General features: G+C 58.5%; 59 protein-coding genes and 1 pseudogene (2 of these 60 only partly in view). 21 read left to right on the forward strand and 39 right to left on the reverse strand.

The features are described from left to right. From lepB to recO, 6 genes are all read left to right on the forward strand, one after another. Positions 1-335: the end of a signal peptidase I gene (gene lepB, locus AAE029_RS16745; RefSeq protein ID WP_371073997.1), read on the forward strand. Its footprint begins 412 nt before the window's first position; 335 of the gene's 747 nt are visible here — the last part of the coding sequence; its start codon lies beyond the left edge, outside the window; its stop codon occupies positions 333-335. Continuing rightward, on the forward strand, positions 332-1,051 hold the full coding sequence (gene rnc / locus AAE029_RS16750) for a ribonuclease III (RefSeq protein WP_371073998.1): 720 nt from the start codon (positions 332-334) through the stop codon (positions 1,049-1,051). The genes lepB and rnc overlap by 4 nt, the downstream gene beginning before the upstream one ends. Before the next feature lie 8 nt (positions 1,052-1,059). Beyond that, positions 1,060-1,998 carry a GTPase Era gene (gene era / locus AAE029_RS16755; RefSeq protein ID WP_371074162.1) on the forward strand — a complete coding sequence of 313 codons (939 nt, stop codon included), beginning with the start codon at positions 1,060-1,062 and terminating at the stop codon, positions 1,996-1,998. Between the two features lie 142 nt (positions 1,999-2,140). Continuing rightward, complete coding sequence (locus AAE029_RS16760; protein WP_371073999.1) at positions 2,141-2,893, forward strand: Crp/Fnr family transcriptional regulator; 753 nt, start codon at positions 2,141-2,143, stop codon at positions 2,891-2,893. Between the two features lie 130 nt (positions 2,894-3,023). Beyond that, positions 3,024-3,482, forward strand: coding sequence for a response regulator (locus AAE029_RS16765; protein ID WP_371074000.1), 459 nt, complete (start codon positions 3,024-3,026; stop codon positions 3,480-3,482). Between the two features lie 308 nt (positions 3,483-3,790). Beyond that, positions 3,791-4,561: a DNA repair protein RecO gene (recO, locus tag AAE029_RS16770; RefSeq protein WP_371074001.1), complete on the forward strand. Its 771-nt coding sequence runs from the start codon at positions 3,791-3,793 to the stop codon at positions 4,559-4,561. A gap of 70 nt (positions 4,562-4,631) precedes the next feature. Here recO and AAE029_RS16775 read toward each other — a convergent pair whose 3' ends face one another. The 3 genes from AAE029_RS16775 to AAE029_RS16785 form a co-directional block, all read right to left on the reverse strand. Next, positions 4,632-5,480, reverse strand: a complete 849-nt coding sequence (locus AAE029_RS16775) for an MOSC domain-containing protein (protein ID WP_371074002.1) — start codon at positions 5,478-5,480, stop codon at positions 4,632-4,634. Between the two features lie 67 nt (positions 5,481-5,547). Next, a complete protein-coding gene (locus AAE029_RS16780) occupies positions 5,548-6,204 on the reverse strand; it encodes an HD domain-containing protein (protein ID WP_371074003.1) in 657 nt (218 codons plus the stop codon). 57 nt (positions 6,205-6,261) lie between these two features. Further along, positions 6,262-8,187, reverse strand: coding sequence for a putative bifunctional diguanylate cyclase/phosphodiesterase (locus tag AAE029_RS16785; RefSeq protein ID WP_371074004.1), 1,926 nt, complete (start codon positions 8,185-8,187; stop codon positions 6,262-6,264). Positions 8,188-8,737: 550 nt separating this feature from the next. Here AAE029_RS16785 and AAE029_RS16790 point away from each other — a divergent pair. Then, entirely contained in the window at positions 8,738-9,136 is a 399-nt protein-coding gene (locus AAE029_RS16790) for a hypothetical protein (RefSeq protein ID WP_371074005.1), read from the forward strand. A gap of 110 nt (positions 9,137-9,246) precedes the next feature. Continuing rightward, the gene (locus AAE029_RS16795; RefSeq protein ID WP_371074163.1) at positions 9,247-9,741 is read left to right on the forward strand and encodes a superoxide dismutase family protein; all 495 of its coding nucleotides are present in this window, start codon (positions 9,247-9,249) and stop codon (positions 9,739-9,741) included. A 92-nt stretch (positions 9,742-9,833) separates the two neighbouring features. Here AAE029_RS16795 and AAE029_RS16800 read toward each other — a convergent pair whose 3' ends face one another. The 8 genes from AAE029_RS16800 to AAE029_RS16835 form a co-directional block, all read right to left on the reverse strand. Continuing rightward, positions 9,834-10,799: a mechanosensitive ion channel family protein gene (locus AAE029_RS16800; protein ID WP_371074006.1), complete on the reverse strand. Its 966-nt coding sequence runs from the start codon at positions 10,797-10,799 to the stop codon at positions 9,834-9,836. A gap of 184 nt (positions 10,800-10,983) precedes the next feature. Further along, positions 10,984-11,511: a tyrosine phosphatase family protein gene (locus tag AAE029_RS16805; RefSeq protein ID WP_371074007.1), complete on the reverse strand. Its 528-nt coding sequence runs from the start codon at positions 11,509-11,511 to the stop codon at positions 10,984-10,986. Next, the gene (locus AAE029_RS16810) at positions 11,508-12,086 is read right to left on the reverse strand and encodes a YfbR-like 5'-deoxynucleotidase (protein WP_371074164.1); all 579 of its coding nucleotides are present in this window, start codon (positions 12,084-12,086) and stop codon (positions 11,508-11,510) included. Before AAE029_RS16810 ends, AAE029_RS16805 begins: the two co-directional genes overlap by 4 nt. Positions 12,087-12,118: 32 nt before the next feature. Further along, complete coding sequence (locus tag AAE029_RS16815) at positions 12,119-12,961, reverse strand: folate-binding protein YgfZ (protein WP_371074008.1); 843 nt, start codon at positions 12,959-12,961, stop codon at positions 12,119-12,121. 74 nt (positions 12,962-13,035) lie between these two features. Then, a complete protein-coding gene (locus AAE029_RS16820; RefSeq protein WP_371074009.1) occupies positions 13,036-13,773 on the reverse strand; it encodes a hypothetical protein in 738 nt (245 codons plus the stop codon). A 16-nt stretch (positions 13,774-13,789) separates the two neighbouring features. Then, positions 13,790-14,047 (reverse strand): hypothetical protein, encoded by a 258-nt coding sequence (locus AAE029_RS16825; protein WP_371074165.1) that lies wholly within the window; start codon positions 14,045-14,047, stop codon positions 13,790-13,792. A 103-nt stretch (positions 14,048-14,150) separates the two neighbouring features. Next, positions 14,151-14,600 carry a TIGR02301 family protein gene (locus AAE029_RS16830; protein WP_371074010.1) on the reverse strand — a complete coding sequence of 150 codons (450 nt, stop codon included), beginning with the start codon at positions 14,598-14,600 and terminating at the stop codon, positions 14,151-14,153. A gap of 44 nt (positions 14,601-14,644) precedes the next feature. After that, positions 14,645-15,061 carry an NUDIX hydrolase gene (locus tag AAE029_RS16835; protein WP_371074011.1) on the reverse strand — a complete coding sequence of 139 codons (417 nt, stop codon included), beginning with the start codon at positions 15,059-15,061 and terminating at the stop codon, positions 14,645-14,647. 194 nt (positions 15,062-15,255) lie between these two features. Here AAE029_RS16835 and AAE029_RS16840 point away from each other — a divergent pair, with 194 nt between their 5' ends. From AAE029_RS16840 to AAE029_RS16850, 3 genes and pseudogenes are all read left to right on the forward strand, one after another. After that, positions 15,256-15,582 carry a YnfA family protein gene (locus tag AAE029_RS16840; protein WP_371074012.1) on the forward strand — a complete coding sequence of 109 codons (327 nt, stop codon included), beginning with the start codon at positions 15,256-15,258 and terminating at the stop codon, positions 15,580-15,582. A gap of 148 nt (positions 15,583-15,730) precedes the next feature. Next, complete coding sequence (locus AAE029_RS16845; RefSeq protein ID WP_371074013.1) at positions 15,731-16,495, forward strand: SOS response-associated peptidase; 765 nt, start codon at positions 15,731-15,733, stop codon at positions 16,493-16,495. Between the two features lie 47 nt (positions 16,496-16,542). Beyond that, positions 16,543-17,143 (forward strand): annotated as a pseudogene (locus tag AAE029_RS16850) (LysE/ArgO family amino acid transporter); the annotation flags it as partial. A gap of 10 nt (positions 17,144-17,153) precedes the next feature. On the opposite strand, the gene AAE029_RS16855 reads toward AAE029_RS16850, so the two are convergent. From AAE029_RS16855 to AAE029_RS16875, 5 genes are all read right to left on the reverse strand, one after another. After that, on the reverse strand, positions 17,154-17,297 hold the full coding sequence (locus AAE029_RS16855; protein ID WP_371074014.1) for a hypothetical protein: 144 nt from the start codon (positions 17,295-17,297) through the stop codon (positions 17,154-17,156). Between the two features lie 329 nt (positions 17,298-17,626). Continuing rightward, positions 17,627-18,487 (reverse strand): CDP-diacylglycerol--serine O-phosphatidyltransferase, encoded by an 861-nt coding sequence (pssA, locus tag AAE029_RS16860; RefSeq protein WP_371074015.1) that lies wholly within the window; start codon positions 18,485-18,487, stop codon positions 17,627-17,629. A gap of 16 nt (positions 18,488-18,503) precedes the next feature. Beyond that, positions 18,504-19,202, reverse strand: coding sequence for a phosphatidylserine decarboxylase (locus AAE029_RS16865; RefSeq protein ID WP_371074016.1), 699 nt, complete (start codon positions 19,200-19,202; stop codon positions 18,504-18,506). A 205-nt stretch (positions 19,203-19,407) separates the two neighbouring features. Continuing rightward, positions 19,408-21,294: an ABC transporter ATP-binding protein/permease gene (locus AAE029_RS16870; protein WP_371074017.1), complete on the reverse strand. Its 1,887-nt coding sequence runs from the start codon at positions 21,292-21,294 to the stop codon at positions 19,408-19,410. A gap of 412 nt (positions 21,295-21,706) precedes the next feature. Further along, a complete protein-coding gene (locus AAE029_RS16875; RefSeq protein WP_371074018.1) occupies positions 21,707-23,716 on the reverse strand; it encodes a LysM peptidoglycan-binding domain-containing protein in 2,010 nt (669 codons plus the stop codon). Between the two features lie 154 nt (positions 23,717-23,870). On the opposite strand from AAE029_RS16875, the gene AAE029_RS16880 reads away from it, so the two are divergent. Further along, positions 23,871-24,494 (forward strand): TIGR00730 family Rossman fold protein, encoded by a 624-nt coding sequence (locus tag AAE029_RS16880; RefSeq protein ID WP_371074019.1) that lies wholly within the window; start codon positions 23,871-23,873, stop codon positions 24,492-24,494. 313 nt (positions 24,495-24,807) lie between these two features. Here the strand turns inward: AAE029_RS16880 and AAE029_RS16885 are convergent, their stop codons facing one another. The 13 genes from AAE029_RS16885 to radA all read right to left on the reverse strand — a co-directional run bounded on the left by AAE029_RS16885 (position 24,808) and on the right by radA (position 38,258). Beyond that, positions 24,808-25,044 (reverse strand): hypothetical protein, encoded by a 237-nt coding sequence (locus AAE029_RS16885; RefSeq protein ID WP_371074020.1) that lies wholly within the window; start codon positions 25,042-25,044, stop codon positions 24,808-24,810. Positions 25,045-25,410: 366 nt separating this feature from the next. Continuing rightward, on the reverse strand, positions 25,411-26,322 hold the full coding sequence (gene rarD, locus AAE029_RS16890) for an EamA family transporter RarD (protein WP_371074021.1): 912 nt from the start codon (positions 26,320-26,322) through the stop codon (positions 25,411-25,413). Between the two features lie 210 nt (positions 26,323-26,532). Further along, positions 26,533-27,681: an acyltransferase family protein gene (locus tag AAE029_RS16895; protein WP_371074022.1), complete on the reverse strand. Its 1,149-nt coding sequence runs from the start codon at positions 27,679-27,681 to the stop codon at positions 26,533-26,535. Between the two features lie 315 nt (positions 27,682-27,996). Then, positions 27,997-29,613 (reverse strand): citramalate synthase, encoded by a 1,617-nt coding sequence (cimA, locus tag AAE029_RS16900; RefSeq protein WP_371074023.1) that lies wholly within the window; start codon positions 29,611-29,613, stop codon positions 27,997-27,999. 32 nt (positions 29,614-29,645) lie between these two features. Continuing rightward, positions 29,646-30,605: a prolyl aminopeptidase gene (gene pip / locus AAE029_RS16905; protein WP_371074024.1), complete on the reverse strand. Its 960-nt coding sequence runs from the start codon at positions 30,603-30,605 to the stop codon at positions 29,646-29,648. Beyond that, entirely contained in the window at positions 30,602-31,078 is a 477-nt protein-coding gene (locus tag AAE029_RS16910; RefSeq protein WP_371074025.1) for a GFA family protein, read from the reverse strand. Before AAE029_RS16910 ends, pip begins: the two co-directional genes overlap by 4 nt. Then, entirely contained in the window at positions 31,071-31,583 is a 513-nt protein-coding gene (locus AAE029_RS16915) for a GFA family protein (RefSeq protein WP_371074026.1), read from the reverse strand. The genes AAE029_RS16910 and AAE029_RS16915 overlap by 8 nt, the downstream gene beginning before the upstream one ends. Next, entirely contained in the window at positions 31,559-32,032 is a 474-nt protein-coding gene (locus tag AAE029_RS16920; RefSeq protein WP_371074027.1) for a GFA family protein, read from the reverse strand. Before AAE029_RS16920 ends, AAE029_RS16915 begins: the two co-directional genes overlap by 25 nt. Then, positions 32,029-33,420: a cysteine--tRNA ligase gene (cysS, locus tag AAE029_RS16925; protein WP_371074028.1), complete on the reverse strand. Its 1,392-nt coding sequence runs from the start codon at positions 33,418-33,420 to the stop codon at positions 32,029-32,031. Before cysS ends, AAE029_RS16920 begins: the two co-directional genes overlap by 4 nt. A gap of 270 nt (positions 33,421-33,690) precedes the next feature. Further along, entirely contained in the window at positions 33,691-34,431 is a 741-nt protein-coding gene (locus tag AAE029_RS16930) for an SDR family NAD(P)-dependent oxidoreductase (protein WP_371074029.1), read from the reverse strand. 87 nt (positions 34,432-34,518) lie between these two features. Beyond that, positions 34,519-36,009 carry an amidophosphoribosyltransferase gene (purF, locus tag AAE029_RS16935; protein WP_371074030.1) on the reverse strand — a complete coding sequence of 497 codons (1,491 nt, stop codon included), beginning with the start codon at positions 36,007-36,009 and terminating at the stop codon, positions 34,519-34,521. 148 nt (positions 36,010-36,157) lie between these two features. Continuing rightward, on the reverse strand, positions 36,158-36,772 hold the full coding sequence (locus AAE029_RS16940) for a CvpA family protein (RefSeq protein WP_371074031.1): 615 nt from the start codon (positions 36,770-36,772) through the stop codon (positions 36,158-36,160). 82 nt (positions 36,773-36,854) lie between these two features. Further along, complete coding sequence (radA, locus tag AAE029_RS16945) at positions 36,855-38,258, reverse strand: DNA repair protein RadA (RefSeq protein ID WP_371074032.1); 1,404 nt, start codon at positions 38,256-38,258, stop codon at positions 36,855-36,857. Positions 38,259-38,419: 161 nt separating this feature from the next. Here radA and AAE029_RS16950 point away from each other — a divergent pair, with 161 nt between their 5' ends. Continuing rightward, positions 38,420-39,055 carry a LysE family translocator gene (locus AAE029_RS16950; protein WP_371074033.1) on the forward strand — a complete coding sequence of 212 codons (636 nt, stop codon included), beginning with the start codon at positions 38,420-38,422 and terminating at the stop codon, positions 39,053-39,055. A gap of 96 nt (positions 39,056-39,151) precedes the next feature. On the opposite strand, the gene alr is transcribed toward AAE029_RS16950, so the two are convergent. Both alr and AAE029_RS16960 read right to left on the reverse strand, forming a co-directional pair. Beyond that, positions 39,152-40,333: an alanine racemase gene (alr, locus tag AAE029_RS16955; RefSeq protein ID WP_371074034.1), complete on the reverse strand. Its 1,182-nt coding sequence runs from the start codon at positions 40,331-40,333 to the stop codon at positions 39,152-39,154. Between the two features lie 179 nt (positions 40,334-40,512). Further along, positions 40,513-42,009, reverse strand: a complete 1,497-nt coding sequence (locus AAE029_RS16960) for a replicative DNA helicase (protein ID WP_371074035.1) — start codon at positions 42,007-42,009, stop codon at positions 40,513-40,515. 328 nt (positions 42,010-42,337) lie between these two features. Here AAE029_RS16960 and AAE029_RS16965 point away from each other — a divergent pair, with 328 nt between their 5' ends. Continuing rightward, positions 42,338-42,781: a MarR family winged helix-turn-helix transcriptional regulator gene (locus AAE029_RS16965; protein ID WP_371074036.1), complete on the forward strand. Its 444-nt coding sequence runs from the start codon at positions 42,338-42,340 to the stop codon at positions 42,779-42,781. 144 nt (positions 42,782-42,925) lie between these two features. Here AAE029_RS16965 and rplI read toward each other — a convergent pair whose 3' ends face one another. The 5 genes from rplI to AAE029_RS16990 form a co-directional block, all read right to left on the reverse strand. Next, positions 42,926-43,501: a 50S ribosomal protein L9 gene (gene rplI, locus AAE029_RS16970; RefSeq protein ID WP_371074037.1), complete on the reverse strand. Its 576-nt coding sequence runs from the start codon at positions 43,499-43,501 to the stop codon at positions 42,926-42,928. Positions 43,502-43,520: 19 nt separating this feature from the next. Then, positions 43,521-44,504: a DUF2232 domain-containing protein gene (locus tag AAE029_RS16975; protein ID WP_371074038.1), complete on the reverse strand. Its 984-nt coding sequence runs from the start codon at positions 44,502-44,504 to the stop codon at positions 43,521-43,523. A gap of 162 nt (positions 44,505-44,666) precedes the next feature. Continuing rightward, complete coding sequence (rpsR, locus tag AAE029_RS16980; RefSeq protein ID WP_371074039.1) at positions 44,667-44,915, reverse strand: 30S ribosomal protein S18; 249 nt, start codon at positions 44,913-44,915, stop codon at positions 44,667-44,669. Positions 44,916-44,928: 13 nt separating this feature from the next. Continuing rightward, a complete protein-coding gene (gene rpsF, locus AAE029_RS16985; protein WP_371074040.1) occupies positions 44,929-45,375 on the reverse strand; it encodes a 30S ribosomal protein S6 in 447 nt (148 codons plus the stop codon). A 296-nt stretch (positions 45,376-45,671) separates the two neighbouring features. Further along, on the reverse strand, positions 45,672-46,715 hold the full coding sequence (locus AAE029_RS16990) for an aldo/keto reductase (protein WP_371074041.1): 1,044 nt from the start codon (positions 46,713-46,715) through the stop codon (positions 45,672-45,674). 197 nt (positions 46,716-46,912) lie between these two features. On the opposite strand from AAE029_RS16990, the gene fabD reads away from it, so the two are divergent. From fabD to gmk, 7 genes are all read left to right on the forward strand, one after another. After that, positions 46,913-47,857, forward strand: coding sequence for an ACP S-malonyltransferase (fabD, locus tag AAE029_RS16995; protein ID WP_371074042.1), 945 nt, complete (start codon positions 46,913-46,915; stop codon positions 47,855-47,857). Positions 47,858-47,887: 30 nt separating this feature from the next. Next, a complete protein-coding gene (gene fabG, locus AAE029_RS17000) occupies positions 47,888-48,625 on the forward strand; it encodes a 3-oxoacyl-[acyl-carrier-protein] reductase (RefSeq protein ID WP_371074043.1) in 738 nt (245 codons plus the stop codon). 291 nt (positions 48,626-48,916) lie between these two features. After that, positions 48,917-49,153 (forward strand): acyl carrier protein, encoded by a 237-nt coding sequence (locus AAE029_RS17005; protein WP_003547058.1) that lies wholly within the window; start codon positions 48,917-48,919, stop codon positions 49,151-49,153. Between the two features lie 113 nt (positions 49,154-49,266). Further along, positions 49,267-50,529, forward strand: a complete 1,263-nt coding sequence (fabF, locus tag AAE029_RS17010) for a beta-ketoacyl-ACP synthase II (protein WP_371074044.1) — start codon at positions 49,267-49,269, stop codon at positions 50,527-50,529. A 115-nt stretch (positions 50,530-50,644) separates the two neighbouring features. After that, complete coding sequence (mltG, locus tag AAE029_RS17015; protein ID WP_371074045.1) at positions 50,645-51,874, forward strand: endolytic transglycosylase MltG; 1,230 nt, start codon at positions 50,645-50,647, stop codon at positions 51,872-51,874. 14 nt (positions 51,875-51,888) lie between these two features. Beyond that, positions 51,889-52,779: a YicC/YloC family endoribonuclease gene (locus AAE029_RS17020; protein ID WP_371074166.1), complete on the forward strand. Its 891-nt coding sequence runs from the start codon at positions 51,889-51,891 to the stop codon at positions 52,777-52,779. A gap of 3 nt (positions 52,780-52,782) precedes the next feature. Then, positions 52,783-53,445 (forward strand): guanylate kinase, encoded by a 663-nt coding sequence (gene gmk, locus AAE029_RS17025; protein ID WP_371074046.1) that lies wholly within the window; start codon positions 52,783-52,785, stop codon positions 53,443-53,445. Between the two features lie 143 nt (positions 53,446-53,588). Here gmk and rsmA read toward each other — a convergent pair whose 3' ends face one another. The 3 genes in view from rsmA to AAE029_RS17040 are tightly spaced (at most 9 nt apart) and all read right to left on the reverse strand, a layout consistent with a single transcriptional unit that may run on beyond the window. Beyond that, positions 53,589-54,416 (reverse strand): 16S rRNA (adenine(1518)-N(6)/adenine(1519)-N(6))-dimethyltransferase RsmA, encoded by an 828-nt coding sequence (rsmA, locus tag AAE029_RS17030; protein ID WP_371074047.1) that lies wholly within the window; start codon positions 54,414-54,416, stop codon positions 53,589-53,591. Then, the gene (gene pdxA, locus AAE029_RS17035) at positions 54,416-55,441 is read right to left on the reverse strand and encodes a 4-hydroxythreonine-4-phosphate dehydrogenase PdxA (protein ID WP_371074048.1); all 1,026 of its coding nucleotides are present in this window, start codon (positions 55,439-55,441) and stop codon (positions 54,416-54,418) included. Before pdxA ends, rsmA begins: the two co-directional genes overlap by 1 nt. 9 nt (positions 55,442-55,450) lie before the next feature. Continuing rightward, positions 55,451-55,884: the final stretch of a peptidylprolyl isomerase gene (locus AAE029_RS17040; protein WP_371074167.1), read on the reverse strand. It continues 517 nt past the right edge of the window; the window shows 434 of its 951 coding nt (coding positions 518-951); its start codon lies off the right edge, out of view; the stop codon is at positions 55,451-55,453.

Below are 55,884 nucleotides of genomic sequence, written 5' to 3' on the forward strand. Positions count from 1 at the left end.
CATCAGATTACAGGCTCGACCCGGGCGAGAACGTCCCGGTCTACAGGGAAACGCTCGATACCGGAAAGACCTACGACACGCTCGATCAGTCGCCCGATTCCCGTGGTGACAACACCCGTGAATTCATCGTCCCTCCGGATCATTATTTCATGATGGGCGACAATCGCGACAATTCCCTGGATAGTCGTTTTGACGTCGGTTTTGTCCCTGCGGAAAACCTCGTCGGTCGCGCAAGCATCATCTTCTTTTCGCTCGGCAACGATACGTCGTTTCGCGAGATCTGGAAGTGGCCGACCAACATGCGCTGGGATCGGCTTTTCAAGGTTGTGGAATGAGCAAGGCTCAGACGCTCTCGGCGGCGGATCGTGCGAGGCTTGAAGCCGCTATAGGACACGAATTCACCGAGAAGGGGCGCCTTGACCGTGCCCTGACACATGCCAGTTTCCGCACGCCGAAGGGAAGCGATTACGAACGTCTGGAGTTTCTCGGCGATCGCGTGCTCGGCCTCTGTATTGCTGAGCTTCTGTTCAGGACGTTCGGGACTGCGACGGAAGGCGAGCTTTCGGTTCGCCTCAATCAACTCGTCAGTGCTGAGACCTGCGCGCAGGTCGCAGATGAGCTGGACCTTCATCTCTATATCCGCACAGGCGCGGACGTGAAGAAGCTGACCGGCAAACGCATGATGAATGTGCGCGCCGATGTCGTTGAAAGCCTGATTGCAGCGCTTTATCTCGACGGCGGGCTGGAGGTCGCACGCGGGTTCATCCTGCGCTACTGGGAACGTCGGGCGGTACGTGCGGACGGTGCCCGCCGCGATGCCAAAACCGAGCTGCAGGAATGGTCGCACGCGAAATTCGGCATCACGCCGATCTACAGGATTGAAGAGCGTAGCGGACCGGATCATGATCCGCGTTTTAAGGTTACGGTCGAAATTGCCGGGATCGCGCCGGAAACCGGAATAGATCGCTCCAAACGCGCTGCCGAACAGGTGGCCGCAACGAAGATACTGGAGCGTGAGGGAATTTGGCAGAAGGTTTCTGCCGGAAATTGACGGTGAAAATGAAAGACGACGAAAACATGGCTGACGCCGGCGCGCCGGCGTCCGGATCGACGCACTCAGGTTTCGTGGCATTGATCGGACCGACCAACGCCGGCAAATCCACGCTGGTCAATCGGTTCGTCGGCGCCAAGGTCTCGATTGTCAGCCACAAGGTGCAGACGACACGGGCCATTGTGCGCGGCATTGCGATACATAACAACGCGCAGATCGTGTTCATGGATACGCCGGGCATTTTCAAACCTCGGCGAAGACTCGACCGCGCCATGGTCACGTCGGCCTGGGGCGGTGCGAAGGATGCCGATCTCATCATGCTGCTGATCGACAGCGAGCGCGGACTGCGCGGTGACGCGGAAGCGATTCTCGAGGGTTTGAAGGAAGTTCCGCAGCCGAAGATTCTTGTGCTCAACAAGATCGACCGGGTACGCCGCGAGGATCTTCTGGCCCTTGCCGCAGCCGCGAACGAGAAGATTGCCTTCCAACAGACCTTCATGATCTCCGCGGAAAACGGCTCGGGCTGCGATGATGTCATGGACTATCTGGCAAAGACGCTGCCCGAAGGTCCCTGGTATTATCCGGAAGACCAGATCTCCGATCTGCCGATGCGCCAGCTTGCTGCCGAGATCACCCGCGAGAAGCTGTTCCTGCGTCTGCATCAGGAGCTTCCTTACTCCTCTCACGTCGAGACGGAAAAGTGGGAAGAGCGCAAGGACGGGTCCGTCAGGATCGAGCAGGTGATCTATGTCGAGCGCGAAAGCCAGAAGAAGATTGCTCTCGGAAAAGGCGGCGAAACGATCAAGGCAATCTCGACCGCATCTCGTAAGGAACTGTCCCAAATCCTGGAGCAGCCGGTGCACCTGTTCCTCTTCGTCAAGGTTCGGGAAAACTGGGGCGACGATCCTGAACGCTTCCGGGAAATGGGGCTAGAGTTTCCGCAATAAGGCGCCTTCGCAATTTTGCGCCGACGGCATAAGTTTCGCCATATAGCGGTGCTCCCGAGGACAGGAACAAACCCGCATCTGGGATGTTATGCGGTGGACGGATTTCGGGAGGCCGCCGTTCACGGTAACCGCTAGCACTGGAATGGCGAACACGAGAACGTCTCACATCATGAAAACCCCGTGCGAACAATGTCCGCTCCGCGGATTGCCGCATTTCAGGGAATTCAACCGGGATGAACTGGATTTTGTTTCGCGCTTCAAGAAGGGGGAACTGGCAGTCGATGCCGGCGCGACCATCCTCGTAGAGGGATCCTATAGCGCGCATCTCTTCACCGGGCTCTCGGGCTGGGGTTTTCGCTATAAAACGCTGGAAGACGGAAGGCGGCAAATTCTCAACTACATCATGCCTGGCGACCTCATCGGCCTCCAGGGGACGATCATAGGCGAGATGCAGCATTCTGTCGAAGCGCTGTCGCCAGTTTCCCTTTGCGTTTTCGAGCGCGAAAGCCTGATGACGCTCTATAACCGACACCCGTCTCTTGCCTTCGACATTACCTGGATCGCTGCGCGAGAGGAGCGCATTCTCGACGAGCATCTGCTGAGCATCGGTCGGCGCTCAGCTCTTGAGCGCGCCGCATATCTGATTGCTTATCTGCACGAGCGCGCAAGGGCTCTTCGGCTGTTCGACGGAAGACATTCGCTTCCGCTTACCCAGCAGCATATCGCAGATACGCTGGGACTATCCATTGTTCACACAAATAAGACCTTGAAAAAACTTGTCGAACGTGGATTTATCCGCTGGCAGGAGCGTAGCTGTGACGTTCTTGACGGCAAAGCCTTGGCAGCCCTTGCCGGGTGGGACGGTCCTGATAGCAGCAAGCGCCCCTTCATATGACCTACCGTCAACCATGTCTTTTTTAAATGTCAGCCGGAACATGACGGCATAAATTGCGGCCGCCGTCACGTTTCCACCCGGTTCGGCTTTTATCCCAGATAGAAATTGGTTGGGTAACCTGAGTGGCGAGATGTCACGCATAAACGGACGTCGCGAGGGCGCCGGAGGAATAGATGCAAAAACAATCAGGTGGCGCTTGCGGGGGCGCGTGGCTGGAGGCAGGGCGGTCATGAGTTCGCGCCGAGTCCTGATTCTCGAAGACAGTCTGATCATCGCCATGGAAGTGGAGGAGATTCTCCGCGCCACCGGCGTCGAAACGGTGGAAATCGCTGCTAACCTGGAGCAGGCGATGAATGCCATCGACAATCAGCGCTATGATTTCGCTCTTCTCGATGTCAATTTGGGAGAAGCGATGAGTTTTGGTTTCGCACGGCTGCTCATGGAGCGCGGGATTTCCTACGGTTTCGTCAGCGGCTATTCGGACACGCAGGATTTTCCGGACGACCTGCGGCATGTGCCGCTGCTCGTGAAGCCGTTTGATGAAGCCGGAATGCGGGAATTCATAGAAAAACTTGGTTCGTCCGCCTAATGCATGTCGCGCAAAAGTGTGCAGCGGTTTTCGCGGGAACGACATGCATGAAAACAACAAGCTAAAGCCTGTCGCGTGAGCCTGCCGTCATGCGGCAGGCTCTAGCCACCAGCGTTTAAGTGGAATCACTTGAACGCAGAAAGATGCTTTAGAATTAAAGAGTTCTGCCCTGGATACAGGACTGCATAATCGGAAAGCGATTCCGATTTTGATGGTTCTGGGCTATCTTCTCGTGCACAATCATCGAAACCGGCCTCGATTTCCGGAGGTCTGGAAGTCCGGCGCCGTCCGATAGGACTCGACATACGATGCAATGGCAGGATCAGGCGATCATAATCGGCATCAAGCGCCACGGCGAGACGAGTGTCATCGCCGAGGTGATGACGCGCCAGCGCGGGCGTCACCTGGGGCTCGTGCGGTCCGGCCGGTCCCGTCCCATGCAGCCTGTTCTTCAGCCGGGAAACGAAGTCGAGGTCACCTGGCGTGCCCGCCTGCATGAACATCTGGGCGAATTTCGCATGGAGCCGGTGCACCTTCGTGCGGCACGGCTTATGGAAACGGCCACCTCTGTCTATGGGGTGCAGGCGATGGGAGCGCTCCTCCGGTTGCTGCCGGAGCGTGATCCGCATCCGCATCTCTACGATGCTCTGCATGTGATTCTCGAAAACCTTCACGAGCCGGCCGATGCTGGCGAACTTTTCGTCCGCTTTGAATTGGCTGTTCTGAACGATCTCGGCTTTGGTCTCGACCTGACCGAATGTGCAGCGACGGGGACACGGGACGACCTCGTCTACGTCTCGCCGAAGACCGGCAGAGCCGTCTGCCGCAGCGCTGGTGCACCTTGGGCGGACAAGATGCTGGCGTTACCGGCCTTCCTGCATACAGGGCAGACAAAAGCCGCCGATTGCGACAGCCTTGCGGATGCCTTTCGTCTGACCGGTCATTTCCTGCATCGGCACGTTTACGAGCCGCGTGGCATAGAGGCGGCCGCAGCGCGCGACGGTTTCATTCAGGCGGCGCTGAGAGCCCTTCGCTCTTCACAAGCGAACGATACCCTTGAGACGGAGCGTTCAGCATAAACGCGAAAGACGTCGGCTGCTGCAGTGACCTCTGCGCGTCTTATAAGATGAACGGCGCCGTAGGCCGTGCTCATCGAACCTTTAGCGCCCAGCCTTCCGGTCGCCGCGCTACGATTTTCGCCTCGTCTCCGATCGTTATGGTGCCGTCATTGCGCGGCGTGGCGTTCCAGCCGAAAAGAGGGCCGGGAACACGCCGATCGGCCGACATGCGGATGCGGCCCATGGCGGGCATCGGATTTGCTGTTTCCCGCGAACCCGTTTTTTGATCCTGCGTCGTCATGATGCAGCGTGAGCAGGGCTTGACGAAATCGAAGCGGATGCCTCCGATCTCGACTGCCGCCCAGCGATCTTCCGGCCATTCCTCGCCGCAGTCGATGACAATATTGGGCCGAAAGCGATCCATGCCGACCGAGCCTTCGCCATGCTTTTCCATTTCTGCATTGAGGGCCTTCAATGAGCCCGTCGTGGTGACGAGAACCTGGTAGCCATCGGCAAAAGCGACAGGTGTGCCGGTGCCCGCCCATTCGGCGTTGGCCGTGCGTTGAGCATGTCCGTCGAAATAGACCAGCTTTACCTCGCGACCGAGCCATCCGGAGAGCTGGCGGTTGGATTCATCATCGGCAACGGCAGCGCTGACGATCGACCTCCAGATGGCCACGTCCATGCGCCTCTCCGGATGGGGCGGCGGCACAAGAATATCATTGCGGCCCTCCATCAAAAGACGAAGTGCGGCCGGCTCGGGCCGGACGTCGATTCTGGCCAGATCGGACAGTTCACGCTGCGTGATGAAGTGTCCCGATGGATCGACGACCATGATACGTCGATCGCCCGCCAGCCCGGATGCATTGATCATGGCGGATGGAATGGCGATACCGCGGGCACTCTTGAGCGGATAGATGAAGAGATCGCTGACGCGCATGAAATCTCCTTAGATAGACTAGAGCGGGATGCGGGCGGAAAACCGCACACACTTTTCTCATCCAGCTCTAGATCTCGTCGATGAACATCTCCAGAAACCGGTGCAGCCGTTCATGCCGCTCGCGCGCAAGCATGCGGCCGGTCGTTGTCTGGAACCCGTCGGCGAGTTTGAACAGTTTTGTCTGGAAATGGTCAATGGCAAAGCGCTTGTCGTCGAAGTCCCGGGCTTCGGCCGTCGGATCGAGAGGATCGTAGAGGCCTGACCCAAGCCGCCCGGCAATGTAGAAACAGCGCGCCGCACCAACCATTCCGATCGCGTCCAATCGGTCGGCATCCTGCAGGATTTTCGCCTCCAGTGTTCTGGGCGCGATATTTGCCGAAAAGCTATGCGCGGTGATGGCGTGCGATACGGCATCGATATCCGGGCCATTCCAATCCAGTTCGCTCAGGATGACGGACGCGCGTTCGGCGGCAAGCTTCGAGGCCTGCGCCCGCAAGGGCGAGTTCTTTTCCACTGCGACACAGTCATGCAGCAGGACGGCCGCCGACAACAAGCGGATGTCGCCGCCTTCGTCCTTCTGGATCCGCAGCGCATTCTTGAAGACGCGCAGAATATGGGCGATGTCGTGCGAACCATCGTCACCCTCTGCAGCAAATGGGAGGAGCGCGTTCGCAAGCGCCTCCTGAGGGGAGAAGGCGCGCGCAGTGTCTGTATCGAGCATCATCTGTCCGTTGGAAGGGATTCGCAGAGACCTTCTACCGGGTTGCGGCGTGGGTGGCAATCAATCACCACGCGTCGAAACGCGAACCAGGCGTGTCGTATCGAAACCCCGGCCCGGCTGCTTGATCTCAAGGGAAAGCAGAAAAGGGACTTCCGCGGCCGGCTTCGGCGCGCTGATGTAGTAGCCCTGAATTTCGTGGCAGCCCTCGCTTTCGAGCAGCGCGAACTGACTCTCGCTTTCCACACCTTCGACGGTCACCCTCATGGCAAGCGCATCTCCAAGCACGATAATGGCCTGCATGATCGCGCGCGCTTCCTTGTTTTCCGTGATGTCGTTGACGAAAGACTTGTCGATCTTGATCTTATCGAAGGGGAAGCTGCGCAGATAGCTCAGCGATGAATAACCCGTGCCGAAGTCATCCATTGAAATGCGGACACCCTGCGCCTTGAGCGTGTGCAGGGTCGGCAGGGTTATGTCGAGGTTCTGCATGAGAACGCTCTCGGTAATTTCCAGCTCGAGCCGTGACGGCGAGAGATTGGCGGCCGCAACTGCCGCCCTGACGTCGCCGGCCAGATCGCTGCGCTTGAACTGGATGGCCGAAACGTTGACCGCAATCTTGATGTCGCTGGGCCAGCCGGCCGCATCCCGGCATGCCCGATGCAGAACCCACCGGCCGATGTCCACGATCAAGCCCATTTCTTCGGCAAGCGGGATGAAATCCATCGGCGAAACCTGCCCGCGTTTCGGATGGTTCCATCGCAGCAAAGCCTCGAAGCCGTTGATTTTCATTCGCGCCAGATCGAAGAGAGGCTGGTAATGCACCTCGAATTCTTCGTTTTGCAATGCCCGGCGCAAATCCGCCTCAAGCGCGTGCCGGGCCTGGATCCGCGCCTCCATCTCGCTGGTGAAGAAGCGTTCGCGATTGCGTCCCTCCGCCTTCGCATGGAAAAGGGCGACGCCTGCATTCTTGAGCAGCATATCGGTTTCCATGCCATCGATTGGAGCGATCGCGACACCCATCGAAACACTGAGTTCAACCTGTTTCTTGCCACGGAAAAACGGCTCGGCCAGTTCGCGTCCAATCTGATCGATGAGGGCAGTCACGTTTAGCGGCTGCTGCCGCCCGCATTGAAGAATGGCGAATTCGTCAGATCCGAGCCGGGCCAGAATATTTCCTGTTCCGGCGGACGAGCGCAATCGCTCTGCCACCTGCCGAAGGAGCTTGTCGCCCGCTGAGACGCCGAGCGTGTTGTTGACGGATTTAAAACCGTCAAGATTGAGATGGACGAGTGCAATCTGCTCGTCCGGACCAAGTTTGGCCAGGGCGGCTTCCAGTTGCTCGCGGAAGCTTATTCGGTTTGGCAGGCCGGTCAGCGGATCATGGTGGGCAAGATAGGCTATCCGCTCGGCTGCCTGGCGATCTTCAGTCACATCCGCATGGATGGCTATGCTGCTTCTGTCCGCAAGCACCGTTACGATGCTTTGTATCGTCCGACCGTCTTCCATTAGCCATTCGCGGCGCCCGATCTTGTCGCCTCTAAGTGAACGACCGGCCATGTTTGACAGGCGAAGGTTCTTGGCCCTGGCGCGTTCAGCGCCTCTGATCCGCTCGATAAGCGATGTGATCGGCGTGCCGGGAGACACGTCCATTTCCGTGAGATTGAACAGTTGTCGGAAACGGGTATTGCTGAGTGTGAGCCTCTGTTCGGAATCGAAGACACTGAGACCGAGCGGCAGATTTTGCAGAACGACATCGAAGAGCTTGTTCTGGCTGTTGAGTGCGGTCGCGGTGGAATGCAGCTTGTCCATTAACTGCCTATTTTGCCCGCGAAGGACATCGCTCTCCTGTTCGATGCGTCTCAGATCGAGAGCGTGGTCGCGATAGGCTTGGACGACCAGATCCATCAGGCGCTGCGCGTCGACCCTCCCGTCGTCATCGAGCGCATTTGCACATTGCTGGCGGAAAAATGATTCAGCTTCCGGCATTGGTGACTGCCCCGAAATGTGGCGGCGACAACGTGTTTGGCGGATATTCGACCGGAAATGTTCTGCCGGCAAAAGTTGCAGATGGCGTCCGTTCTGGGCTGACCGGATGCAGCGCGCCGGGCATGATGAAAGGCCTTTCTAATAAAATATCTTCAATAAAAACTGTATCTTACTATTCGAGCGATCTGCGATGTCCGCCGAATGCCCTATGTCAGAGTTTGTCCCTAGCAGATTAATAATCGGTTGCGGAAGCGGAAATATAGTGAATCTGATATAGGTTTTGTGGCGCCGCACTTTCGGCGTTCAACCCAGTGAAACATGAACGCGGATGCTGGAGTATCTTGTCCCTATATTCCGTTGCCGCGAGCGGCCCGGCGCCAAGCTCCCAAGAGCGAATTAGCACACGATATTTATCAGTTCCGATTAATCGAAAATTAACATCTAATTGACGCGCCGCACAAATCAGTTTATCCCGAGCATAAGATGCTCCCCAACGTATTGCGTACAAACATTCGCCGGACAGGCGGTGTCCATTCAATTGGAGGTTTGTATGTCTGATGTTTCTTCAGTTTCAAACAGTTCCTATGCATTCCGCGGTACGCTCACTCGGCTCGACACGAATGGTGATGGCGTTCTGAGCCGAGGGGAATTGGCTGCCGAGGAGCGGCCAGGCATCATCCGCGAAACATCGGATGGCAACGACGACTCGTCCCGCAGTGTCGAGGGCGGTCTTGTGGCTATGCTTTTAGAGATCAGGGATAACGGCACCGTCCAGACAACCGCCAGCCAGCCGCTTCCGCTGAAGCAACTGGCGCCCGGTATCATCGTTTCGGGAACCGTAGGAGATGGCGCGACGCCCTCCGGGCAGAGCATGCAGGTCGCGAATGATCTCTATCGCAACACCTACGGACAGTACGAGCCGCAGCAAACTATTGCTGCAAATGGCTGATTCTCTTAGCAAATGGCTTCTCCGCGTTCGGAACTACTGCCGCCGCCAAGCGTTCGGCAGAAGTAATCGGTTAAGGAGTGTGTTTGATGAAGCTCTTATTTCGCGTAGTAATGCTCGTATTGGCACTGATATTGCCGGCCGCTGCGCAGCAGCAGGAGCAAAGCCAGAGCGCGACAGCCAACTTCATTGACAGGGAAGGCAAGGATGTTGGACGTGCTGCGTTAACGGTTGCCGAAGGCGGTGTCTTGATCGATCTCCAGGTGTCTGGACTCCCCGCCAATAGGTGGGTTGCCTTCCATGTCCACGAAACCGGCAACTGCGACCGTGCCAGCAAATTCGAAACAGCGGGCAAACATTTCAATCCGGGCAATAAGGAGCACGGCCTTCTCGCGGCTGATGGGCCGCATGGGGGAGATATGCCCAATCAATATGTCAATGAGGATGGAATTCTACGCGCACAGGTCTTCGACACTATGGTGACGTTGGACGAAAAGGATAACGGTATCCGCGGTCGCGCTTTGATAATCCATGCGAATTCGGATGACTATCGCAGCCAGCCCGCCGGAGATTCCGGCGATCGGCTAGCCTGTGCCGTTATCGAATGATAGTCACTGCTGCCCTCATGGGACATGCCGATGAGATGGCGGCGGCAATGCAGACCAGATGAATACTACCTCCGCCTGAAGAGGTTTCAGTATCATGAAAGGCGGGATCTGCGTGGCGCGGTTCCCGTCTTTTCCGTTTCCTCGTCCTTGTTCCCATTCGAACTGTCTTTCGGTCTCGCCGAATGATCGCCCGAAGCGAGAGGCGGCCCGTCGCCAGAAGGATTCGCAGCAGTGTAGGTGACCTGCGGGTAGGGAATGGAAATTCCCTTTTTGTCGAAGGCTTGTTTTGCGCCTTTGATCATATCCCGGCTGGTGTTCCACCAATCCGCAGTCGTCGTCCAATATCTCAGCATAATGACGATGTAGCTCTCGCCAAGGCTATCGACAAACGTCTCGGTTGCAGGGTCTTTCAACACTCTGTTATCCGCTTCAGCCAGTTCTGAAAGCGTCTTAAGTGCAAGATCGATATCATCGTCATAGCTTATCCTGATCGCAAGATCATTCTTGCGGGTTGCTTCTCGGCTGAAATTCGTAATCGGCGTGTTCCAGAGGGTGGAATTGGGCGCCAGCCGATAGACGCCATCGGCAGTTCTAAGCTCTGTCGCAAAGAGACCGATTTCCTTCACGGTACCGGACACGCTGCCCGTGTCGATAAATTCACCAACTCGGAACGGACGCAGGATGAGCAGCATGATGCCGGCTGCAATATTCTGCAGCGTCCCCTGCAGCGCGAGGCCAATTGCAAGGCCGGCGGCGCCGAGCGCGGCGATGATCGATGCTGTCTGCACGCCGAATTGGCCGAGCACCGTGACGATGACGATGGTTAGCATCGCGTAGTGCAAGACATTCGCGAAGAAGCGCGCCAGCGTCTCATCGATGCCGCGAATGCGTGCGGCCGCCTCATAGGCCCATCGGCTCAGAAAACTTGCCAGGATCCAGCCAAGCAGGAGCAGAATGATGGCACCAAGTATTGAAAAGGAATATTGCACCGCCAGTGCGCTGGCCTGATTAAGCGCGGTGCGGGTTGCCAGGATGAGGTCGGTTGCTTGCTGTTCCATGTTCCGCCGATAATCCCGTTCATTGCCACTCGGGGCTAACTAATGCATGTTGCGCAAAAGTGCGCAGCGGTTTTGCGCCAACGACATGCATGAAAAACAATGAGCTAAAGCCTGTCGCGTGAATCTCTTTTCACGCGACAGGCTTTAGATGGGGCAAGCAGGTGGGGCGGTCAACCGGTTGTGCTCAAGCCTGGCAGGAAGACGGCCCAAGCGGCAGCAGGAAGGGCGTGTTGCCATCAGTCTCCGCGCCGCGGCCAATACTACGGATCGCATCCACCAGCCTGCCGCGGCGATTAAGTATTTGGTCGCCAATCTCGATCAACCGTGCATTCGGAGTGGCATGCGGGGCAGCTCGGCGGAGGCGCGTTGCGAGAGCTGCGTCCTCTTGCTCTGGATTGAGCGATAAGGCAACGATGACGGCCGCGGCCGGCGAACGGGAGACGCCCATCCAGCAATGGATCAGCAGTGGCGTCTCCCGCTGCCAGCTTAGTGCAAAATCGATGATCTGACGGACATGCGCCTCCTGTGGGGCGACGAGATCGCCTGTGCCGGAAAAGGTGATGTCATTCATGTTGAGGAGGAGATGCCGTTCCGCTCTGATAATTGCCGGCCGGTGAAAGACCTGCTCCTTGGCAACGACGCTGATCATGTCGCGGGCGCCATGCCTGACGGCCATTTCGGCGATTCGGGCAAGAGGCGAGACGACGATCATGGCTGTGCTTGTGCTTTCCGCTCGGCCGCTAGCGCCTCGAAGCGCTCGCAAAAGAGCCGTTGCGCCTCGACTGCGGGCAGTGGCTCGATCTGCAGCATTTCCTTCGTGATGCCTCGCGGTTGGCCGAAAAACCTTTTCGCTTCCGCCGACGTAAAGCCGGCAAGCACTGTGGCCTCGAAATAAGCGGCGATGGCGTCGGCCTTCTTGATCCGGTCTTTAAGCTCGCTTTCCGGGTGTGCAGGCAGACCGAAGCGGAGATAGATGGCAGCCTCGAGTCGGTGTTCGACCGCTTTGTAGCCGCCGCCGACGACGGATTTGAACGGCGAGATCATGTCGCCTATCACATATTCCGGCGCGTCGTGCAGCAATGCTGTCATCAGCTCGTCCGGCGTAGCATCGTTGCAGCGACGAAATATGTCCTCGACAACGACGCTGTGCTGAGCGACGGAGAAAGCATGGCTCCCGACGGTCTGACCGTTCCAGCGCGCGACACGGGCGAGGCCGTGAGCGATATCGGCGAGTTCCACGTCGAGTGGCGACGGATCGAGAAGATCGAGCCGGCGGCCAGAAAGCATGCGCTGCCAGGCGCGAGGTAAGCCTGTATTTGTCACGCCGTTGCCTCGTCGGCGCTGGATGGGAAGGCGAGACCGGACCATGCGGGCAATGAAAGCGATACCGGGCTGTCGCCTGCAAGGATCGGCATGCCGTTCGCCATTGCCTCACCAGCGCGATCGATGCGCAGGATAGCCAGGCCCTGTCTGCCAGTGACCGAACCCAGCGTTCCGAGCGACTTACCGCCCGCTGTGATGGCAGTGCCCGTCATCGGCAGATCGCTCTTGCCCGCCACGATGACGATACGTCGACGCGCGGTGCCTCTGTGTTGCATGCGCGAGATGACCTCCTGGCCGACATAGCAGCCTTTACGGAAGGAGAGGCCATCATTCAGATCCATCAATACGTCATGCGGAAAGGCATCCTGCAGATCGAAATCCCGCCCGGAAGCGGCGATGCCATTGGCGATACGAAGCGCGTCGTAGAGCGCCTCGCTGTCTGTGCCATGCATGCCAACACGCCTATACAACGCAATTCCCGCCCTTGCGAAGCGGCTGTCCTTCACGCCTACCTGAGGGGTGTCCATGCCCCAGGACACCGTCACGCCATCTTGTGCCACCGGGGCAATCTCGACAGCAGCCCTCAGCTTGTACATGGTGAGGCGTTTCAATAGCCCGTCGCGCTGGCCGATGTCGGCTTCCAGAATGAAATCATCACCTTCGCGCCAGATCATGAAGTCGAACAGAATCTTGCCTTGCGGCGTCAGCAGTCCGCCCGGACGCGCGTCATCGATGGGCAGTGAAACCACGTCGGTGGTGATCAGATTGTGCAAAAAGGCCGCGGCTTCCGAACCGCCGACGCGAAGAAGGGAGCGGTCTTTCAAGAATACGGCTGGCATAGGTCGACCCGTCACGTTCATCTGCTGTTCACAGGTAAGTTCTCGCGGCTCAAACCGCAAGCAGGACGGCGTGTTCAATCACCGGCGGTGAAGAATTTCCATTTTCCGTCCGGCGTGATGCCGATCCGGTAGAAATTGTAACCGCCGAATTCCAGCATGTCGGAAAGGTCACCGGCGGTGACGATGCGCAGCAACTCCACTTTTTCCGGTGGTGACAGAGTCTTTAGGTCCTTCTCGGCGAAATAAGGCCAGACATACATCTCGTCCGGTGTTCCCTGGCCGACATGCACGAAACCGGTAGAAAGGATGTCGAGCATGATGGCAAGAATTTCCATGCCCTCCGAGTCGCCCGAAAGATCCTTAAGGGTCGAGACCGGATCGTCACTGGCCTCGCCAACCATCACCTGGGTCTGGTTCGGTCCGGGGCTCATCAGCGGACGTAGACGTTCGATATCGCCGGATGCGGCCGCTTCGACCATCATCTCGCGCAAGTGGCGGACCGGCTCGGGTACCTTGCTGATGTCGTAGATTACCTCGACCGGTTTGGAATTATCGCTCTCCTGTGCGCTCGGCGTCATGTCGCCGCTTTGCTCCTGATTGACCAGCGGATCCGGCGACGGCATGGCGGGCTCGCTGGGCGGGGCTTCACCCTTCTCATTCGCTGCCTGGGCTTCAGCCTGGCCGGGAATCGTGTGCAATTCGGAAAGGGCATAGGCGGGCAGGGGAGAAAGAATGCTGACTGTCGCAAAAGCCGCGGTGATGACGACCGGCAACATCGAGCGCTGCTGAGCATTGCCCTTTAACGTGCGCATGAGAGATCTCTGGATCCTATTGCAGGGTGCGGTTCGGGGAGAATTCACCAGCGAGAATGCGTTCGCGCAATGATTCGAGCAAGGCCTCCGCGCTGCCTTCGCCATGTCGACGGATCGTTTCGCGGATTGCATGGGCAATGGCGGCATCGGCAATGATCTCCGGCTCGATGCCATCGGCCATACCATCGGCCCAGGCTTCGTTCTGGTATTCCAGAGCGGCCTGCATCTTCTCGTGAACGATCATATCATCGATGTCGTTGAGGCTTTGTTCCATCATTCTATCCTCAAAACGGGCATGCCCTTACTTGTCCGTTAACAACTCTAGCAGCCTTTTCCCAAAACGACACGGCTACCCGAAAAAAGGGGTTAATAATTCGTTAATTTCCGTAACGGGATGTGATTTCTGTTACGAGTGTTGCACCTTCGTTACGGTAGCGTTCCTCCGCTGCAATGGCCGATACCGTGCAAGTTGTATAAACTGAAGCGAAAGTTCGGTATCCGCGGTTAAACGCGGCCGTTAGCCTTTCCTTTCGCTGCGGTTCATTGTTGGCCTCGGAATCCAGCAGCTGTTGCATTTTCGCGCGCCAATCGTCATTTCTGCCGCTCTCACACAGATTGCGCAGGTAATGCACTGATCCCAGCACCTCGGCGAGCCTTGTGAGCCGGTCGTCATAGGGCGCAGTATCGCTATCGCCAGTGGCACCGGGTTGTGTCGCCGTAGGCTCATTCGGCTGCGCAAAAACGGGCGATGCCGTCAGGCACAGGACCTGGAAGAGAAATGCGCAAAACAGGCGTCGCCCAAGAATCATGTTCCTAATTGATACCATCAAGCGTGACCGGAACAAGGCAGCCGCACCGCTTTTCCACGTTATTATTCCTTGATCGCGAGGCGTTCTGCGCATTCGAGAACGCTTTGTGGCACAGGAAGCCGGCGAATTTCATCAAGCGTATACCATCCGAGGTCGGCGGCGTCGTCGGCAGCTTCGGCAATCGCGTCCGCCTCCGCCTCGATAGTGAAGACCGACAGAAAGAAATGGCTGCTGAGGCTGCCGTCGGCCGCGTGGCTCTTGAGGTCGTAAGTCGCAAAGAGGCGAGGATTGCGGGCAATGATTCCCGTCTCCTCGGTGAATTCGCGCAGAGCCGTTTCCGCGGGCGTTTCGCCCGGCTCGGCCCTGCCACCCGGGAAGGCATACATGTCGGCTGATGGCGGATTGCGCCGGAGCACCAGAAGAAAACGGCCGTCGCGCTCGAGGATGGCTGAGGAGGCAGGATCGGGGTGTGGAGACATGATTGACACCATCAGTGGGGGATGCACTAGTCAGGATCGAATTTTGACAAATTGATATCTCCGTCTTGCGGGGAGATCCTCTGTTGTGAGTATCATTTCCCGCTTGCAGATCCAAAATGATCGAGCGTTCTGGTGCTGCCGGACGCGGGCGCCCATATCTGGCCAAGGCCTGTCGGTAAAATAGAAATCGTTGAATGACCTATATCTATGTCCTCTACGCGCTCGCTGCTCTTTTTGAAATCGCGGGTTGTTTTGCATTCTGGGCCTGGCTGAAATTGGCCAAGCCGATCTGGTGGCTGGCGCCGGGAATGGTATCGCTGGCACTTTTTGCCTGGTTGCTGGCCTTGGTCCCGAGCGAGGTGGCCGGGCGGACCTTCGCCGCATACGGGGGAATCTACATCGTTGCATCCCTCCTGTGGCTCTGGATCGTGGAAAGCCGCCTGCCGGATCGATGGGATATTTCTGGCGCGCTCGTCTGCCTTGCGGGAACGGCAATTATCCTATTCGGGCCGCGGGCCTGACTAGTGCGCCTCGCGTCCGCTAGGACGCGCTAAGGACGCTCTAACCCTTTAATTCTAGAGCATCTTTTCTGCGTTCAAGTGTTTCCACTTGGACGCAGGATGCTCTAGGCTTCTTGACCATGACAATACGAGGTGCAAAGAGACCTGGATGTGCGGACGATTTGCGTTGACGGCAGGACCGAAGGATGTGGCGGAGTTGTTCGGTCTTATAGGAGCCGAAGACTTTCCCGCGCGCTATAACATTGCGCCGACACAGCCGATCCTCGTCGTCATTGCCGGGGATCGTCAGGAGAGGGGCAGCAATCTGCCCGATCGCCGCGCACTGCTTGTGCGCTGGGGATTGACGCCCTCCTGGGTGAAGAACCCAAAGGAATTTCCGTTGCTGATCAATGCCCGTGCCGAAACCGCGATCGGCAAGGCCTCGTTCAGGGCGGCCATGCGCCACCGCCGCGTTCTCGTGCCAGCCTCAGGCTTTTACGAGTGGCATCGTCCATCGAACGAAAACGGTGAAAAGGCGCAGGCCTATTGGATCCGCCCGAGACGAGGCGGCATCATCGCCTTTGCGGGCCTCATGGAAACCTGGTCATCGGCCGACGGTTCTGAAGTCGATACCGGCGCAATCCTGACTGTTTCCGCCAATACTGCGATCTCGGCGATCCACAATCGGATGCCGGTGGTCATAAGGCAGGAGGATTTTTCCCGCTGGCTCGACTGCAAAACCCAGGAGCCGCGCGACGTTGCCGATTTGATGACGCAGGCCGATGAGGATTTTTTCGAGGCCATCCCGATTTCCGATCGCGTCAACAAGGTTGCAAACATGGGGCCGGATCTGCAGATACCGATCGCCATTGAAAAACCTCCAGCTCCGCAAAGTCGCGTGAGGCCGGACGATGGCCAGCTCAGTCTTCTTTGACGAGTCTTCCGCCACATCCCGCACTTTCCCGGATACTCCTCATGCCATTGATTTCTGCCGCCTTGTCCGGTTTCCTCCTCGGCGCTTCGCTCATCATCGCGATCGGCGCTCAGAATGCGTTCATCCTTCGCCAGGGGCTGCTGCGTTCGCATGTCTTCGTATTTTGCCTGATCTGTGCGCTTTCTGATGCCCTGCTGATCGCCGCCGGGATCGGCGGTCTTGGAACGCTCGTCTCGCGCTCGCCAATGCTCATTTCCGTCGTTACCGCCGGCGGCGCAGCTTTTCTGGGGACCTATGGAATCATGGCGTTTCGCCGTGCGGCCGGGCCCCTGCACTTAAGGCAGGACTTGCGGAGGGTATGAGCCTCAAGGCTGCAGTTGCGACTTGCCTTGCCTTCACATTCCTCAATCCGCACCTCTATCTGGATACGGTCGTTCTTCTCGGCAGCCTTTCAGCGGCCTACCAGGGCAAGGGCCGGATTTTTTATGGAATGGGCGCCGCGGCGGCGTCTTTCGTCTGGTTCTTCGCGCTGGTTACGGCGCGCGGCTACTGCAGCCGATTTTTGCAAAACCCGCCGCCTGGCGGGTCCTGGATGTCATCATCGGGATGGTCATGAACCTGCTTGCCATCAGCCTGCTCACGCGTTTCTTAGCGCGATCTAAGCAGGCTCCTTCTGCTTCGGCTTGTCCTTCAGCATCAGATGGGCTGCAAGAACAGCCTTCAGCCCAAGTGGACGATAATGCGTACTGAGGTCGATCTTTGCCGGCTTCTGCGGCGCGGCGCTCTCTTTCTTGAAGGTCACACTTACACTCCTTACGTGGTCCCTAGATCAGTCTTTTTATTTTCTAATGACTTGATTCTCGTCGCAGATCTTGACGGAAACGGGATCGGATCAATCAGGATTTGTGAACGGTCACCATAATCCGCGAGGCTGGCGCGAGGCCTGTCTGTGTAAGATATCGCTAAAAAAGGTTATGCGAGCGTTAAGATTAATAACAGCCCTGCTGCATGGTTCCCTGGATCGAGGCCCATTTCAGGATGAAACCATTCAGCGGTCGAAAGTGCTGCCGCGGCCTTTTTGCGTCTTGTAAGACGTACGGTGTGCAATGGCACGGCCCCGGCTCAACACGATCAAATATGACGTCCGATATCGTCTTCCGCCTCGTCAACTTCGGCTTCGGTTGGCCCTTCTATGGTGTAAGTTCCATATTTACGCTGCCAGGAACGAGCTCCCAAGGGCAGGGATAAGAGGTAGGCGGCGACGGTCACCACCATGACCTCCCAGGTGTAGCTCATGAGAAGCGCCACATAGATGACCACGCCAAGCATGATCGGCAGAACAAGATCGCGTCGGATCCGGCTGGTTTCGGACTTTCCTGACCAGACGGGCAGGCGGCTGACCAGCAGGAAGGCGATGAAGACCGTATAGACTGCCGATCCATAGGCGAAAAGACGATCGGGCGTAACACCAAGAAAGCCGAGATAGACCGGCAGGAGAACCAGCATGGCGCCAGCCGGCGCCGGAACGCCGACGAAATATTCCGATTGCCACGTGGCTTTCGTTTCCCGCTCCGCCATGACGTTGAAGCGCGCGAGCCTGAGACCTGCGGCAATGGCATAGATGAGAGCCGCGATCCAGCCGAGCGAACGGGCCTGGTCGAGTGCGAAGACATAGACAACGAGAGCCGGTGCAACCCCGAAATTGACGATATCGGCAAGCGAATCCATCTGCGCGCCGAACTTCGACGTCGCCTTCATTAAGCGGGCGACGCGGCCATCGACGCCATCGAGAAAGGCTGCGAGCAGCACCATCGCCACGGCAAGTTCGTAGCGGTTTTCGAAAGCGAGGCGAATGCCTGTCAGTCCCGCGCAGATGGCAAGCACGGTGATGAGATTGGGAACGATAAGCCGAAGCGGGATTTCCCTGAGGCGCGGACCGCGGGCGGCGTCATTGGGGCCGTTCGGCTCGAAAGGGGGAAAAGGTGTCTCCATCTCAGCGCTCCTGACCTTAGCTGCGGCGGCCGAGCACAGGTCCCTTGGCGGAACCGAATTCCGCGATGATAGTCTCGCCGGCTATTGCCGTCTGGCCAAGCGAAACCCGCGACGCTGCTCCTGTCGGGAGGAAAACGTCGAGCCGCGAGCCGAAGCGGATGAGGCCAATGCGTTCGCCGGCATCCACGGGGTCGTTCGGGTTGACGAAGCAGAGGATACGCCGCGCCACGAGGCCCGCAATCTGCACGACGCCGATCTGGCCGTGGCGTGTCTCTATGACCAGACCATTGCGTTCGTTCTGTTCGCTCGCCTTGTCCAGCTCGGCGTTAACAAAACTTCCTTCGCGATGGACGATATCGAGAATGCGTCCGCGCATGGGCGCGCGATTCACATGGCAGTCGAAGACGTTCATGAAAATCGAGATGCGCAGCATCGGTTCATTGCCGAGATTGAGCTCCGCAGGCGGCATGACCATCTGGATGGACGAGACTTTGCCGTCCGCCGGCGAAAGCACGAGATCGTCATCCTGGGGAACGATACGCTCTGGATCGCGGAAGAAATAGGCGCACCAGAGCGTCAAGATCAGGCCGATCCAGAACAGCGGCTTGAAAATCCACCCCAATACCAGCGACGCGACGAAGAAGCCGGCGACGAAGGGATAGCCCTCCTTATGCACCGGAACGATCGTGTTGCGGATGGTATTGAACAAACTCATGGAAGGCGAACTCCTCTGATCTTCGTCCTCGCTGCACTACAGGGAAACGCGTCCCGGAGCAATGCCGCGCGCTCCTACAGCGCCGTGCGTCTTATCAGAACCACAAAGGTCGCTGTAGCACTTTGAATTGCTGCATGTTTTTATCCTCAAATCGGCTCCGATTTAAGGAAACATGTAGTAGCTCGCAAGCCGTGGCGACGGGGGATCAGTCCGCCGGTGCAAGCCGCATGATGACGCCCATGTCATCGCTTTCGCGAACATTTTTAAGATGTTCCTCAGCCTGTGTGGCTTCGCGCTGACGGTTCCACATGGAGGCGTAAAGGCCGTTCTCTTCGAGAAGCGCAGCATGTGTCCCTCGCTCGGCGATCTCCCCGCTCTTGAGCACGATGATCTCGTCGGCACTGATGACCGTCGAGAGCCTGTGGGCAATGACGAGTGTCGTCCTGTTCCTGGAAACCACATCGAGGGCAGCCTGGATCTCGCGCTCCGTCGTTGTATCCAGCGCAGATGTCGCTTCGTCCAGGATCAGGATCGGGGGTGCCTTCAGGATCGTGCGCGCGATCGCTACACGCTGCTTCTCGCCGCCTGAAAGCTTCAGCCCGCGTTCTCCGACTTTTGTGTCGTATCCCTCCGGCAGGTGCCGGATGAACTCACCAATCTGCGCTACTTCCGCTGCCGCCGAGACTTCAGCGTCGCTCGCCGCCGGTCTTCCGTAGCGGATATTATAGGCGATCGTGTCATTGAAGAGCACCGTGTCCTGCGGCACCATGCCGATCGCCATCCTCAGGCTCTTCTGCGTCACCGAACGGATGTCCTGTCCGTCGATGGTGATCGCACCCGCCTGAACGTCGTAGAACCGATAGAGGAGGCGCGACAGCGTGGACTTGCCTGCGCCCGACGGGCCGACAACGGCAACCGTCTTGCCAGCGGGAACCTCGAAGGAAATACCTTTGAGAATGGGACGCGCCGGATCATAGGCAAAATGCACGTCCTTGAAGATGATGGCGCCCTGACGGACCGTCAGATCGCTGGCGTCTTCCGCATCGCTGACCTCAGGCTCGACCTCGAGAAGGTCGAACATCGCCTCGATATCCGTCAATCCTTGCCGGATTTCACGATAGACGAAGCCGATGAAGTTCAGTGGCACGGAAAGCTGCAACAGCATTGAATTGACGAAGACGAAGTCCCCGACGGTCTGCTCGCCGCGTTGCACCGCCAGTCCCGAAAGCACGAGCATGACAGTGGTGCCGAGACCGAAGATAACGCCCTGGCCGAAGTTCAGCCAGCCAAGCGAAGTCCAGACGTCGGTGGCAGCCTTTTCGTAGCGTGCCATCGACTTGTCGAAGCGGCTCGCTTCCATCTGTTCATTGCCGAAGTATTTGACCGTTTCGAAGTTGAGCAGCGAATCGATCGCCTTGGTATTGGCTTCGGTGTCGCTGTCGTTCATCGAGCGGCGAATGGCGATACGCCAGTCGCTTGCCCGGATGGTGAACCAGGTATAGGCCCAGACGGTGAGGGCCGTAATGGCGAGATAAGAAAAGCCGTAGCCACGCCAGAAGATGATTGCCGACAACAGGAATTCGATCACCGTCGGAACGGAATTGAGGATCGTGAAGCGCACGATGGTCTCAATCCCCTTGGTGCCGCGTTCGATGACGCGTGAAAGTCCGCCGGTCTTGCGCTCCAGATGGAAGCGCAGCGACAGCGAGTGGATATGGACGAATGTCCTGTAGGCAAGCTGGCGGACAGCATATTGGCCGACGCTGGCAAAGAGCGCGTCGCGGAGCTGGTTGAGACCGAGCTGCAGGAGCCGCGTCACATTGTAGGCGATGATCAGAGCCGTCGCGCCAAGCAGATATGTCGGAAGGGTACCCGATAAGTCGATCCTGCCATTCAAGGCGTCAGTCGACCATTTGAAGAAGAAGGGGACGAGTAGCAGGACGAATTTCGAGATCAGGAGATAGACGGTCGCCCAGACGACACGCATCTTAAGATCGAGGCGACCTTCAGGCCACATATAGGGCCAGAGATTGATAAGGGTCCACAGGGGATTTTTGGAATCCGCCGAGATCGTCTTTCTGCCGTCTGCCATATCGATTCTCCAGCCCGTGCAGCGGCTTATACGGCGCCTTGCCTGTCGCTCGCGGTGCGAATGCGTCGAGAGCGGGATCCCGAAAAGTATGTGCGGTTTTCGGGCGACATCCCGCTCAAGCTTTTGATGTAGTGCCGTGCCTCTTATAAGACGCACAAAGGTCGCTGTAGTACTTTGAATTGCTGCATGTTTTTATCCTTAAATCAGTTCCGATTTAAGGAAACATGCAGTAGGCCGAAACAAGAAAACAGACTGGAATCCACTCCGCGGGACGCAGCGTCTTCCGGTCGGGCATGATCGCTACCGCAACCGGGCGAATGCCGGTCGGACGAATACACTATTTCTTCCGCCGAGGAAAAGAGCGACCGGGCGAGATATCGCCCGGCCGGGTTACATTGGCCCCATCACGACCTTACAGATGTCCGCCAGACATCCGCTTGCGGTGCAACTCCTCGGCGTTCGGCAGCGCTTCCTTCGGCAGCCCGAAGACCTGGCCCGGCCGGATGCGGTCCGGATTGAGGATCTTGTCTTCGTTGGCCACATAGATGGTCGTGTAGCGTACGCCGAGACCATAGAAACGCCTGGAAATCTGCCAGAGCGTGTCGCCGCGACGGATAATGACAGCGCCGTTGCTGGCCTCGAGGGGAGCTTGCTCAAAGGTCTTCGGTTCGGCGTCGCCACCGGACATTTCGACGGTTGCTTCCGGCGCGGGCTTGCTCACCGTGAGCGAAGTGATCATGGCGTCGATTCTATCCAGCGCATCGCCGACCGCCTTGGCATCCTTTGGCGCCGTCTGCAGGACGCCGAGTGCACGCGCGGCCGTTTGGGAAGCGGAAGTAGCTGCCTGTTTGAAAGCCTCCTTCGCGTCTGCCGCCGGATGGAATTCGGCAAGCGAGCGAAGCGCGATCTCGGTCGCCGAGCGGGCGGCAGCCAGCTGTTCGTCGCCCGGCAGCTTGCCGTCGACAAAAAGCCCCTTCAAAAGCGCAAATGCTTTGACGGCATCCTCCTTAAGTTTGCCGAGCTCTCCTTCATCCAGCGGCACTATCGCCAGCGATGCACCGCTGCTGTCGCCCGCCGCGACGGTGACCTGATCGCCTGCGGGGCGATTGAAGTTGACTGAAGTTCGCACCAGCACGTTGCCACCAGCGTCAAGGACATCGACGCGGATCCTGTGATCTCCGACGGAAAGAGCCATGACGCCATCGATCACGAAGTGCCCGTCGCGTCCGGCCAGCGTTTCCCCGATGAACTGGTTATCCGCATAGGCACGGATCCTGGCGTTCGGCCGGGCCGAGCCTGCGACGAAGATCTTGCTGCCCTCGATCTCCACGGCGTTGACCCTTACGTCAGGCGTCTCGGTTGGAGCGGCCGCACTCGGTTGACCTGCGCCGGCATCAGGCGCCGGGGATATGTCGCTGCTTGAATTTGGCACGGCCGCCACCTCATTCGATGGAGCCGATGTGCCGGCGGCCGCGCTTACATCACTACCTGCCGGCGCTGGGGAAGCTGCGGCTGTCTCCGTTGTCGGCGCTGCCGTCGGAGCCGTGATGATGCGGCTCGCCTCTCCTGGCTTGGTAACCATGGCAAGAAGCCCGCTACCGCCTGCTTGCGGCACGGAAACCGTCGCGACCTCGTCGGAGATTATGCTTTTTCCGTCCTTGCCGGTTGCCCTCAGGACGAGTTGGTGATCGCCGGCAGGCAGCGGTTTGTCGAGAACGGCTGCGAAATCACCGCTCTCTCCGACATCCGTTGTCGTGACGACCCTTTGACCGTCGAGAATTTCAAGCTTGGAACCTGCTTCTGCCGATCCGGCAATGACGGTGGAGCCGTCCGGCTCGACTCGCAGGACGTCAAATCTGGGAACAACCTCTCCGTTGTCCGTTAGGGCGGAAGCCTGTTGTTGCGGCTCGGGAGCGCCGGTAAGCGCCGCTTCCGCTCTCGCGATGGCCGCCAGTGCATCGACGATGTTTTCGGGCATCGACTGAATGATGGCGAGCGCTCTTGATGCGCCGTCACGGGCCTTGGCGACCAGCGCGGCTGTTGCCGAATCTGCATCGTCCGGAGGGGCAAAATCGACAATGGCCTTCAGAGCCGTCTCGGTCTTGGTCTTGGCGGCGGCGAAAACATCGGCCGGCGGACCCTTGCCGTCCGACAAGAGCGCCTTAAGTTCAGAAAGAGCCTTGCCTGCGTCAGTGGAGAGGCTGCCAAGTTTTTCCGTGGTCTCCCGGGCAATGGAGGCTGCGTTGCGAGCGGTCTTCGTGCCCTCCGTGACAGTGTTTTTCAGTTCGGTGCCGGCCTCGTTGATGGCATCACCGACTGATTTCGTGCTGTCGCCAATTCGCGGCAGAACAAAAAAAACCATAAGGATGGTAGCAACTGCGAGAACCACGATGGCCAGCAAGCCGGCACGGTTTTTCATCATTATTCCTCTCCAGGCGGCGAATTCGCCATGACTTCGGAAATTGCTAACGATTTCCGGCGCTTTTACAAGCATCCTCAGCTAATGCCGAACGTCGAAGCGTAAGTTTTCCTTCAATTTTCTTGACTGCGTACCTGCAGCATAGTTGTTTGCCTCCATGACAGATCTATTTGCGCCGATTCAATCCATTTGCGTCTACTGCGGCTCCCGCCCCGGACACAATGCCGTTCACATGGCCGCAGGCCGGGCTCTCGGTAAGGCGATCGCGGAAAGCGGGTTGCGTCTCGTTTACGGCGGCGGCACAAAGGGCATCATGGGAGCAGTCGCCGGTGGCGTTCTTTCCCATGGCGGTCAGGTGACCGGCATCATCCCCGAATTCCTGGTCGACATGGAAGCGACTCGTCATTCGCTCGGCCAGTTGAGCGAACTCATCATAACCCCGGACATGCATACGCGCAAACACGCGATGTTCGAGCGTGCCGATGCTTTCGTGGCGTTACCGGGTGGGATCGGCACGCTCGAGGAAATCGTGGAGATCATGACCTGGGCGCAACTCGGCCAGCACGAAAAGCCGATGATCTTCGCCAATATCGATGGCTTCTGGAATCCGATGATGGAGCTGTTGCGCCATATGGCCGAGGAAGGTTTCCTGCATACGGCGCATCGGGTCCAGCCGCTTTTGATCGATCGCATAGAGGACATCGTTCCGGCAATCGTGAAGCGCGCAGGCGAGCTCACCGGTGACCGCGGCGGCGAGGACGCGGTCATATCGAAACTCTGAAGAGTCGGGACCATGCGTCAAATATGACGCGCAAGGATGCTTTAGCTCTTTCATTTCAGAGCATCCAAGGGACGCCATTTGAGCGCAGAATGCTCTTAAAGACGGTCGCCGAGAAGAAAAGCGCTGAAGGAGAGAATCATCGGCTGCCAGCCTCCGAACTTGCAGGATGCCGAGGCAGTCGCACTCGCCATCCCCGACGTTACCGAACGAGTCTGGGCAGTATCATTGAGATCGGTTTTGGCCGACCTGCGCCTTGCTTCAAGGTGATTTGCCGTCCGGTCGGCGGCTTGTTGAAGCGGCGTTCCCCACGCAGTTAGTTGCTTTCAGCCATCTCGTCGTAGTTGTTGCCATCCTTCACCAGCTTTAGCATTCGGTTTAGCGCTACTTTGGCCTGTCGAATGGCTTGTATGGCCTTCATTCCCTCATCGATCATCATCGATACTTCTTCCGAGTTCCGACCCCACTCTGGCGTCTTTTCCCACTCTTCGAGATCGGATTGAATTGCCCCGAGGCTTGCCCGCGCCTGAAGTATTTGCTCGCGCAAACTCATCTCATTTTACCCTGAAGTCTATACATAATTTTCCCGGCTACCGAGCGTCTCATCAGGCCGGTGTGCTCATTTCCGGCGGTTTGTGTTCGTTTCGATTGTGTAGCTGCTGCCGCACATGAATCAGCTGTCATTAGTATCCAGAGCGTAAAAACATGATTAATTAAAAGTGGTAAATGGTTGCTCTCGCTAACCCTAGGGTGCGGGTTGTGCAATGGTCGTAGCGGCGTCAGGATAGCTGTCACATTGGCTCGTACGAGCGATGCGGCCCGGGCGTCCCTTAGTCACAAACGCGGGCGTGGTCAATGCCGAGTTTCCTGGCAATTTCGGTTGCACCCTTCCGCTTGTCGCAAACGCGTACAACCGCACCTAGCGCTGACGGCTCTGCATCAGCATCGACCAGCTATAGAGCGCCAGCCCCGCCCAGATCAGCGGGAAGGCGATCATGCGGGCCGTACCGAACGGCTCCTTGAAGATGAGGACGGCGATCAGGAAGATCATGGTCGGCGCGATATATTGCATGATGCCGATCGTCGACAGACGAAGGAGCTTCGCTCCGTTCGCATAGATCATCAGCGGAATGGCGGTCACAAAACCGCAGCCGACCAGAAGCGCGGTGTCGACAAGGCCAGTCCGGTAAAGATGGCCGGTGCCGCCGCTTTCGAGGTAGAGAATATAGAGCAGGGCCGGTACGGCAAGGATCAGCACTTCCAGGAAAAAGCCCTGGTTGGGGCCAACCGGCAGCGTCTTGCGGAAGAAGGCATAAAAACCCCAACTAACCGTGAGGCAGAGCGCCACCCATGGGATACCGCCGCTGTCGAAGGCGAGAACGATGACGGCCACCCCGGCAAGCGCAATCGCTGCGATCTGCGTCGGCTGCAGCCGTTCCTTAAGCAGCGCTGCGCCAAGGAAAATGCTGAAGAGCGGGTTGATGAAATAGCCGAGCGCTGCATCGAGGGCGTGACCGGCGCCGATTGCCCAGACGTAGGTTCCCCAATTCACGGTGATGAGCGCCGCCGTCAGCGATGCCATGGCGAGCGTGCGTGGCGAACGCAGCGCCTCTCTGACGTCCCCCGTGCGGCCGAGGAACAATAGGATGATGCCGGCTATCGGTACGGACCAGACGACACGATGAGCGATCACTTCGGCAGGTGAAATATGTGCCACCGCCTTCATGTAGAAAGGCAGAAATCCCCAAAGCAGGTAGGCAGCAAGTGCAAAGGCAAATCCGCGTGGACTATCTTCGTTCCTGATTTCCGGAGCGGCAATATCGGCAGACATCGGGTGTTTCCATCTTTGTTCTTGTTCTGATCCCGATTAACCTAACGATCGCGAATAGGCCAATTCATTTCAGTGAAGCTTACATTCAGCTCTGTTTCCTCAAGAAGAAGCGCATATGGATCGCCAAGAGGATGCTCGCCAAGGGAAATACAGAAGACGGAGGCTTCCGCGACCGAGGAGCCTCGAAGCACTTTGAATGTCTCGCCGCAACTAGACAGTTTTCAGCAACCGCCGGCCGACGCTGTCCAGCACCCGACGTCCAACCTTCTGTCCTGGCATCTCCACACGGGTAAAGCCCAGATAGGCAAGGGCATATGAGAGTGGAATCAGAACCACGATGGTCATGAGAAACCGTATTGGCGCTGAAATGTCGTTGCCCAAATGCTGGATGATGAAAGCCGCGATGGGTTGAAGCAGGATCAGGTGGATGAGATAGACACCAAATGAAAGCTCGCCGAGCCAGTGTGAAAACCTGTTGCCGAGAAGCGTGGAAATTCGCTCGCCAATGCGTCCGGCGACGCCCGGCAGCATCCGATGATGAACGAGTGCAAAAAAGCCGACGACAAGCAGAACCCTTACCGTGACCCTTCCTGGCGTCATCGCGCCACCGATTGGGATCATCACGAGAGCGACAGCGAGGATGGCGCTGGCAAAGCTCTGGCGGGGGCTCGTGAACAAACCATTGGCAAGCAACATGCCGCACAGGAAAACATGCAGCTTCAACGGCAGGAAGGATGGCATCGGAAACCCGATGTGGGCAGCGTGCATGATCGTCGCAAAGAGGAACGCGACAAAAGCGACCAGGGCAGCGCCCACGAGCCAGCGGAACTTCCGCATCAGCAGCATGATGAATGGAAATGCGGCATAGAACTGCATCTCCAGACCCAGACTCCAATCCGGCAGCGGAGTCCTGAAGGCATAGCTGGGAAAGAAGCCGAAGAAAAAGCTCGCATGCATCAGGAAATTGCGGAGCGAGCCGTCGAGATATCGTTCCGACAGCTGAGGGTTGTGACCCAGAAAGTGATCGATGATCATGCGGCTATCATAGAGCATCGGCCCGAGTATCAGGGCGACGCTAAGCATGACATAGTAAAGGGGAGCAATGCGGAAGAACCGTTTCAGCCAGAATCCGAACCAGGTCGACGGCTTTTCCCAGGGATTTGCTTCTTTTCGAAGCTCATAGTGAAACACCATGAGGAAGCCGGAAAGCATGACGAAGAGGTCCACTCCGAGGTCCGGCGACGAAAGGATTGGTATGCGCCAGCCAGTCAATTGGGAACTATGACCGAGGAGGACCCAAAGGGCCGCAAGACCGCGCAGTCCGTCCAGGCACTCAATCCGCTTGCCCTCAATGATCATCAAGAATTCCTTCTGGTTGAGGTTGAGGCGTCGGCCCGGAACATAGCCGGGTGTGCTGCAATGCACAATGCAAAGCCGGAAAAATTGATTGCTTCTATGAAGTCGGATCCTGGGCAAATCATGGCGCATTGGAATATGCACGTAGTAAGTACGGCTAGAGTCGGGTCGAACCGACCTGACATCTGAATTCCGTCTCTGAATCAAAAGGTTAGATCGGAATGCTACCCGAAAACCGCGTGCAATGTTCCCAGCGGTCGACGCAGGAGGTGACAACCTTCTCAAAGGAGGGCATGAGCAGCATGACCGGAAAATTGCCTACTCGGCTGCGATCTTTCCCGCCATGTGGCGGTTTTTCATCAGTTTGTAGATGACCGAATCCATCAATGCCTGAAACGAAGCGTCGATGATGTTTTCGGAGACGCCGACCGTCCACCAGCGTACGCCATCGCTATCGGTGGATTCGATCAAGACGCGGGTCACGGCCTCAGTCCCGCCGTTAAGGATCCGGACCTTGAAATCAGCGAGCACGAGATCATCGATTTCATGCTGGTATTTGCCGAAATCTTTGCGGAGCGCCAGGTCGAGCGCATTGACCGGGCCTTCCGCTTCTGCAACCGACATCAGCGTATGCCCGTCGATCGTGATCTTCACGACGGCTTCCGAGACGATCTTTAGGCGGCCATGGGAGTCGAAGCGCCGTTCGATCATCACGCGGAAGCCATCTACGGAGAAGAATTCCGGGATGGTGCCGAGGGTCCGGCGTGCAAGCAGTTCGAAGCTCGCATCCGCTCCCTCGTAAGCATAGCCGGATGCCTCGCGCTCCTTCACGATCGAGATCAGCCGGTCTAGCCTTGGGTCGTCTTTCGATACCTCGATGCCGCGCCGCTTCAGCACATTGATGAAATTCGACTTCCCGCCCTGGTCGGACACCATGACCTTGCGGAAATTGCCAACACTGTCCGGCGGGACATGCTCGTAGGTACGTGGGTCCTTGAGCAGCGCGGAGGCATGGATGCCGGCCTTGGTCGCAAAGGCAGACGCGCCGACATAGGGCATCTGGTGATCCGGCGAGCGATTGAGCAACTCGTCGAATGCGTGTGAGAGACGGGTCAGGCCGACCAGCCGTTCCGTATCGATCGCCGTTTCGAAGCGGTCGCTATAGGTGCCTTTCAGCGCCAGCGTAGGGATGAGTGTTATGAGGTTGGCGTTGCCGCAGCGTTCGCCGACGCCGTTGAGCGTACCCTGGATCTGACGTACGCCTGCTTCGACGGCGGCGAGCGAGTTGGCAACCGCCTGCCCGGTGTCATTATGGGCATGGATGCCGAGCGAACTTCCAGGAATGCCGGCCGCGATCACCGCTTCCACGATCGTGCGGATCTCCGGCGGCTGCGTTCCACCATTGGTATCGCAGAGCACGACCCACCGCGCGCCTGCGTCATAAGCGGTCTTGGCACAGGCGAGCGCATAGGCGGGATTTGCCTTGTAGCCATCGAAAAAGTGCTCGCAGTCGACCATCGCTTCCTTGCCCGCTGCGATCGCCGCCTTGACGCTCTCCGCAACGCATTCGAGGTTTTCCTCGTTGGTACAGCCGAGCGCGACTTCGACATGATAGTCCCAGCTCTTCGCGACAAAACAGATGGCGTCGCTTTCGGCCTGCAGGAGACTGGCCAGTCCCGGATCGTTCGAGGCGGAGACGCCGGCGCGCTTGGTCATGCCGAACGCGACGAAGGAAGCCCTGGTTGTGCGCTTTTGGCGGAAGAAGGCGGTGTCCGTGGGATTGGCGCCTGGATATCCGCCTTCGACATAGTCGAGGCCGAACTCGTCCAGCATGTCCGCGATCGCAATCTTGTCCTCGACCGAAAAGTCGATACCGGGGGTCTGCTGCCCGTCGCGCAGTGTCGTGTCGAAGAGGTAGATTTTCTCGCGTGTCATGATGCTTCGGTCTCGTGGCGGCGATGATAGCCTTATTGTTTGCCTGCGTATTTGTCGGTGGCGCGGATGAGCTGGTCGAGGATGCCCGGCTCAGAAAAAGCATGGCCCGCGCCTTCGATCAGATGGAACTCCGCTCTCGGCCAGGCCTTGCTGAGCGCCCAGGCGTATTTGGCCGGGCAGGGCATGTCGTAGCGTCCATGAACAATCACGCCCGGAATATCCTTCAGCCTGTGTGCGTCGCGAATGAGCTGGCCTTCGTCCATCCAGCCGGCATTGACGAAGAAATGGTTTTCGATGCGCGCAAAAGCGTACGCGAATTCCGCTTCTTCGAACTTGCCGCTGGTCGATGGTTCGGGAAGCAGCGTAATGGTCTCGCCTTCCCAGATGCTCCAGGCCTTGGCGGCGGTAAGGCGCTCAGCCTTGTCCTCATGCGTCAGGCGGCGGTGATAGGCCTGCATGAGCTCATGGCGCTCTTCAGGAGGGATAGGTGCGATGAAGCGTTCCCACTTGTCCGGAAACATCTCCGAGACGCCGAATTGGTAGTACCAGTCAAGCTCCGCCTTGGTCAGGGTATAGATGCCGCGCACAACGAGTTCGGAAACGCGCTCGGGGTATTTTTCGCAATAGGCAAGCGCCAGCGTCGACCCCCAGGAGCCGCCGAAGACCAGCCACTTCTTGACACCGGCCATTTCCCGTAGGCGCTCGATATCGGCAACCAGATGCCAGGTTGTATTTGCGTTGAGGTCGGCATGTGGCGTGGACTTGCCGCAGCCGCGCTGGTCGAAGAGCAGGACGTCATAGAGCGCAGGATCGAACAGGCGACGGTGGCTTGGCGATATGCCGCCACCCGGCCCGCCATGCAGGAAGACTGCTGGCTTTGCCCCCGGCGTTCCGCAGCGTTCCCAGTAAATGACATGGCCGTCACCGACATCGAGGTGGCCGGAGGCATAGGGTTCGATCTCAGGATAAAGCGTGCGCAAAATTTCAGTCATATTTTGAATCCTTGAGAGGGCCAGTGTTCCGTGTCGTGATCGGGATGCTGGAAGGATATGATGCGTTCCTGCCGGGCGACATCCTCCGCGTCGTCGCGAGCGGGCTGGTCGAATATCGTCGTAACCCAAGGGATGCGCGAAGCAAAGTTCACCTGAATCTTCGGAGCGAGATCGCTGCGGTCGTCGAAGGAACCGATCGAGAGTTCTATGCCGTCCGGATGCCGGTAAGTCAGCGGCGTACCGCAATTCCCGCAGAAGCCGCGCTCGATATTGACGGAGGATTGGAAGTACGTGGGCTCTCCGCGAGTCCATTCCAGGCCATCCTTCGGCGCGGTGACGAGCGGACCAAAAAGGCCGCCAAAGGCTTTCTGGCACATCCGGCAATGGCATATGGATGCCCGCCCCAGCTCACCGCGGGTGCGGAAACGCACGGCGCCGCATTGGCAGCCACCTGTTTGAATGGTTTCACTCATGCTTGTTCTCCGCTGGCCAGGTTTGGGTATCGCAATCGGGGTGCTGACAGCTGGTTGCTGCGATCGTTGCTTCGCGAACGGGCGCGTCGGTTTCCGGCTCCCGTGGCAGGCCGTCGAGCTCATGAAACCAAGACATCTTTCGTGACGTATTCGACTGCATCACGGGTTTGACGGCGTTGGGATCGTCCAGGGAGCCGAGCGTGATGTTGATGAAATCCGCTTCGAAAATGTCATAGAAAAGCGGTGTGCCGCACTTGCTGCAAAATCCGCGCCGAACCAGTTTCGAGGATTGAAACCAGCTGGGAGCGCCGCGCGTCAGCATGAAGTCCGAACGCATCACAGCGGCGAGAGGCATGAAATAATTGCCGGCCGCCTTCTGGCACATGCGGCAATGGCAAAGATGCGGGTAGCGGAGTTCGCCTGCAGCATGGTATCTGACCGCACCGCATTGACAGCCCCCGCTACGGGTGGCTCCTGTCGTCACGGGCGCGTCTCCGGCGGCCATTCCTGTGTATCGTGGTCAGGATGCTGGTAGGAGACGATTTCGAGAACGAAGGGCGTCGCAGCATCCTCCGCGGTCCGCATTCCGGGAAGTGTATGCAATGTGTCGGTAAAGGAGATCTTGCCTTCGATGCCGTATTGGATGACCGGTGGCAGCGCGGAGGGATCATCGAAAGCGCCTGCCGCGATCGCGATACCGTCCGGCGCCTCATAGGTCAGAGGCGTGCCGCAGTCCGCGCAGAAGCCGCGCTCGACCAGATTGGAGGAGCGAAATCTTTTACGCTCGCCGCGCGTCCATTGAAGCTCCGCGCCGCGCACGGAAACGAGCGGCGCATAATAGGCACCGAAGGCCTTCTGGCACATGCGGCAGTGACAGATCGAGGAATCCTTGAGTTCGCCGTCGACGCGGAACCGGATCGCTCCGCACTGACAGCCGCCGGTATAGGTCGTCATCTCTTCACCTCCCAAGTTGTCACACGTTCGCCCGTCTGAGGATCCTTTCCATCCTTCAGCTGAATCCCCTCGGAAAGAAGTATCTCGCGGATTTTGTCGGCTTCGGCAAAATTCTTCGCCTTCAGGAGCTCAAGCCGTGCGCGGACGCGCGCATCGATCTCGGATGCGACCGCCTCGTCCAATTCCTTTTTCTGCGGCAGTACGCCGAGAAGGGCGGCACTTGCGGCAAAAACGGGAAGGGCGGCCGGATCGGCATTGGCCGATTGCGCCAGTGAGTGCAAGGCCTGGATGGCCGCGACCGTATTGAGATCATTGGCCAACGCCGACAGGACGGCCGCATCCGGTGCTACGCCCGATGCGTCCGCTGCAGGCCATTTCGCAAGCAGGCGTTCGGCCTCCTCCAGACGCTTCACCGAGAAATCGATCGGCTCCCGATAATGCGTCATCAGCATCGCAAGCCGAAGCACTTCGCCCGGCCATCGGCGGCCGCCGAATTTCTCCGTGTGCAGCAGTTCGTCGATCGTGACGAAATTGCCCTCTGACTTCGACATCTTGCGGCCCTCGACCTGCAGGAAGCCGTTGTGCATCCAGACATTCGCCATAACATCCGTGCCGTGCGCGCAACGCGACTGCGCGATCTCGTTTTCGTGGTGAGGAAAGATGAGATCCAGCCCACCGCCATGGATATCGAAGACCTCGCCGAGATAGCGTTTGCTCATGGCGGAGCATTCGATATGCCAGCCCGGGCGGCCACGACCCCAGGGACTTTCCCACCCAGGCTCAATGTCACTGGAGAGTTTCCAGAGCACGAAGTCGCCCGGGTTCTTCTTGTGCGCATCGACAGCGACGCGGGCGCCCGCCTGCTGCTCGTCGAGATTGCGCTTCGAAAGCTGACCGTAATCGGCCATGGACGTCGTATCGAACAGCACCTCGCCGGCAGCCTGATAGGCATGGCCCCTGGCGATCAGCGTCTCGATCATCTCGATCATCTGCGCAATGTTCTCGGTAGCGCGAGGCTGCGCAGTCGGCTCCAGGCAGCCGAGCTCCTTCACATCATCGAGAAATTGCTGCTCGGTTGTCCGGGTGACTGCACGGATGGCCTCGTTGAGCGGCAGCCCCGGATGGTCGCGCAGCGCCCTCCGGTTGATCTTGTCATCGACATCGGTGATGTTGCGGACATAGGTAACATGATTTTCGCCATAGACATGGCGCAGCAGCCGGAACAGCACGTCGAAGACGATGACCGGGCGGGCATTGCCGATGTGAGCGAAATCATAGACGGTCGGACCGCAGACATACATGCGGACGTTCTGCGAATCGATCGGCGCAAAAGCGACCTCCTCGCGTGTCAGCGTGTTGTACAGCTTAAGTTCCGGTTTCCCGTCCATTCCACTTCTCCCAAATGCATCAGAGTGGTAAAAATATCGTCCCCGGCTGGCCGGGACGTTTGTCATCTTGCGGATTTGGGAGACGAAAACGGCCAGACCAGCGCGAGCGCTAGCGAATGATCTTCCGGCAAATAATGCAGATAACCGTTTTCATGGTCGGCTTTATCGCCTGACTGCAGAAATTGGTCAAGAGGCGAGAACTGCTATTCGCTAACGCAAAGAACCGCTGGCGCGGCGACGGATATTTGTGTCGGTTCGGCGAGGGGAAACTCACTCCGGCAGGCGATAATCCGCGAACCTGTTCTCTCGCGCGACGAAAAGCTTGCCCGTTTCAGTCATCTCGGTAGAGGCGAGCGGCAAGATGGATAGCGCCACTTCGGAAGGATGGGGCAACGTGTCGGGATCCTCGCCCGGAATGGCTTGCGCCCGCATCGCGGTGCGGGTCGGTCCCGGATCGACGCTGATGATGCGCAGGTTGGTTCGCTGCGTTTCGCCGGCCCAAGTCCGGGCCAGAGCCTCGACCGCAGCCTTCGCCGCCGAATAGGGGCCCCAGAAGGGGCGGCATTTGTGCGCTGCGCCCGAGGAAATAATGACGGCGCGACCGGCATCCGAGCGCAGCAGCAGCGGCTCGACGGAACGGATCAGCCGCCATGTCGCCGTCACGTTGATGGTCATGACTTTCTCGAAGACCTTGGCCTCGACGTGGCCGATCGGCGAGATCACGCCAAGAATTCCGGCATTGGCGACAAGTATATCGAGTTTGCCCCAGCGCTCGAAGATCGAGGCGCCGAGCCGGTCGATCGCTTCCATATCCGAGAGATCGAAGGGCACGAGCGTTGCGGATCCGCCAACCGCCCTGATGGCGTCGTCGAGTTCCTCAAGGCCGCCGACGGTGCGGGCGCAGGCGATGACATGGGCGCCAGCCCTGGCGAGTTCCAGCGCCGTGAAATAACCAATTCCACGCGACGCACCGGTCACCAGTGCGATTCTATCCTTCAGATTGACGCTCATGCTTCGTTATTCCGTATTCGCCAAGAAAAGAAGGGCGCGCTCATTCGCCCAGTTCACAAGAGGGAAAAGGCCGCAAGGCGGCCAGTGCTAGCCGTTGCTCGCGAGCACGGAAAGCTTGCGCACGTTGCTGGTGCTGTCCTGATCGAGGAGGCGGGTGGGGTAGTCGCCGGTGAAATAATGATCAGTGAACTGCGGATTTGCCGGATCACGGGGAGCACCGCCGACGGCGCGGTAGAGCCCGTCGATCGAGAGGAATTCCAGCGAATCGGCACCGATGAATTTGCACATGGCTTCGAGGCTCGAATACTGGTTGGCAATCAGCTTGTCGGCTTCGGGCGTGTCGATGCCATAGAAGTCGGGGTAGTAGATCATCGGGCTGGCGACGCGGATATGCACCTCGCGGGCGCCGGCGTCGCGGATCATCTGCACGATCTTGAGCGAGGTCGTGCCCCGGACGATGGAATCGTCGATCAGCACGACACGCTTGTCCTTGATGATGGCGCGGTTGGCCGAATGCTTCAACTTGACGCCGAAGGCACGGATCTGCTGCGTTGGCTCGATGAAGGTGCGCCCGACATAGTGATTGCGGATAATGCCGAGCTCGAAGGGAATGCCGCTAGCCTGGGCATAGCCGATTGCCGCCGGCGTCCCGCCGTCGGGAACCGGAACGACGACATCGGCTTCCACCGGCGCTTCCTTGGCGAGATTGATGCCCATGTTCTTGCGGGCGGTATAGACATTGCGGCCGCCGACGACGGAATCGGGACGGGCGAAATAGACATATTCGAAGAGGCAGAGCCGTTCCGGCTTTGAGACTTCCGGCTTGCGTGCGTCAATCGTGATCGAGCCGTCCGGCTGGATTTCGCAGATGACGACCTCGCCGTTCTCAATGTCACGGATGTATTTCGCGCCGATGATGTCCAGAGCGCAGGTCTCGGAGCAGAAGATCGGCTTGCCGTCAAGTTCCCCCATGACCAGAGGGCGAATGCCGATTGGGTCGCGTGCGGCGATCAGCTTCGTGCGCGTCATGGCAAGCATGGAATAGCCGCCTTCCATCTGGCGGATGGCATCGATGAAGCGATCGGAGGAGGAGACGTGTTTGGAGCGGGCGATGAGATGGAGAACGACTTCCGTATCGGAGGTCGATTGACAGATCGCACCGTCGGCAATCAGTTGCCGGCGCATCGTCAGCCCGTTGGTGAAATTGCCGTTATGCGCAATCGCGATGCCCCCGACTTCCAGTTCCGCAAAGAGCGGCTGCACGTTTCGAAGGATCGTTTCGCCGGTCGTCGAATATCGGACATGGCCCATTGCGCGGTCACCGGGCAGGCGGGCCAGTGTCGCTGGGTTGGTGTAATGATCGCCGACGAGCCCCATCTGCCGTTCAGAGTGAAATCGCTGTCCGTCGAAGGAGACGATGCCGGCCGCTTCCTGGCCGCGATGCTGGAGCGCATGCAGGCCGAGCGCCGTCAGCGTAGCCGCTTCCGGATGTCCAAGGATGCCGAACACTCCGCATTCTTCATGCAGGGTATCTCCGTCGAATTCATCCTCGGATCGGAAGGAATATGATTCGTTCATTGCTGCGGCCCTTTGCTCTCACAAGGAATGGATCGGCTGTTTCCAAAAACGGCGGAAGTCCGGCGGAGCACTTGCCCGGCCGGACTTGGGTTTATCTCCCGCTCAAATGGCGATTGCCATTCGACAGGTCAAGCTGTTGAACACTGCGTCAATCGGCAGGCGGCTGCGTCTCGCCGGCAGGCGGCGCATCTTCCGAGGGCGCCTGATCCCCTGCGGGAGCATTGCTGCCATTTGCGCCTCCCTGCTGAACCTTGTCGAAGACGCTCGCCCGGATCATCTGCGCGAATTCTTCCGGCAAGACCGACTGAAGCTTCACGACAAGCGAATCCAGAAACGGTTTGGACTTCGCATTGTTGACCCAGTCGGGACGATGGTTGACATCGACCAGCCAGTTCCAGAAGGCGACGGCCACGACAAGCAGGAGTATGCCGCGCGCCGCGCCAAAGAGAAAGCCCAAAGTACGGTCGAGCGCACCGATCCGGCTGTCGATGATGAAATCGGCAATCCGCATCGTGATGAAGGAGATGACGATCAAAGCGATCAGGAAGACGACGGCCGCAGAACCGGCGATCGCGATACGGTCGTCATCGGTATATTTGCGGGCATAGGGCAGGAGGTAGGGATAGAGATAATAGGCGGCCGCGGCCGAGCCGCCCCAGCTCGCTATGGACAGAACCTCGCGGGAAAAGCCGCGAACCATCGCCAGTACGGCGGAGAAGAGTACGACGCCGATGACAATACCGTCGAAAATCGTAATGGGCATATAAATTCAACTCCAGAACTTGCCGTATCGCCGCGTCTTTCGCATGTCCGCTATAGCATCACCGCCGACGGCGAAGAAAGGATCAAACATTATCTTCCACATGCCGTAACGCACCTTTCGATCCGGCGATCCGCGCCACCAGATCCGGCAAGCTGTCGATCTCGCTCCAGCGTCCGCCTGAGCCCTTTGGAAGATCGGCCGAGGCCGCCGGAAGCAGAGCTGCAGAAAATCCAAGCTTCTCGGCTTCTTTGAGGCGCTGCGCGGTGTGTGCCACCGGTCGGACCGCGCCCGACAGGCTGACTTCGCCGAAATAGACGCAATCGGCCGGCAGGGCAAGACCGGCGAGAGAGGAAACAAGAGCCGATGCAACCGCAAGGTCGGCAGCCGGTTCGGACACGCGATAACCGCCGGCGATATTCAGGTAGACGTCGTGTTGCCCGAGGCGCACGCCGCAATGGGCTTCGAGTACGGCAAGGATCATAGACAGGCGCGCCGAATCCCAGCCGACGACTGCGCGTCGGGGGGTGCCAAGAGAGGTCGGCGCGACGAGGGCCTGCACTTCGACGAGGACTGGCCGGGTGCCCTCCATTCCGGCAAAGACCGCTGCACCCGGCGATTTCTCGTTGCGTTCGCCAAGAAAAAGCTCCGATGGATTGGCGACTTCGCGCAAGCCCTTGTCCGACATTTCGAAGACGCCGATTTCGTCCGTCGGCCCGAAACGGTTCTTGACCGTGCGCAGAATGCGGTAGTGGTGGCCGCGATCCCCCTCGAAATAGAGAACGGCATCCACCATGTGCTCGACGACGCGAGGGCCGGCGATCTGGCCGTCCTTGGTGACATGACCGACGAGCACCATGGCCGCACCGGTCTGCTTTGCAAAGCGGATCATCGACTGCACGCCGGTGCGCACCTGCGTCACCGTGCCGGGTGCGGACTCCGCAAGCTCGCTCCAGAGCGTCTGGATGGAATCGATGATGATGAGATCTGGACGCTTGCCCTCGGCAAGTGTTGCCAGAATATCCTCCACGTTCGTTTCGGCGGCGAGCATCACGTCGGTATCGGCCGCATGCAGCCGCTGCGCTCGAAGGCGGACCTGCGCAACGGCTTCCTCGCCGGAAACATAGATGATGCGATGACCGCGGCGCGAAAGGGCCGCTGCGGCCTGCATCAGAAGCGTCGATTTGCCGATGCCGGGATCGCCGCCGACAAGAACGGCCGAGCCGCGTACAAAACCGCCACCGGTGACGCGATCGAGTTCCGATATGCCCGTCTGGACGCGCGGCGCCTCTTCGATCTCGCCGGAAAGCGCCGTCAGTGCGACAGGTCGCCCCTTCCTAGGCACCTTGGCAGGCCCCCCGCCGATACCCCCCATCGGGTCTTCCTCCACGATGGTATTCCATTCACCGCAATTATCGCATTTGCCGGCCCAGCGGTTATGAATGGTGCCGCAGCTTTGGCAGATGAATTGTGTTCTGGCCTTGGCCATCGGTTGCTTCTTTCATTTTTCGTGCCGGACAAACACTGCAGTCTTCGTGTCGAATCACCGCTCTCCGTCAGATAATGGCTCCCCGCATAGATCAAAACTAATGATTTCCCTATCAACGCCTGCCATGTCAGCCTTTGTGCAGGTATTTCGACAGGTCGATCATGTTCGATTATTCGCTTGCGCACTGGCTCACTTTTCTTTCGGCCGCGATCCTTCTCAATGTGTCGCCAGGCCCGGACATCGCGTTTATCCTGGGACACACTATCAGGAGCGGAACCCGGGTGGGCTTTGCTGCGCTGTTCGGCATATGGACGGGGGCCTGTCTGCATGTGCTGATGGCGGCGCTTGGGCTCTCGGCGATACTGGCAGCGTCCGCCGTCGCCTTTTCGACTGTGAAATGGATCGGCGCCGCTTACCTGATATGGCTTGGAATACAGGCCTTGCGGTCGAGCGAAGGCGGAAGCTTTATCAAGCCTCAAAACGAGATCCTGCCATCCAGCCGCATCTACCGGCAGGGAATTCTCGTCTCGCTTCTCAATCCGAAAGTCGCGATCTTTTTTCTCGCCTTCCTGCCGCAGTTCGTTGTTGAAGGCGCGGGGCCGGCCTGGGCACAACTATTGCTGCATGGCGGCTTGATCATTGTCGTCGCGGCCTTCATCGAGCCGCCGCTGATCCTTCTCGGCGGGCGCTTGGCGGGCGCTTTGAAGAGCAATGTGAAAATCGGGCTATGGCTTGATCGCGGCCTCGGTGCTTTGTTCGTTGCGCTCGGCGTCCGTCTGGCTTTGAGTTCACGCTAGAGCAATTCCAGGAAAAGTGCGAAGCGGTTTCCCTCCGGAATTGCGTAAATCAAAAGGTCAGAGCGGTTCTGCGCTTCCATGAAAAGCTGAAACGCTCTAAGGCGGGGCCCACTCTTCTTCGGCCTCGATGTACCGGCGCTCGTGGCGCAATCCGATACTCGTCAGCACCTCGTATCCGATCGTTCCCGCTGCTCGTGCCAGATCGTCGACCGGAATATTGCTGCCAAAGAGTTCGATATAGTCTCCAGTCCGTATCCAATCTTCCGGCACGTCGGTCACGTCGAAGATGGTCAGATCCATCGTGATGCGGCCAGCGACCGGCACGCGATGGCCGGCGATAAAACCGTATCCACCTTCGGGCACGGTCTTTCTGAGCGGCACGCCGCCGCTTGAAAGACTGCGCATATAGCCGTCTGCGTAGCCCGCCGAGACGATCGCCAGACGGCTGTCGCGGGTCAGTTGCAGAGCCCCGCCATAGCTGACCAATTCTCCGGCCTTCACGGAACGTATCTGAATGACGCGTGTCTCCGCGGTGGCGACCGGACGCATCGGATTGGCCATGCCCCTGACGGCCTCGCCGCCGTAAAGGGCAATACCAGGCCGTGTGACATCGAAGTGGTAATCGGGGCCCAGGAAAATGCCGGCCGAAGCCGCAAGACTTGATTCAATACCTTCGAAAGCGGCGCTAACCCTGTGGAAAGATTCGAGCTGGACACGGTTCATCGGTGACGAGGGGTCGTCGCCGCAGGCAAGATGGCTCATAACAAGGACCGGTGAGAAACTTGCCGGTCGCGAGACGTCGCCGGCAAGCTCAAGCGCATCCTGCATCGGCAGTCCGAGTCGATTGAAACCGGTATCCACATGCAGTGCGCAGGGATGGTCGCCATGATCTGCCGAGACGGCCATCCAGAAGGCGAGCTGCTCCTCCGAGGAAATCACCGGAACGAGATCATGTTCGAAGAATAGACGCTCCAGACCCGGCCAGATGCCCGAAAGCACAAAAATGCGCGCTTCCGGCGCGTAGAGCCGGAGCGTGGCGCCTTCGTCCGCCGTGGCGACGAAGAAATCGCGAGCACCGGCGAGATAAAGCGCTTCGCCGGCATCTTCAATGCCCATGCCGTAAGCGTCGGCCTTGACGACTGCGGCTGCACGCGCTTTGCCCGATCGGCGCGCCATATTGCGCCAATTCTCGACAAGGGCGCCGAGATCGACTGTCAGACGCAGTCCGGCGGAGGCAAAGGCATCGTAATCATCGAAGGTATCTTGAAAGTCGGTCATGAGCCCACTGTTAAAACGGCGGAGGAAGATTCTGCGCTCAGTCTATCGCATGTATCCTCTAATCGGGATCGATTTAAGGACAGAAACATGCAGCAATTCAAAGTGCTACAGCCAGCCTTTCCGATAGGAACTGCCGCCTTGCACGCCCGAGCCCGCATAAAGGCATCATGCCTCTGGGCTTAGTGTTCCTCATATTGCATGAAGGACGGATCGGCGAGATCGGCAAAGCGCGTGAATTCCGATTGAAAGGCGAGCTTCACCGTACCGGTGGGGCCGTGGCGTTGCTTGGCGATGATGACGTCGGCCGTACCCTTCACCTTGTCGAATAGCGCTTCCCATTCCGCATATTTCGGATCGTTCGGATCGCGCGGCTCCTGGTTCTTGACGTAATATTCCTCACGAAACACGAAGAGCACGACGTCGGCGTCCTGCTCGATCGAGCCGGATTCGCGAAGGTCGGAGAGCTGCGGGCGTTTGTCGTCACGGCTTTCGACCTGGCGCGACAGCTGCGACAGCGCGATAATCGGAACGTTGAGTTCCTTGCCGAGCGCCTTGAGGCCAGTGGTGATTTCAGTGATTTCCTGGACGCGATTCTCGCCAGCCTTCTTGGAGCCGGTCATGAGTTGGACGTAGTCGACGACGAGCACATCAAGACCGCGCTGCCGCTTGAGGCGTCGGGCACGTGCGGCGAGCTGCGCGATCGAAATGCCGCCGGTCTGGTCGATATAGAGCGGCACCTTCTGCATCATCATCGAGCAGGCGACGAGTTTCTCGAAGTCGGCATCGTTGATGTCGCCGCGGCGGATTTTCGAAGAGGAAACCTCTGTTTGTTCGGAGATGATACGTGTGGCGAGCTGCTCCGATGACATTTCGAGCGAATAGAAGCCGACCACGCCGCCGTTCTTCGCCTTCATGCTGCCATCCGGCTGGACCTCGCCCTCATAGGCGGCGGCGATGTTATAGGCGATATTGGTGGCGAGCGACGTCTTGCCCATGCCAGGACGTCCGGCAAGGATAATGAGGTCCGACCGTTGCAGTCCGCCCATCTTGCTGTCGAGCGAATGAATGCCGGTGGAAATACCCGAAAGGCCCCCATCACGCTCCTTTGCCACGGCCGCCATGTCGATCGCGAGCGCGACGGCGTCGTTGAAGGATTGGAAGCCGCCGTCGTAGCGGCCATTCTCGGCCAGTTCGAAGAGGCGGCGTTCCGTGTCTTCGATCTGGGCCTGGGGCGGCATGTCAAGTGGCGCGTCATAGGCGATATTGACCACATCCTCGCCGATGGTGATCAGCGCGCGGCGCAGTGCCAGATCGTAGATCGCGCGGCCATAGTCTTCGGCATTGATAATGGTGACCGCTTCGCGGGCAAGACGCGCGAGATATTCCGAGACGGTAAGGTCGCCAACTTTTTCCTGAGCGGGAAGGAAGGTCTTGATGGTGACCGGATTGGCGGTCTTGCCCATGCGGATGATATCGCCGGCCACCTCGAAGATCTTGCGATGCAGGGGCTCGTAGAGGTGAATAGGCTTCAAGAAATCCGATACCCGGTAGTAGGCGTCGTTATTGACCAGAATGGCACCGAGAAGAGCTTGCTCCGCTTCGATGTTGTTGGGCGCCTCACGATAATGCTGCTCGGCTTGAGCAACGGCGGCAATCTTTCGAACGGCGTCGTTCATCCTGTTCTCGTCTCTTTATTGCTGCCTATCGGTTTGCGGCGGGAACTCTCCACGGTCAAGGCTCTTGAAGCGAATGCCCCGCCCGATTGCCCGAAATCGTTCGAAGCATTCACGTTGTTCCACTCTTCCACAGACCGTCACCGGCCTGTTGCAAATTATTAGGAGTGTCGCGTATGTGCCACGGTCCGACTCACTCGACCACTTGGAGATCCTACCGTCTCAGGACTCCCCGGAAAACGTATTTGGCGATTTTTGCGCTTGAAAATTCCATATATTCATTTAAGAACTAGCGAAATAATTAGTGCACTAATTAATTGAGGTGATGCACGTGCCGAACATGTCGCTGGGGCGGGAAGTGATCGAGGAAGTCGCGGCTTTCACCCGAAAGCTCAAGGCGAGCTTTGCATCGCTCGTTCGCGAACGGAACATGACGCTGCCGCGGGCTCGCGTGTTTTTCGCGCTGTCCAAGAAGGATGGCATCAATCAGCGCGAACTCGCAGAACTGCTTGACCTCGAAACGCCGACGCTGGTGAGAATTCTCGATGCGATGGAAGCCCAGAACTTCGTCGAACGCCGCACGCCCGACGCCGACCGGCGAGCCAAGCAGATCTTCATGACCGAGGCTGGCAGGGCGATCGCCAGCGAAGTCGACGAACTGGCGACTGAGGTTCGTGCGCGCGTTATTGAAGGTATTTCCGAACAAGAGCTAAGGGTCGCGTTGAAGGTCGTTCGCGCCATGATGGCGAATTTGACATCAGTCGGCAAGGATTGAACACGGGCAACGATCCCGGTCGAACACGAGGGAACGGTGCGATAAAGAGCCTGTTCTCCGAAATATCCGAAGCCAACCGCGATGGAAAAAGCCCGGATCGAGTATCCGGGCTTTGATATGAAGGACGATGTCCTGTCCGGTATATTAGGCTTCGTCGCTTTCGATTTCAGCTTCCGGATCGAAGAAGTCTTCGGGACGCAATGCGTCTTCGTCAACACCGTAAATGGCTTCGGCGGAGGTGAGCGTCTCGCCCTTGGACTGACGCTCTGCCTCTTCGGCCGAACGGGCAACGTTCAGCTCGACATGGATTTCGACTTCGGCATGCAGCTGAATCTCGACCTTGTGCAGACCGATGGCCTTGATCGGCGTGTTCAGGTGAACCTGGTTGCGGCCGATATTGAAGCCTTCGGCGGCGAGGATTTCAACGACGTCACGGGCAGCGACGGAACCGTAGAGCTGGCCGGTTTCACCGGCGGACCGTACGGCGATGAAGGACTTGCCGTCGAGAACGTCGGCGACCTTCTGGGCTTCGGACTTGCGCTCGAGGTTGCGAGCTTCGAGCGTTGCGCGCTCGGCTTCGAAACGGGCCTTGTTGGCGGCATTGGCGCGCAGCGCCTTGCCGAGCGGCAGCAGGTAGTTGCGGGCAAAGCCGTCGCGGACCTTTACGGTCTCGCCCATTTGGCCGAGCTTGGAGATGCGCTCCAGGAGAATAACTTCCATCTGTTTGTTCCTTTCGATTTCAGAATTTCGTGTCGGGTTGGTTCTGTGCATTTGCATCCTTGTTGGGGGTCAACGCGATCGCCTTGCGCGTATCGGAAAGACCAACAACGAGGATGAAGAGGGCCGGCAACGCGAGCATGAGCGATGCCAGATAGCAGAGGATCAGGGCGGGTATGCGCCAATCCTTGCCGCGGGTGCGGTAGTGCAGGGCGGCGAAGCCGGAGAGCAGGAAGCCAGCCCCGAAGGTGCCGAGTACGGTGGCGCCGATGAGTGCAGGCACGCCACCCAGGAAGCAGGCGATCAGTCCGGCGAGAAAAATGAAGATCGCGTTCCTATTCATGCGCAGTGCGGAAGGAATATCCTCGCGCGGGCGGAAATTGCGTCCGGAAACGGTCACGATCCGGGTCGCGACATAGTAGGCTGCAAAGAGCAGACTTACCCAGAACGCGCCCTGGACTGCAGGGATAGCAAGCAGCATCAGCGCCTTGGCACGGGCCGTAGCCTCCGGATCGGGTGCAAAGGTCGGCTGCTGCTCGCGAAGCGAAGTGATGAAGAGGTCGACGATCTGGTCGGTCAGCGTCGGGCCGTAGCCGATCATGACCCCGATGACGATCATGGCGAAGGTCACGAGACCACAGAGGTGCAGCAGGATGTCGGAGAGCGGATACCACGCCGTCAGATGGTCCGGTCCACCGAGCTCGGATGCTGGGCGGGCCAGATTGGCGAGATGGCTGAGCCAGCCGGCCGGAGCAAGTGTCACCAGGGTCATGACGACGGCAAAAGAGGGAGAGATGGTGAGTGCGCTGAGAGCGGCCGCAGTGATCACGGCCGCGATCGCAGCGACATTGCCCCAGCCAAGACCGGCAAGCAGGATCGGAAGGGCGGAAGCGGCATAAAGAACGACGCTGAAAGACGACTGCGCATTCGCGCCCAGCACCAGCAGGGCGGCGGTAATTCCGGCGAGCGCGCCGGTCACAAGCGTCTTCGAGTTCAATCTTTGCACGTCGCTGTCCTGCTTCATCAAGCAGTTAGGGGAGGTTTTCTTGGATCAATTCCAGAGAAGCAAGTCCCCAACATGGGTTTTAAGGGTTCCGATCCGCGCCCATCGCGGAAGGGAGAAGGGAAGGCATGACTGCCTCCCCTGAAAGCATTCTAAGTCGGCCGATTAGGCAACGACGTAGGGCAGCAGGCCGAGGAAACGGGCGCGCTTGATCGCCTGAGCGAGCTCGCGCTGCTTCTTCTGCGAGACAGCCGTGATGCGGGACGGAACGATCTTGCCGCGCTCGGAAATGTAGCGCTGCAGGAGGCGAACGTCCTTGTAGTCGATGCGCGGAGCGTTTGCACCGGAGAACGGGCAGGTCTTGCGACGACGATGGAACGGACGGCGAACCGGAGCGGAGGATGCTTCAGCCATATCTCAAATCTCCTTATGCACGGTCTTCGCGCGGACGGCGCGGACGGTCTTCACGGTCGCCGCGATCCGGGCGCGGGCCACGGTCGCCGAAGCCGCCTTCACGCGGACCACGGCCATCGCGCGGACGGTCATCGCGGTCACGCTTCTGCATCATGGCGGACGGGCCTTCCTCGTGCTTCTCGACGGCGATCGTCATGTAGCGAAGAACGTCTTCGCTGATGCGCATCTGACGTTCCATTTCCTGGACGGCAGGGGCCGGTGCATCGATGTCCATCAGGGCGTAGTGGGCCTTGCGGTTCTTCTTGATGCGATAGGTGAGGGACTTGAGACCCCAGTTCTCGACACGCCCGACTTTGCCGCCGTTTGCTTCGATCACACCCTTGTACTGTTCGATAAGGGCATCGACCTGCTGCGCGGAAACATCCTGCCGGGCAAGGAATACATGTTCGTAAAGAGCCATGGTAAGCTTTGCCTTTCTTGCGTTGGTCTGAACCCGGGCCCTAGCGGCTAAGCCTCAACGACTGCTCCTGAGAGGGCGGACCCAAGCAAGAAAAGCGTTATCCGAGACGGTCGAGAGCGGAGACACGGGAGGCTGGAACGCTACGGTTCCGAACGGTCTCGCCAAAAGCGAAACCGGCCCTCCGTTCAGCCACCAGCCAGTAGACCGGGTTGCGAACAGAGGGCCTTATACGGATTTTTGCACGGAAGGCAAGCGAGGAAATCCCCGCCGGCTTCAGTTCGAGCTAGCGCCACGTCCTACATCGGCATTGGATACTGCCGGTGAACCTTCTCGATCTCGATCAGGACATCGTCCGACAAAGTCACGTCTGCGGCGCCGATATCGATTTTCAATTGCGGTATCGAGGTCGCACCGATGATCGCCGCCGTCATGAAGGGCTTGGTCAGGCAATAGGCGAGCGCCATCGCGGCCGGATTGAGGCCGTGCTTGGCGGCGATGTCGAAATAGGCGCGCGTGGCCGGCTCCTGCAGCGGCTGCAGGCGTCCACCGATGTCCCTGTTAATAGAGCCGCGCGAACCTGCCGGCCTTTCTCCACCGACATATTTGCCGGTGAGAATACCACCGGCAAGCGGCGAATAGGCAAGCAAGCCGACATCTTCGTAATGCGAAAGCTCGGCTAGATCGAGATCGAAGTGCCGATAAAGGAGATTGTATTCGTTCTGCACGCTTGCGACGCGCGGCAGGCCCTTCTGTTCCGCCAGGGTCAGGTACTTCTGTATGCCCCAGGTCGTTTCGTTCGAAAGGCCAATGGCGCGGATCTTGCCGGCCTTCACCAGTTCGCTCAGCGTTTCGAGGGTCTCCGTGATTTCAGCGATCGCCTTCGCGCGGTCTTGCGTGAAGGGGTTGTAATTCCAGCATTGGCGGAAGTGGAAGTGGCCACGGTTCGGCCAGTGGATCTGGTAGAGATCGACATAGTCTGTTTTAAGCCTGGAGAGGCTGGCGTCGAGCGCCTCCCGAATGCCGGCAGCATCCGTCGGCCGACCGTTACGGATATAGTCGCGACCGGAGCCGGCGACTTTCGTGGCAAGAATGATATCCTTGCGCTTTCCGGTCCTTTCGAACCAACTGCCGATATATTCCTCGGTGCGGCCCTGTGTTTCGGGCGAAACCGGCGTCGTTGGGTAAAGCTCCGCAGTATCGAAGAAATTAACGCCTTTTTCGACGGCATAGTCCATCTGTTGGTGGGCATCGGTTTCATCATTCTGGGAGCCCCAAGTCATGGTGCCGAGGCAAATTTGAGAGACGGAAATGTCAGTCCGTCCTAATTTATTGTATTTCATGGGAAAACCTTTGGTGCAGCTCAAAGAGTTTCGATGGGGGCGAGACCGCGCAAATCTAGAAAAGATTTGAACGGACGCAAGGAGAAAAATCGGCGCTTTGTGCGGATGCGAAAGGACTTGCGGCCTTTGAGGCGCCTATTGACTCCTCAGGAAAGAATGTCAATTGGAGAGCAAATCAGCCTGAGGATTTATTAAGAATGACGATTGCTTTTACATTTCCCGGCCAAGGCAGCCAGGCTGTCGGCATGGGCCGCGAGCTTGCGGATAATTTTGCCGAAGCCCGCGCCGTATTCGAGGAAGTGGACGATGCGCTGGACGAGAAGCTCTCCGACATTATTTTCGATGGTCCTGAAGACACGCTGACGCTGACGGCGAACGCGCAGCCTGCGCTTATGGCCGTTTCAATGGCGGTAATGCGTGTGCTCGAGGCAAGAGGCTTCGACCTGAAAGCCAGGATCTCTTATGTCGCTGGCCATTCGCTCGGCGAATATTCGGCGCTCTGCGCCGCCGGCACTTTTTCACTGGCCGACACCGCGCGGCTGTTGCGCATTCGCGGCAATGCGATGCAGTCGGCTGTTCCCGTCGGCGTTGGCGCCATGGCTGCGATCATCGGGTTAGAGCAGGCTGAAGTCCTTTCCGTCTGTGAGGAGGCTTTGGTCATGGGCTCCTGCCAGATCGCCAATGACAATGGCGGCGGTCAACTCGTCATTTCCGGGGAAAAAGCGGCCGTCGAGCATGCTGCCGCGCTGGCGACGGACAAGGGCGCCAAGCGGGCGATCCTGCTTCCCGTCTCGGCCCCTTTCCATTCGAAGCTGATGGTTCCGGCGGCGGATGCCATGCGGGAAGCGCTGGTGAATGTTCAGAAATCCGACCCAGCTGTGCCGTTGGTTGCCAATGTGCGCGCCGCGCCGGTGACCAACGCGGCAGAAATCGCAGGCCTGCTGGTCGAGCAGGTGACGGGACAGGTCCGCTGGCGCGAAACGGTGGAATGGTTTGCTGCCAATAATGTGACAACATTGTATGAAATTGGCGCAGGCAAGGTGTTGACCGGGCTTGCCCGGCGCATCGACAAATCGGTAACCGGCGTTGCCGTTAATTCGTCAGCCGATATCGATACCGCGCTTGCGAGCCTCATCGGCTGATCGTGAAACTTGAAGAACAAGGATGCACCCATGTTTGATTTGACCGGCCGTAAGGCGCTGGTAACCGGAGCGACTGGCGGTATCGGCGAGGAGATTGCGCGCCTCTTGCATAGGCAGGGTGCCGTCGTCGGCCTGCATGGCACGCGCGTCGAAAAGCTCGAGGCATTGGCAGCCGAACTCGGTGAGCGCGTCAAGATCTTTCCGGCCAATCTGGCGAACCGCGACGAAGTAAAAGCGCTTGGAGCACAGGCGGAGGTCGAGCTTGAGGGCGTCGATATTCTCGTCAACAACGCAGGCATCACCAAGGACGGTCTATTTGTCCGCATGAGCGACGAGGATTGGGATAGCGTTCTGGAAGTCAATCTGACCTCCACCTTCCGCCTGACGCGTGAACTCACACATCCGATGATGCGTCGCCGGTATGGCCGCATCATCAATATTACTTCCGTTGTGGCTGTGACTGGTAATCCGGGGCAGGCGAACTACTGCGCGTCGAAGGCCGGCATGATCGGTTTCACGAAATCGCTGGCGCAGGAGATCGCCACCCGCAACGTGACGGTGAATTGCGTGGCTCCCGGCTTTATTGAGTCCGCCATGACCGGCAAGCTGAACGACAAGCAGAAGGAAGGGATCATGGGCGCGATCCCGATGAAACGCATGGGGACAGGTGCTGAAATAGCCTCCGCCGTTGCCTATCTCGCTTCGTCGGAGGCAGGCTATGTCACCGGTCAGACTCTGCACGTCAACGGCGGCATGGCCATGATCTGAAACGAGAAAGCCGACTGGCGCGAAAATTCCTTCCAATAGCGTGTTGACCAATCCGGCGCGGTTGATTTTCTGGCTTTGCGACAGACTTAAACCGTGTTAAGCGGGCCATGACTGTGAACAGTCGTCCCGAATATGTAGACGGGCCGGACAACTTCTGTGGGGCCCGGGCCGCATCTCAAAGCCGGGTTGAACGGGTTTGTCAGCGGTGCCGGCTTTGTCGGCGCTGCAGGCTCTAACAGGGTAGGGATGCTGTACAGCATCTGATCAAGAGATAAGGTCGAGGAAACCGACATGAGCGATATCGCAGAGCGCGTAAAGAAAATTGTTATTGATCATCTTGGCGTTGATGCCGACAAGGTTGTTGAAAGCGCAAGCTTCATCGACGATCTGGGCGCGGATTCGCTCGACACCGTTGAATTGGTCATGGCCTTCGAAGAAGAATTCGGCGTTGAAATCCCCGACGATGCTGCCGACTCCATTCTGACGGTCGGCGACGCAGTAAAGTTCATTGAAAAGGCTCAGGCATAATCGCTTGTGATTTAGTGAGGGCGGTCTCATCGAGTCCGCCCTCTTTTGTCCGCAGATGCGGGCCAGTTTCTCCATAAGACCTATGTGAAGAAAAAGACGGGGGGTTACGGGCGATGAGACGTGTCGTTATCACTGGTACCGGCATGGTATCACCTTTGGGATGCGGGACGGAGGTAAGTTGGTCTCGGCTCCTTTCCGGACAGAGCGGTGCCCGCCTCGTCACCGAATTCGAGGTTGACGACCTCCCCGCGAAAATCGCTTGCCGCATTCCGGTAGGCGACGGCAGCGCAGGCACGTTCAATGCTGACGATTGGATGGAGCCCAAGGAGCAGCGCAAGGTCGACCCCTTCATCATCTACGGCATGGCTGCTGCTGACATGGCGCTCGCTGACTCCGGCTGGCATCCCGAGAGCGACGAGGATCAGATCGCGACCGGCGTCCTGATCGGCTCCGGCATCGGTGGCATCGAGGGCATCGTCGAGGCGGGTTATACGCTGAGGGATAAGGGACCGCGGCGCATATCTCCCTTCTTCATCCCGGGTCGTCTCATCAATCTCGTCTCCGGCCAGGTTTCGATCCGTCACAAGCTGCGTGGCCCGAACCATTCGGTTGTCACCGCCTGCTCGACGGGTGCTCACGCCATCGGTGATGCCGCGCGTCTGATTGCGCTTGGCGACGCCGATGTGATGGTCGCCGGTGGCACCGAATCGCCGGTCAGCCGCATCTCGCTTGCGGGCTTTGCCGCCTGCAAGGCGCTTTCCACACAGTTCAACGATGAGCCCCAGAAGGCTTCCCGCCCCTATGACCGGGATCGCGACGGTTTCGTCATGGGCGAGGGATCGGGTATCGTCGTTCTGGAAGAACTGGAGCATGCCAAGGCCCGCGGGGCGAAGATCTATGCCGAGGTCGTCGGTTACGGTCTTTCCGGCGACGCATATCATATTACCGCTCCCTCCGAAGACGGTGAGGGCGCGCAGCGTTGCATGACCGCTGCCCTCAAGCGTGCAGGTCTCACGCCCGCCGATATCGACTACATCAATGCGCACGGAACCTCGACCATGGCCGACACGATTGAGCTCGGCGCGGTCGAACGCCTGGTCGGCAATGCTGCCTCGAAGATATCGATGTCTTCGACCAAATCCGCGACCGGCCATCTGCTTGGTGCGGCCGGTGCCGTCGAAGCCATCTTCACAACCCTTGCCATTCGCGACAATATTGCGCCACCGACGCTCAATCTCGATAATCCGGAACGCGAAACCGTCATCGATTTGGTTCCGCACAAGGCTCGTAAGCGAGAAATCAACGTGGCGCTGTCCAATTCCTTCGGATTCGGCGGCACCAATGCGTCGTTAGTACTGCGCCGGTATGAAGCGTAGGGGCAGGTTCTGACCCTCCGGCCAAGGAGACGGTGCGCGTCGCGCATTGCCTCCTGTACCTGTTTTTGCCGCATTGCTTGGTAAAAAATGCAATGCCAATTGAAGAGGATTGCTGGTGAGCGACACGAACAACGGAATCCCGAACGGACAGGAGGGCCAAGCGGCGCAGAAGGGACCGATTATCCCCAAGTCTGCCAGCGAAGCCCTGCGCCCGGAGCGTGTTCCTGAGCCGCCACGCCGCTCGAAGAAGGCCCGCAGCCAGATGGTCATCTTCCTCAACTTCGTCATGACCATGACGGTTCTCGTCTGCGCGGTCGCCCTCATCGGCGTCTATTACGCCATATCCACCTATCAGAACCCGGGGCCCCTGCAGACCAACACCAATTTTATCGTACGCGATGGGGCCGGCATTACGGAAATCGCATCCAACCTGGAGCGGAACGAGATCATTTCCGACGCTCGCATCTTCCGTTATGTGACGGAGACTCGTCTGGGCGCTGGCGAGACGCTGAAGGCGGGCGAGTATGAAATCAAGGCCCGTGCGTCCATGAAGGACATCATGGAACTGCTGAAATCGGGAAAATCGATCCTCTATTCCGTCTCTTTCCCGGAAGGCTTGACGGTCCGGCAGATGTTCAAGAGGCTTGCCGACGATCCGATTCTCGAAGGCGAATTGCCGGCGGACTTGCCGCTGGAAGGGAGCCTGCGGCCGGAAACCTACAAATTCACCCGTGGTACGAAACGGGTGGAAATCGTCCAGCAGATGATCGCCGCCCAGCAGAAGCTCGTCGATCAGATCTGGGAAAAGCGCGACCCTGGTCTTTCGATCCCGAGCAAGCAGGAACTGGTTGTCCTCGCGTCCATCGTCGAGAAGGAAACCGGCATCCCCGACGAGCGTGCGCATGTCGCTTCGGTTTTTTTGAACCGCCTCGGCAAGGGCATGCGGCTGCAATCCGATCCGACGATCATCTATGGTCTCTTCGGCGGCGATGGAAAACCTGTTGATCGGCCGATCTATCAGTCCGACCTGAAGAAGGACACACCCTACAACACCTATCTCATCAAAGGTCTGCCGCCGACCCCGATCGCCAATCCGGGCAAGGATGCACTGGAGGCAGTCGCCAATCCCTGGAAGACGCAGGATCTCTACTTCGTGGCCGACGGAACGGGCGGGCATGTCTTCGCCGCAACGCTCGAAGAGCATAATGCAAATGTGAAGCGCTGGCGTGAGGTTGAAGCCCAGAAGGGGATCGATCCGGATATAGCTGTTGACGGTCAGCCAGAAGCGCTACCGAGCAGCACCGGCGGTTCTCAGAATTCTCAGAAGAAGAGACGGATCAACTGATTTTGGGAGGTATGATGGCTTTGCTGCAGTCCATGACCGGCTTTGCCAGACGCGAAGGCACGAGTGGGCGCTATCGTTGGGCCTGGGAACTGCGTTCGGTCAACGGCAAGGGTTTGGATCTGCGTCTGCGCCTGCCACCCGGTCTGGAGCGGCTGGAAGCCGATGTGAGACGCCTCGCGGCGGAATATTTCAGCCGTGGCAATCTTCAGGTGGCGCTTTCGCTCACGGCAAGCGACAATCGTTTCGAAGCCGTGCTCAATCAGGAAGCGCTGACCGCAATCCTCGCCATGCGCAGCCAGTTGGATGGCCTGATCGATCCCGCGCCGCTTCGTCTCGACACGCTGCTTTCGCTTCGCGGTATCGTTGAATTCCGCGAGGCTGAAGAGGGTGAGGAGGTTTTAGCGGAGCGCGATGCCGAGATCATGGCTGGTTTCGTCGCCGCTCTTGTTGATCTGCGTTCCATGCGTCAGCAGGAAGGCGGAGCGCTGAGCGAGATCCTGCGTGGTCATATCGCGACGATAGAACGGCTGACGCTGGCTGTGGAGGGCGATCCTTCCCGCTCTCCGCAGGAGATCGCTGCAAGGCTTGCGGCTCAGATTGCCGTTCTGATGGATGGCATGCCGGGTCTCGATCGCGAGCGCCTGCATGCCGAAGCGGCATTGCTGGCGACGAAGGCGGATCTGCGCGAAGAGATCGATAGGCTGAAGGCGCATGTCGCCGCTGCCCGGGAATTGCTGGCGAAAGGCGGTCCCGCAGGCCGGAAGCTCGATTTTCTTGCACAGGAATTTAACCGCGAATCGAATACCATCTGTTCGAAATCCAATGCAGCCGCCGTCACCTCGGCCGGCATTGAGTTGAAGGTCGTCATAGATCAGTTCCGCGAGCAGGTTCAGAATTTGGAGTAAGGCATGAAGCCGGCGACACCATCGCCTATCAAGATTGCGCGCCGAGGCTTGATGCTGGTGATTTCTTCGCCGTCCGGCGCAGGAAAGTCGACAATTGCGCGAAATCTCCTCGAAGCTGACAAGCAGATAAGCCTGTCCGTTAGCGTGACGACACGGCAGCGCCGGCCGAGCGAAATCGAGGGCATCCACTACCATTTCGTCTCGCTACGCGAATTCGAGCGCCTTCGCGATTCCGATTCCTTGCTGGAATGGGCTGAAGTGCATGGCAATTTTTACGGGACGCCACGCGAACCCGTGGAGATTGCCATGGGCGAGGGGCGAGATATGTTGTTCGATATCGACTGGCAGGGCGCCCAGCAGCTTCAGGAAAAGATGTCCGCCGATGTCGTATCGGTTTTTGTCCTTCCGCCGACGATGACGGAATTGCAATCACGGCTGCATCGGCGCGCCGAGGATACGGAAGAAGTGATCGCCACCCGCCTCGCCAATTCTTGCGCCGAGATCGGGCATTGGCGCGAGTATGACTATGTCATCGTCAATGATGATCTGGACGCTGCCTTCAACGCGGTTCAATCCATCGTCAACGCGGAGCGGCTGCGCCGCGATCGCCGGCACGGGATGTTCGATTTCGTGCGTGGGCTTCTCGACGAAAAGCCAAGACTCTGAGTTCGCAAGCTTGAGCAGCTTAATGAGAGTTGAACCACTCTCTAGAGCAATTCCAGGAAAAGTGCGAAGCGGTTTTCCGTCCGGAATTGCGTAAAAACAAAAGCTTGGAGCGGTTCTGCGATTCCATGAAAAGCTGAAACGCTCTAAAGGCAGTTCGCCAACCTGCAAAATTCCTCGACGGAAAGCGTTTCCGCGCGTCGCATGGGATCGATGCCGGCCTTTCCAAGCAACGTTTCGCCGCCGAGCGATTTGAGGCTCTGACGCAGCATTTTTCGGCGCTGGCCGAACGCGGCCTGAGTCACCTTCTCGAGATTGCCGACGAAACAGGGGATGGGATTTTCCCTCGGCGTCAGATGGACGACCGTGGACGTAACCTTTGGCGGCGGCGTGAAAGCTTGTGGCGCGACGTCGAAGACCATGCGGGCTTCGGTACGCCAGCCACAAAGAACGCCTAGCCGGCCATAATGGTCGTCGTTTTCAGCGGCGACAATGCGTTCGCCTACTTCCTTCTGGAACATCAGTGTCATCGACTGCCAAAAGGGCGGCCAATTTCTCGTCAGGATCCAATTGACGAGGAGTTGCGTGCCCACATTGTAGGGAAGGTTTGCGATGATCTTCACAGGGCCGCCCGACGTCAGGCTTTCCAGATCGGTCTTCAACGCGTCGCCTTCGATCACATCCAGCCGCTCGGGATAATGGGCGGCGATTTCGGCCAGTGCCGGAAGGCAGCGCTGATCGCGCTCAATCGCTATCACTTTTCGCGCACCGAGAGCCAGAATGGCACGCGTCAATCCTCCTGGCCCGGGACCGATTTCGAAAACGGTCGCATCGTTGAGATCGCCAGCCGTACGGGCGATCTTCTGCGTCAAATTGAGCTCAAGGAGGAAATTCTGCCCGAGCGCTTTTCGGGCATCGAGACCGTGCCGATGGATAACATCGCGCAATGGCGACAGGCCATCGAGTGCGGCCATCAGCGATGGCGCTCCGAGCCGAGACCGAGCTGGGCCGCAAGCTTGAGAGCTGCCACAAGGCTGTCTTCGCGCGCGATGCCTTTCCCGGCGATTCCGAAGGCGGTTCCATGATCCGGAGACGTGCGGATGAAGGGAAGACCGAGGGTCACGTTAACCGAGTCGTCGAAGCCGAGCGCCTTTGCGGGGATGAGCGCCTGATCATGATACATGCAGATCGCCACATCGTAACGGCGGCGCGCGTCATCATGGAACATTGTGTCGGCGGGAAGGGGACCAAAAGCGTCGATTCCCTCTGCGCGCAGAACCTGGACGGCCGGATGGATGACGGCGTCGTCTTCCTGGCCGATCGCGCCGCCTTCGCCCGCATGCGGATTGAGACCGGCGACCGCGAGCCGCGGCTGCTCGATGCCGAATCGTTGCCGCAGGTCTCGGTCGGCGATACGGCAGGTTTCGACGATAAGCTCCGACGTCAATGCGAGCGGCACGTCCTTCAGAGGAATATGGATCGTAACGGGAATCGCCCGCAGCTTAGGGCCTGCAAGCATCATCACAGGCGTGACGGGCGTGCCCGTGGCGCGAAAAGCAAGATCAGCAAGAAACTCCGTATGTCCCGGGAAGCCGAAGCCTGCTTCGTAAAGAACCGACTTGGCGATCGGATTTGTCACCACGCCAAGAGCCTCACCTTTCATGGCAAGTGAGACGGCTGTTTTGATGGCTGCGATCGTTCCGCGTGCTGTTGCTACGTGCGGTTCACCGGCGGCCACTTCGACACCGGCAGGAACCGGAAGTACCGGCAGCGCCTCTGCAAACGCGCCATATGCTCCCGCGCAGTCGGTCTGTCGCAATGGCACGTTCAAATCGAGCTGCCGCGCGCGAACGGCAAGCACATCGGGGTCGCCGATGAAAAGGAAGGGCGACAACCCAAGTTCTCGACGACGCGTCCATGCAACAAGAGTTATGTCGGGACCAACGCCCGCCGGATCTCCTTGGCTGAGTGCAAGTGGCCTGGAAAAGGATACGGCCATGGTACGAGATCAACGATAGATGATTTGCGCCTTCTGGCGCAGCTCATCGATATATTTCTTGCTGTTTTCCTCGCCTGGACCCTTTTGATCCTTCTGCTTGCCAAGATCCTCCTCGCGAAAGACCATTTCGGCGGCCACGTCATCGGAAACCTGCCTCTGCCGGCAGATGGCAAGATATTCGACGCCCTGGTTCGTCACCCGGGTGCTGGTCGTCATCCCTTTGGCGCCCTCGACCAACGGCTTCCAGTCGCTCGGCAATTCGGGTGCCAGGACGCGACCGAGGTCACGCACCGATACGTCCCGCATCGTGGCGGCAAAAACCTTGGCCTGATCGCATCCGGGATATTTCGAGCGGGAAGCTTCAGCCTCTGCCTTGCGCTTGGCCGTTATCGCGTTCTTTTTAGATTCGGGAATAACGAAGATGATCTGCTGCAGGAAATATT

The organism is Sinorhizobium sp. CB7 (assembly GCF_041357635.1).
Classification (GTDB): domain Bacteria; phylum Pseudomonadota; class Alphaproteobacteria; order Rhizobiales; family Rhizobiaceae; genus Rhizobium.

Coding starts and splice junctions, on each gene's coding strand:
- rnc (WP_371073998.1), top strand. CDS start 332: ATGAGCAAGGCTCAGACGCTCTCGGCGGCGGATCGTGCGAGGCTTGAA.
- era (WP_371074162.1), top strand. CDS start 1,060: ATGAAAGACGACGAAAACATGGCTGACGCCGGCGCGCCGGCGTCCGGA.
- AAE029_RS16760 (WP_371073999.1), top strand. CDS start 2,141: ATGGCGAACACGAGAACGTCTCACATCATGAAAACCCCGTGCGAACAA.
- AAE029_RS16765 (WP_371074000.1), top strand. CDS start 3,024: ATGTCACGCATAAACGGACGTCGCGAGGGCGCCGGAGGAATAGATGCA.
- recO (WP_371074001.1), top strand. CDS start 3,791: ATGCAATGGCAGGATCAGGCGATCATAATCGGCATCAAGCGCCACGGC.
- AAE029_RS16775 (WP_371074002.1), bottom strand. CDS start 5,480: ATGCGCGTCAGCGATCTCTTCATCTATCCGCTCAAGAGTGCCCGCGGT.
- AAE029_RS16780 (WP_371074003.1), bottom strand. CDS start 6,204: ATGATGCTCGATACAGACACTGCGCGCGCCTTCTCCCCTCAGGAGGCG.
- AAE029_RS16785 (WP_371074004.1), bottom strand. CDS start 8,187: ATGCCGGAAGCTGAATCATTTTTCCGCCAGCAATGTGCAAATGCGCTC.
- AAE029_RS16790 (WP_371074005.1), top strand. CDS start 8,738: ATGTCTGATGTTTCTTCAGTTTCAAACAGTTCCTATGCATTCCGCGGT.
- AAE029_RS16795 (WP_371074163.1), top strand. CDS start 9,247: ATGCTCGTATTGGCACTGATATTGCCGGCCGCTGCGCAGCAGCAGGAG.
- AAE029_RS16800 (WP_371074006.1), bottom strand. CDS start 10,799: ATGGAACAGCAAGCAACCGACCTCATCCTGGCAACCCGCACCGCGCTT.
- AAE029_RS16805 (WP_371074007.1), bottom strand. CDS start 11,511: ATGATCGTCGTCTCGCCTCTTGCCCGAATCGCCGAAATGGCCGTCAGG.
- AAE029_RS16810 (WP_371074164.1), bottom strand. CDS start 12,086: ATGCTTTCTGGCCGCCGGCTCGATCTTCTCGATCCGTCGCCACTCGAC.
- AAE029_RS16815 (WP_371074008.1), bottom strand. CDS start 12,961: ATGCCAGCCGTATTCTTGAAAGACCGCTCCCTTCTTCGCGTCGGCGGT.
- AAE029_RS16820 (WP_371074009.1), bottom strand. CDS start 13,773: ATGCGCACGTTAAAGGGCAATGCTCAGCAGCGCTCGATGTTGCCGGTC.
- AAE029_RS16825 (WP_371074165.1), bottom strand. CDS start 14,047: ATGGAACAAAGCCTCAACGACATCGATGATATGATCGTTCACGAGAAG.
- AAE029_RS16830 (WP_371074010.1), bottom strand. CDS start 14,600: ATGGTATCAATTAGGAACATGATTCTTGGGCGACGCCTGTTTTGCGCA.
- AAE029_RS16835 (WP_371074011.1), bottom strand. CDS start 15,061: ATGTCTCCACACCCCGATCCTGCCTCCTCAGCCATCCTCGAGCGCGAC.
- AAE029_RS16840 (WP_371074012.1), top strand. CDS start 15,256: ATGACCTATATCTATGTCCTCTACGCGCTCGCTGCTCTTTTTGAAATC.
- AAE029_RS16845 (WP_371074013.1), top strand. CDS start 15,731: ATGTGCGGACGATTTGCGTTGACGGCAGGACCGAAGGATGTGGCGGAG.
- pssA (WP_371074015.1), bottom strand. CDS start 18,487: ATGGAGACACCTTTTCCCCCTTTCGAGCCGAACGGCCCCAATGACGCC.
- AAE029_RS16865 (WP_371074016.1), bottom strand. CDS start 19,202: ATGAGTTTGTTCAATACCATCCGCAACACGATCGTTCCGGTGCATAAG.
- AAE029_RS16870 (WP_371074017.1), bottom strand. CDS start 21,294: ATGGCAGACGGCAGAAAGACGATCTCGGCGGATTCCAAAAATCCCCTG.
- AAE029_RS16875 (WP_371074018.1), bottom strand. CDS start 23,716: ATGATGAAAAACCGTGCCGGCTTGCTGGCCATCGTGGTTCTCGCAGTT.
- AAE029_RS16880 (WP_371074019.1), top strand. CDS start 23,871: ATGACAGATCTATTTGCGCCGATTCAATCCATTTGCGTCTACTGCGGC.
- AAE029_RS16885 (WP_371074020.1), bottom strand. CDS start 25,044: ATGAGTTTGCGCGAGCAAATACTTCAGGCGCGGGCAAGCCTCGGGGCA.
- rarD (WP_371074021.1), bottom strand. CDS start 26,322: ATGTCTGCCGATATTGCCGCTCCGGAAATCAGGAACGAAGATAGTCCA.
- AAE029_RS16895 (WP_371074022.1), bottom strand. CDS start 27,681: ATGATCATTGAGGGCAAGCGGATTGAGTGCCTGGACGGACTGCGCGGT.
- cimA (WP_371074023.1), bottom strand. CDS start 29,613: ATGACACGCGAGAAAATCTACCTCTTCGACACGACACTGCGCGACGGG.
- pip (WP_371074024.1), bottom strand. CDS start 30,605: ATGACTGAAATTTTGCGCACGCTTTATCCTGAGATCGAACCCTATGCC.
- AAE029_RS16910 (WP_371074025.1), bottom strand. CDS start 31,078: ATGAGTGAAACCATTCAAACAGGTGGCTGCCAATGCGGCGCCGTGCGT.
- AAE029_RS16915 (WP_371074026.1), bottom strand. CDS start 31,583: ATGGCCGCCGGAGACGCGCCCGTGACGACAGGAGCCACCCGTAGCGGG.
- AAE029_RS16920 (WP_371074027.1), bottom strand. CDS start 32,032: ATGACGACCTATACCGGCGGCTGTCAGTGCGGAGCGATCCGGTTCCGC.
- cysS (WP_371074028.1), bottom strand. CDS start 33,420: ATGGACGGGAAACCGGAACTTAAGCTGTACAACACGCTGACACGCGAG.
- AAE029_RS16930 (WP_371074029.1), bottom strand. CDS start 34,431: ATGAGCGTCAATCTGAAGGATAGAATCGCACTGGTGACCGGTGCGTCG.
- purF (WP_371074030.1), bottom strand. CDS start 36,009: ATGAACGAATCATATTCCTTCCGATCCGAGGATGAATTCGACGGAGAT.
- AAE029_RS16940 (WP_371074031.1), bottom strand. CDS start 36,772: ATGCCCATTACGATTTTCGACGGTATTGTCATCGGCGTCGTACTCTTC.
- radA (WP_371074032.1), bottom strand. CDS start 38,258: ATGGCCAAGGCCAGAACACAATTCATCTGCCAAAGCTGCGGCACCATT.
- AAE029_RS16950 (WP_371074033.1), top strand. CDS start 38,420: ATGTTCGATTATTCGCTTGCGCACTGGCTCACTTTTCTTTCGGCCGCG.
- alr (WP_371074034.1), bottom strand. CDS start 40,333: ATGACCGACTTTCAAGATACCTTCGATGATTACGATGCCTTTGCCTCC.
- AAE029_RS16960 (WP_371074035.1), bottom strand. CDS start 42,009: ATGAACGACGCCGTTCGAAAGATTGCCGCCGTTGCTCAAGCCGAGCAG.
- rplI (WP_371074037.1), bottom strand. CDS start 43,501: ATGGAAGTTATTCTCCTGGAGCGCATCTCCAAGCTCGGCCAAATGGGC.
- rpsR (WP_371074039.1), bottom strand. CDS start 44,915: ATGGCTGAAGCATCCTCCGCTCCGGTTCGCCGTCCGTTCCATCGTCGT.
- rpsF (WP_371074040.1), bottom strand. CDS start 45,375: ATGGCTCTTTACGAACATGTATTCCTTGCCCGGCAGGATGTTTCCGCG.
- AAE029_RS16990 (WP_371074041.1), bottom strand. CDS start 46,715: ATGAAATACAATAAATTAGGACGGACTGACATTTCCGTCTCTCAAATT.
- fabD (WP_371074042.1), top strand. CDS start 46,913: ATGACGATTGCTTTTACATTTCCCGGCCAAGGCAGCCAGGCTGTCGGC.
- fabG (WP_371074043.1), top strand. CDS start 47,888: ATGTTTGATTTGACCGGCCGTAAGGCGCTGGTAACCGGAGCGACTGGC.
- AAE029_RS17005 (WP_003547058.1), top strand. CDS start 48,917: ATGAGCGATATCGCAGAGCGCGTAAAGAAAATTGTTATTGATCATCTT.
- fabF (WP_371074044.1), top strand. CDS start 49,267: ATGAGACGTGTCGTTATCACTGGTACCGGCATGGTATCACCTTTGGGA.
- AAE029_RS17020 (WP_371074166.1), top strand. CDS start 51,889: ATGGCTTTGCTGCAGTCCATGACCGGCTTTGCCAGACGCGAAGGCACG.
- gmk (WP_371074046.1), top strand. CDS start 52,783: ATGAAGCCGGCGACACCATCGCCTATCAAGATTGCGCGCCGAGGCTTG.
- rsmA (WP_371074047.1), bottom strand. CDS start 54,416: ATGGCCGCACTCGATGGCCTGTCGCCATTGCGCGATGTTATCCATCGG.
- pdxA (WP_371074048.1), bottom strand. CDS start 55,441: ATGGCCGTATCCTTTTCCAGGCCACTTGCACTCAGCCAAGGAGATCCG.